The sequence below is a fragment of the Shewanella olleyana genome, assembly GCF_023283825.1.
In the GTDB taxonomy this organism is placed as follows: domain Bacteria; phylum Pseudomonadota; class Gammaproteobacteria; order Enterobacterales; family Shewanellaceae; genus Shewanella; species Shewanella olleyana.
Genome location: NZ_JAKILD010000014.1, coordinates 1 through 57,671, shown reverse-complemented (window position 1 = coordinate 57,671; position 57,671 = coordinate 1). Strand labels below are relative to the sequence as shown.

Here is a 57,671-nt window from a genome sequence, read left to right as displayed (position 1 = left end):
ACTGAAAATAGTCGCTTGTTTACCAATGTCAGCTTCTTCAATGAGTTGTTGATAGCTGTGCTGCATTGATTGAGGCGCTTTTTCTGAATGAAGCAATGTACGATTTTGGGCTAAAGTTGCCTCATCTAAGAACACAAAATTTGCCGACAGGGCTGAGCTACTCACTAAAGCACTTAAACATGCAACTGCAAAAGCGGATTTTGAACCTTTCATTTACTTCCCCTTACTTATTAAGTAATACAAATATAGCATGAATTGGTCAATACACAGTGAGTTAGATCATGAAATGCAATTAAAAACAATGAATCCCAAATCACCAAAAACATTTAATATCAACAACTTGAATTTAAAACCAATATTCACAGATAAATACTGCAACGAAATTTGATACGTATCTCACAATTGATATTGTATTATGTTAATATCATTTTTAGATAATTAATCGAAAGATATCGAGCAACCTTTGTTAAGTGCATGGGGACATGATGTGTTTACTCTAATAGACAGCGATTACTATTATTTGAGTTCACAACAAAACAAGTTTGCTGAGTCTTTTTGAAAAACAGTATGCGCCCTCACCATTTATACGAGGCCACAGTCGCTACCAACCTAGCCTCTGATATGCGCATAACAGTAAATTATCAATGATTTACATAAGCACTTTATAAAAATCAGCCTTAATACGTTGGTTGTTAAAGTTTTTTTCAGCATTACGCTGAAGTTGGTTCCCATAGATTTACTCTTAGAAAAGGTTATAAAAATGGAGCTAAATACAATCATAGTAGGAATCTATTTTCTATTCTTAATTGCAATAGGATGGATGTTCCGCACATTTACAAGCAATACCAGTGACTATTTCCGTGGGGGCGGAAGTATGTTGTGGTGGATGGTCGGTGCTACCGCCTTCATGACTCAATTCAGCGCTTGGACGTTTACAGGCGCAGCTGGTAAAGCCTACACCGATGGCTTTAGTGTCGCGATTCTCTTTTTAGCCAATGCTTTTGGTTACTTAATGAATTACGTCTACTTCGCACCTAAATTCCGTCAACTCCGTGTAGTAACCGTAATTGAAGCTATTCGTATGCGATTTGGTAATGCCAACGAACAAGTTTTCACTTGGACGGGCATGCCAAACAGTGTCATCACTGCCGGTATTTGGTTAAACGGTCTTGCTATTATTGCCTCAGGTATCTTCGGCTTTGATATGACCACTACCATTGTACTAACAGGCTTGGTTGTATTAGTGATGTCAGTAACAGGTGGTTCATGGGCGGTTATTGCATCTGACTTCATGCAAATGGTCATCATCATGGCTGTGACAATTACCTGTGCGGTAATGGCTTATGTTCATGGCGGTGGTATCACCAATATTATCGATAACTTCCCGACCGATTCATTTGTGTCTGGTGGCGATCTTAACTACCTGAGTATCTTTGGTGTTTGGGCAGTATTTATCTTCTTAAAGCAGTTCAGTATTACCAACAACATGTTGAACTCTTACCGTTACTTAGCGGCTAAAGATTCTAAAAATGCACGTAAAGCGGCATTACTTGCCTGTATTCTAATGAGTATTGGTCCAGTTATTTGGTTCCTACCAAGCTGGTACTTAGCAGGTTCGGGCGTTGATTTAACGGCGATATACCCTGAAGCGGGCAGCAAAGCAGCTGACTTTGCATACCTATACTTCGTACAAGAATACATGCCAGTAGGTATGGTCGGATTATTGATTGCAGCAATGTTTGCAGCAACCATGTCATCTATGGACTCAGGTCTTAACCGTAATTCTGGTATTTTTGTTAAAAACTTCTACGAGCCAGTTGTACGTCCGCATGCAAGTGAAAAAGAGTTGATGTTAGTGTCTAAATTGACTTCAACCTTCTTCGGTATTGCGATTATCTTAGTATCGTTATTTATCAACTCGCTTAAAGGGTTAAGTCTATTTGATACTATGATGTATGTGGGTGCCTTGATTGGTTTCCCAATGACAATTCCAGCATTCTGTGGTTTCTTCATCAAGAAAACACCTGACTGGGCAGCTTGGGGAACACTGGTTGTCGGTGGCTTTGTTTCTTACATAGTCGGTTTCGTTATTACCGCTGAAATGGTAGAAAATGCACTGGGTCTTGAACAAGCTTTAACTGGACGTGAATGGTCTGACTTAACGGTTGCGATTGGTCTTATGGCACACGTTGTGTTTACAGCAGGCTTCTTCGTAGCTTCAACATTGTTCTACAAGCCTTTAACTGAAGAACGTCAGAAGAATGTTGATAAGTTCTTTGAGAATTTAGCGACGCCACTTGTTTCTGAAGGCAATGCGCAAAAGCAGCTTGATAATAAACAACGTCGTATGTTGGGTACACTTATCGCAGTAGCTGGTATCTTTGTCATGGCAATGTTCATGCTACCGAATCCGTTCTGGTCACGTATGATATTTGTGTTATGTGGCGTGATTGTACTCTCAGTGGGTCTATTACTGGTTAATGCGGTTGATAGCAAAGTTGAAGATGAGGCTGCTGCAGAAGCTGCAAAAGCTGAGGTAGAAGCCAAATAAAACCAAATAGAGATTAGGCAAAGGTCGCAAACCTTTGCCAAATCATTAAGGTTTACCTCACTTGCTAAATTCGGACAATAAAAAACGACAGCTTAGGCTGTCGTTTTTTTATTCATTGTTCAATTAAACTAATGCTTAGCCAATCTATAACTTCTATCCGTAACTTAGGCTTCTATTTATAACTTAGGCTTCTATACGGTGATTTATTGACTGTAAATGATCTTGTGACATTTCACGTGCCTTGGCCGAATCACCAATCATAATCGCTTCATAAATCAATTTATGCTCATTGAAGCAAGTACCACCTTCTTCAGACGAGTGGGCAATAAAATGCTCAAACATGGTGGTAAGAATATTGCCAAATGGCAGGTAAAAATCATTACCTGTCGAGAAGAAAATAATCCGATGGAATTGAATATCTATCTTGATCCACTCTTCATTATCCAGCACAGGAGCAGAGTTTAGCTCACTCATTTTCTGAAACACTGAAGATAACTCTTTGCGTTGCTCAACTGTGGCATTTTGCGCTGCTAAAGCACATGCCTCAGGTTCAATCGCTCGACGAAATCCTAAAAACTGATTACAAAAATCATTGATATCAGTCAGACCATCCATCCACTCTATAAGTTGTGGGTCTAAGAAGTTCCAATTACTTTTATCAACAACACGAGTACCAATTTTAGGGCGAGATTGCAGTAATCCTTTAGATGTCAGCAATTTTACCGCTTCTCTCAATGCCGTTCTGCTAATACCAAATTGCTCACATAACACCATTTCACTAGGAATAATGCTGCCTTGAGGAAGTTCACCAGAAAGGATGGCACGGGCGATTTCGCGGGCAACGTGTAAATGAAGACTACGCTTAGCCCCTGATATTGAGTTGAAGCCATTGGTCATTGTGTTTACGCAACGCTGTTTTAGGGATTATATGCGTAATATAGCATGATAAATTTAAGACTAAAACGCTATAGATTTACACTTCACCACTGATTTATAACAAGTTTAGGGACTTGCTGTCATCTTAAATCATACAAATAAGAGTCAGTTAATTAAGCGATAAAATAATAGATGACAAAATAAAATATGAAACAAGTAGCTTGCAGTAAGCAGAGTTTGTTTCTTTTTCATAACTATCATTACGTTACAATTTTTTATCAATTGGGCATTGGTGAATATTTCGCGACATAAGACTAACAAACTTGTTATAACTGAATCACTTAGCAAAAAATCAACCTTTATACTGATAGCTTACACCTATTTGTACGACAATAAAAAGCTATTTATTGCAGTTTTTTTAACGGTGAAAATAATTAAAAAATAATAATAAAAATACAAAATTTATTAATATATGTGAGTTACAACAACTTTTAGCCACCCTTAACAACATAAACAGGTTTTATAAGATCTTTACATATTGTAGTATAATACAACAGGAAATGATGAGTATAGTAAGTCCAGGTATTAGGTCTATTCTTAACCTATAGGGCGTAAAGTTTTTGCCAACATCTGCATTACTGGCGTTTTATGCTCTTTCAATTGTTAAGGTATGCAACAGGGTTTGATGTATCAAACTCATACAATACCCCGCTCTATAACAGCCTTTAAAACAATAAACTCAATGAGGGTTATTGTTACCAGCAAGCAACATCACTTTTATAACTATCTATGACGAACACTGTATTGGACCAAATGCGCCACCTATATTTTTTTAAGCCAATGTTCTGACCTCATCGATATTTTTGAGTTAATTTTCATATTTAAAAGGATCGTAAGATCATGTTCATAAAAGTAGAAGATTCAAGCAGACGAGTCCACGTGCAAGTTGCTAGACAAATTGCCCGTAAAATATTGTCGGGTGAAATCGAGCCATTGCAGCGACTTCCTTGTGAAATGGAATTATGTGAAATGTTCGGTGTGAGTCGTACAGCACTGCGTGAATCAACTAAATTATTGTCTGCAAAAGGCTTAATTGAATCGCGACCTAAAGTGGGTACCACTGTAAGAGCTAGAGCGAACTGGCACTTTCTCGACCCTCAGTTATTAGATTGGATCCAAGGCCTTGAAAACACCGAAGTCTTTTTAAGCAAATTCTTAGGCTTACGTAAGGCCATTGAACCCGAGGCCTGTGCCTTAGCGGCAAGTTACGCCACCATTGAGCAGCGCAAGCAATTGTCGGTTTATATACAAAATATGATTAAAGCTGCCGAAGAATTTGACTATGAGCAATGGACAATTAACGATCACTTGTTCCACCAAACCATTTATTTATCGACTGAGAACCAATTTTATATCCCATTCGGTAATATCTTAGCCACCATATTTAAGCTGTTTATTGATCATTCCGCTGAAGGTGGTCGTTTTTGTATTAATGAACATAAGGGCATTTATGATGCCATTATGTCTGGCGATGCCGACCAAGCTCGCAGTTACTGCCAGCAATTATTAAAAGACGATAACCAACGTTTCTCTGAAGTTCCTGCAGTTTAAGGTTTGCAATAATACATAGAACCATCTCAAGGAAGATTTGATGACGACAGCACAAATAATGGTAGGTGAGCATGCAACTCATTAATCACTATATTCGCAACCCATACGTACGCAGTAATATTGCATTAGCCTGGCCTTTAGCGTTAAACGCCCTGCTGATGCAATCCATGTTAATGATCGACACCCTGTTAGTGTCGCCACTGGGAGAAATCCCATTGGCTGCAATGGGGATCGCAACTACCATTGTTGCTTTTATCATGGGCATTCAAATGGCGCTGGCTAATGGTTCCCAATTGGTGATGAGCCGAGCTGTTGGTTCTAAAAATGCCCTCGCGCTCACCAAATCATGCTGGTCTGGCATGAGTATCAATTTTTCTGTGGCACTGCTTTTCTGGTCAATTCTGCTGTTGTTCGAACAATCCATTGTTCAACTCATTACTAGTGACACAGCCTTACAAGCAGAGGTTCTTCGCTACTTAACTGTGGCTAAATATGTGGTGTTATTTAACGCCATAACTCAAGTATCTATCGCTTTATTTAATAGCTTAGGTAAAACCAAAATTGCCTTTAAGGGCTACTTAATTGAACTGCCAATCAATGCTGCGCTGTCTTATGCCTTTATCTATGGCACAACGATAAATGGCGTCACTATCACTCCAGAACTCGGGGTTGTTGGCGCCGCAGTGGGTAGTTTAGTGGCTATTTTCGTGCGCTTTATTTACCTTGCACTTTGCGTATCCACCCTAGATAACCTCAACCTAAAACTGGCAGTCAATATCGAAGAAGGTTTCGCTAATATGCGCAAGCATTTTATTGAAATATTCCCTGTGGCAGCCAATGTCACCATGCTGTCTATTGGTGTTAGCGTTTATCAACTGCTGTACTCACAATTATCGATTAATGCGTATGTTGCTATTACCCTTGTTTTACCTTGGATGCGAGCTGGCGGACAGTTTATAACGGCTTGGGCACATTCTTCTGCCATATCGATAAGCCAAGCTATTGGCTCTAAGCAGCTCAACGATTTAGAAGAAAACGTTAATATCAGCATAAGACTGGCGGTTGCCATATCTCTGGTTACCATGGGGTTCTTTTTTGTATTAAGTTTTTGGATTGCTGATATTTACCCTGATATGGCCGATGAAACTTACCAAGCGTTAGCCATTATTGCGCCGATTTATATCATCTTGCCACTCGTGCGAGGCTACAACACTGTGCATGGTCATATACTCAGAGCCATGGGACATACAACTGCAGTATTTAAAATCAACTTTACAGGCCAGTGGCTGATATCAATTCCGCTATGTGCCCTACTGATTTTGTATTTTGATGCGTCGATATTCTGGGCATTTGCGATTCAGCCCTTTGAAGAAATTATTAAAGCATTCCCATTTAGATTTTTAGCCCGTAAAGCGGTAAAAGAATTTAGCCATCATGATGCAGAAAAGCTAAGTTATTAGGGCCTGTTGCTCTTTCAAGGTTGTTTTTGCAGCGAATTGTTGACCATTTATACAAGGCAGAGACTTTGTAGTGTAGTTATTCTACATAAAACGTCGATAACGCAGTAAAAATGGTCAACAAACGTTGCCCGAAGGGTTCGGCTAAAAACGTTTTACTCTTTGTTAGATGAATTTTGCTTAGATGACTAGGCATCAATCCATCGTCTCAATTAAAACGCTTTTATTTCGAACAAAACTTAACCAGCAAAGATCAACAGGCCCTAATCTAGCCTTATTAATAATATTGAGCAGTTGTCTTGCATTTAACAGTACAATTGAAGCTCAGATAAATAATTATTATTGATAAAAAGTTGAAGTATCAAAGGAGTGATTAATATGAATAAAAATATCATTTGTTCAGCTGTAGCCTTATTAATTATCACAGGTTGCAGTTCTTCATATCAGCAAAATGAACTGCAAACGCCTGAAGTAAAATTAGATCGTAACCTTGGGGTGCTCATTTCAACACCTGAGGATGGCTGGTATGAACAAATAGATTACCCGAACTCGGGCCGTATGACGGCAAATGCCGTAAGAAATGCATTTGCAAAAAATGCTCGGAAAGTCACAGTGACTTCAGACTGCAAACAGCAGCAATGCCTAGAAGACATCGATACGGAAATGTTTGGTTATTATGTTCAACCGATAATTCTGCACTGGGAGGATCGATCGACTGAATGGTCAGGCAAATCCGATAAGGTAGAAATTCAAATCATTACCTATGATGCCAAAACCAAACAAGAAATCGGTAACTCTACCTATTCAGGTAAAAGCCAATGGGCAACTTTCGGTGGCGATCACCCACAAGATCTTTTAGCTGAACCAACAAATCAATATGTTGAGAGTCTCTATAAGTAACAGTAATAAAACTAACGCAAAAGACCGACATTTCTGTCGGCCTTTGCTTATCTAAAGATACAATTACTCGTATTCTGCAGAGTATGTTTCTTCATAGGTGTGCGAGTATAGCTCGAATAAGTTTCCAAATGGATCTTCCAAATAGACCATTTGTGAGGTGTTGTTATCACTTTCAGGATGGTAACGCATGATATCCATACGGACTTTGCCACCAAGCTCTTGAGTGCGTTCGATGACACCGTGAAAGTCATCGGTTTGTAAACAGAAGTGGAAGATGCCGATACGAGAGAAATCAACTTCGTGACGTTGTTGGCGATCTTTCATCTCAAAAAGCTCAAAGCCGATACCGTCTGATGTGAGCAAATGAGCAATATTAAAGCCTTTAAAGCCTTCACCGAATACCGCAATACACATTCTACCGATAGCTGTTTCGCGCTCTTCTTGTACTTTAGTGTTGCCCATGACAACTTTCATACCTAAAGCTTTAGTGTAAAACTCAACTGCTGTGTTCATGTCGCCAACCATGATACCGACGTGATTCATTTTCATAATTTACCTCAAATTTTATTAGTGAAACTGTGTTCTGTTTCGATGAGGTAATATTAAGTCTAAATATAAATAAATAAAAATTATTAAAAATTATTAAATTAATAATTTAAAGTTATGGCTAGGTTGGTATGAGTTGGCATGAGTTGGTATGAGTTGGTATGATAAGTTTATTAGGTGAATTTACTTTGTGAGTTATGCGTTCATATTAAAGTTTGATCATTATTGTATTTTTTGCAGGCAGAAACGGGTTAGGAGTAACGCATTTCTGCGCCAAACTTTGGTTACTATTTTAAAAAGTCAAAGTCGTTGCGCTTCGCCCATACCAGACGAAAGGGAAACAACAGCATTTCCCTTCTCGACATCCCTTGCCGTTCCGACGAAATGTTGTTCTTCATGCTACAGAGCGAATTGACTACCGCCTCAGGTTCGCCATCCATGGCCAACTAAAGCTACCCTGACATCCTGTCAGGCTTACGGTATTTTCTTCAACGCATTTCAGCAATTTCAATGGGGATTTATTGCACTTACAGGTTCGTTTATATCCACAATTATTTTCTGAAATTATTCTTAGGCTTGAATGCTCAATTCAAATTGAGTCTTTTAGCTGATTAGATTCTTGGTCTTTGTAGTTTTTAATTACCAAGAATATAGCCAAATCGAAGAGAAAATAATTCCAGTGTAGGTGCGTTCAAGACCTTCGAAAACATGGATGTTTTCGCAGAGCCCACATGGATGTGTTTACGGCGAGTCTTGGATGCATCTGCACATAAGCCTGCGGCAGGCAATAGATTAGCTTGAGGTGTTGGCCTTCAGTATATAAGTCAATTAAAATGAAGTATAAAGTTAGTGTTCGTAACTCGTTTTTGCCCCATTCCAATTTAGAGCGTCTTTTAAATCACACTCTATAACAACAAAGTGACTTACTTTTCTTTATCAATGCCATGTCACAACGCCCAGCACCTTATTCTCAAAGAAGCAAAAAAGTTTAAGTGAAAACTATTCGCTATAGTGCGTATTACTGATGAGTGGCGGGTTTATGGATATGAAAGCTGTTAGCGTTGTATCGTAAGTTTATGTAATGATAAGGTTCTCATCTATGCCAGATGATTTGCACGGTATTACTATATAAGTATTTCAAGGGGCGGTGTATGGAGCAACTAAGTATGTTAGTGCAAGTTGTAACAGCCACTGTAGCAGGCGTTTTAGTTTCGTTTATTGTTTGGGGTTTTAATTCAATCAGGGCAAAACGTTCAAGACTCGTAAAGTCAAAAGTGTTGTTTGTAGAAGACCACATGGGTATCGTGATTAATGGTGGAGCGGTTCATGTAAGTACATTAGCTTGCGAATGTATGAATAGATCGAAAAAACCAGTAAAAAAGATCAATATAAAGGCATTTTGTGAGCAAACAAGTGAAGAATTACCAGTTTATTACAGCGCAATAAACGAGACGCCTGTATTAGCAAGTGAACTACTTATTATCCCACCTAAAACTGAATTTAGCTTGGTTATCCCTTATCACCCTTATGATCCACAACGTCAGACTCTAGTTGATGAGGATGGTAAATGTATGAGGTATGGAATACTGAAATTAGAATGGATCAAAAACGTTAAAGGCATTCATCTAGAAGTAGAATTTGATGGTAAGAAAAAGAACAAACACTGGACTGTAAAGCAGCAGTTAGAACTGCTATCAAAGGTTGAAATGACCACATATCAAACCACAAATAAGCGAGCGAGCTAACATGAAATACAGTGACTTTATTAGTGGATGTTCAAATTTGCTCACGAGGTTATAAGTGTTTGCAATACTTTAAATTAAATAATCCATTAAATACTAATTTAATAAAGTTTCTAACACGGAATTGTCCAAAAGAGTGTTTGAAGATGCTCAAACTTTGATTACGGTCGTATATGAGTATGGTGATTATTGATTCGGATAAATTACCGCCATGATTTTTATTGAGATAATAATCACGATACAAAATAATCACGACACAAAAATGGGAAGCGATTGCTTCCCATTTTAGTATCAAGTTTAAACTTGCTTATGCAGGCTTTACTTATTTAGGTTCTACGTCGGTAGGCTCAACTTGAGCAAATGCGCCTGTCCAGGTGTAGTAGTGAGAGTCAAACTTCACGGTACGAGTTTGTGCATGTTTAGCTTCTTGTTCGTTTGAAATAGCAAAGTAATAGTCGTTACCTTTAACTGTTTCAATACGGATAACCGTACCAATGTCGTCATGGCCCATTACGTTCACTGACTTCACTTCACCGCGAGCATTAAGTGATGCTTCAGTAGACTCGTTAAAGTAACCGTGGGTTTCAAGTACCGAGGCAAACACATGGTTTTTGCCCGATTGACGCATAATTAACGCAGGCTCGCTACGCATATTAAAATCTGGGTCATTAGCACCCGTGCGCGCAAAAATCACTTTACTGTGCTCAACTGCGCTAGTGACTAGGCTGTAATAACTGCTGTCATGCAGCCAAGTGACTAGGGCGCTCGCTTCAACATCGCCACTACCCACATTCCATAAATGCTCATAGCCATTGTCTTCGCCTAATGGCTTTAGCTTGCTTTCAACTTTGTAGTCAAAGTCAGTGCGAATGATTTGGCCAGAGTAATGTACAGGCAAGTCATATTGATGTTCGGCATCTGCTTCAATTAAATAAACATCAACCACTAATGGTTTTTCAAACTCTTCAAGCTCAGCCAATATCACGCTGCGCTGCATAGTAATGCCATCATAGTAATCACTAATGACACCACTCATGCCTTGCAATGCAGGGTTATCAGCAACAAAGAAGTGCTTTTGACCAAACTTAGATTCAGCCGTTGCTGTGTCGAAGTTGTTTTGCGTTTTCTGATCAACGGTGACCGTATTATGGGCAACCGTTTGCTTACAGTATGATTTATTTTCTGGGATATAACGGCCGCCAAATTTTGGCTCAACGTTCACCCAACGGCCAAAGCCATAATCATTTAACACTTCATGGCCGCGGTTAAACACGCTTAAATGCAAACCATCATAATGACCATGGTCTAACGCAGAATGGTACTGGTGATCACTACCATGCTGACCAAACCAAATCAGCGCCATAGTGTCATCATCTTGGGCGTCACGATGACGTAAAATACCCACGCCGCCCTTCTCGCCTTCTGGACCGTCGGTGACAAACAAACTGCCCCAGTTAAACGGTTTTATATTGTCTGCATTGGCTACCGCTGTTGATAACGTTTGACCTGAAATATGCACCCAAACATCTTGCTGATGGTTTGCCATACCTAGCAAGGTTTCAGTTTGCTCGTAACGATGGAAACATACAGATGTTGCCATGATCACGCCTTCATCGTTAATCGAAATCGTTTTCGATGAATCGTTTAATGCTGGTAAAGAACCGTCTGGGAATGCGGTTTTAAATACTGCATAAGACGTGGTTTTAATCACTGAATCATTGAACTGGTAAATACCAATATCAGGTTGGCGACGCTCAATGGCTTCTGCGAACAAGTAAATTGGACGTAGTGAGAAACGGTGATAGTAAGGACCTTCCATGTAATAGCCATCTGGCGAGAACAATTGGTCTAACTGAGCTAAGAAACCACCGCTCACTTTATCAAGTTTTAAACCATATAGTGCTTTATCTACTGATTCTTGGTCATTAATGGCGTAACCACAAATACCCACAGCAGCTACAGCCCATAAACCATGGTTGTGCACAATGTCGAAATCGTGGGCATAAGTCACCACAAACATTTCGATCATTTGCTTTAATAAATCATCTTCGATCAAACGTTTTTGATCGTCACTTAAGGTGTGGTAAATACAGCTATATGCGCAAGAGGCGTAAAGCATCCACATGTTTTCATTCAACGTTTGGTGGAACAACTTACCCGGTGGGTTAGAGTCCTTACTGACGTTGCTTTCAAGTGTTGGATACACAGTCGCGTATGCCGTAAGCATATCGACAATGTAATCACGGTACTTAGTCTCTTCAGTGATTAAGAACAAACGGCCAGCAAGATCCATATGGATATAGTTTTGCTTATGGCGGTTATGCTCATAACCACCGCCTTCGCCATGGCCTGGCACTTCAATGCCCACTTCAGCCATGTAGCTATCAGTTTGTTTAATGTCACGGCTTAATGCATTACCTAATAACGTATCTTTGCCTAATTCTTTACGCAGCTCGATGGCTTCATCAAAGCTAATTAATAATGGTTGATAGCTCATCTTACTTCTCCTGCGTTGAGGCTGAGATTGCATGACTTGAAACAGCATAGAAGCCTGTCCAAGCATAAGTTTGACCGTTGAAGTCAATATGATGTTCAGTGCTGTTCGTCGCGTCCGCTTGGTTGCTTATCATCACTGTCACCACAGTGTTAGCGGTTTCAATTTCGACAACTGAACCCACTTCGTTGTGACCAATCACCTTGATGTTGTTAACTTGGCCACGGGCACTCACTGACTGCTCAAATTCTTCATTGAAATAGCCATGCGTTTCTAATACTGAGGCAAATAACGTATTACCGCCTTTACTGCGAAGCGTGAATGCTGGCTCGCTACGTAAATTAAAGCTTGGGTCGTTAGCACCTGTACGGGTAAAGATAACTTCATCATTATCGTTAGAACTTGTGCCTAACCAAGTGTAGTAATTGTTGTTTTGCAGCCAGCTCACTAATGCTGTGTCATTCACTTTGCCGTCTGCCACATGCCATAAATGTTGGTAACCGTCTTTATCACCTAAGGTGTCTAACTCTTTGTATGTGGTGTAATCAAAGTTAGTACGGATAATTTGACCATCGTATTGATGTGAGTAATCGTACTGATGCTCACCTTCACCATTTAAACGATAAAGGTCTAACAATAATGGCGCTTCTAACTCATCAATGTTAAGCATGAACACACTACGCTGCATGGTAAAACCATCATAATGGTCATTGGCAAATGCACTCATACCTTTAATGTCATCACTGTCGACAGTAAAGAAGTGAGGAATACCATGAACGCCATCAGCTCGGCTCACATCAAAGTAGTTTTGGCAGGTTTCATCAATCGTCACTAAGTTATGTGCAATCGTTTGACGAGCATATGATTTGTTTTCATCTAGGTAACGGCCACCAAATTTAGGCTCTACGTTGACCCAGCGACCAAAGCCATATTCACGTAACACTTCTTGGCCACGGTTAAAGTAAGTGATACCTAAAGTATCGAAGTTACCATGACCCATGCCGTGTTGGCCGTAGTTCATCACTAGTTGGAATACGTCTTGTTTTTTATCCTGCATGCGGATAAAGCCTTGTGCGCCACTTTGGCCTTCTGGGCCTTCGTTAAGCTCAACACTTGGCCAGAATGGCATGCCGATTTCACGTTCTTGGCTCGCTTGCTCAAATGCTTGCGATAAGGCTAAACCACATGGATGCATCCATACGGCATCTTGAATTTTTGCCATGCCTAATAAGTTGTCATCTAAACCATAGTGCTTGCTATAAACACTCACAGCCACTTGAACGCCCATATCGGTAATGCCCATTGTGCGAGAAGCATCGTTTAATGCAGGGAATTCACCATTAGGATAAGCGGTAGATAATAGCGCTTGAACTGTGTTGCCAATCACACCGTCTTTGTATTGGTAAATATCAACTTCTGGCATGTGACGGTGTAAGACTTCTGCAAACACACAGGTAGGACGAATAGCGTAGCGGTGGTAATACGGGCCTTCCATGTAATAACCCGATGGCGCAAACAACTGTGATATTTGCGCTAAGAATCCGCCGGTATCATCACGGTCTAAACCGTAAACAGCATGCTCTAAGTATTCACGCTTACCAATGGCTAAGCCACATATCCCCACTGCGGCTACCGCCCATATGCCATGATTATGAATGCGGTCAAAATCATGGGCATATTTAACAGTGAACATATCTAGCATAGGTTCAAAAATACGTTCTTTAATGCGTTGTTGCTGCGCTTCGCTCATTTCTGAAACAACACATGAATAAGCAATACTGGTGTAGAACAACCAGCAATGCTCATTTAAAATTTGGTGAAATAAACGACCCGTTGGGTTGGTATTCTTCTGTACATGAAAATCAAAGGTCAGATACTTATCTGCGTACTGCTCTAACACCTCAATGACAAAGTCAGCATATTTTTGTTGCTTAGTGATCAGAAATAAACGACCCGCTAAGTTCATATACGTGTAGTTTTGCTTATGACGGTTGTGCTCATACCCGCCCGCTTCACCGTGCCCAGGTATATCGATAGGCAGTTGCATAAATGCATCGACGTCTTTTTGATTAGCTGCGATGGTTTTTCCCATCAAGCTTGAACGACCGACTTCTTTACTTAACAGTGAAATCTCGGCTTCAGTTAGCAATATTGGTTGCGTTGCCATAAGTTTAGTCACCTTTTTACAGTCATGAAATTTGAGAGCTGGACATAAAGTAATACAATACGCGTTATAGTTATATCTAATCCTATCAGAAAAATGAACTTGATCACATTCGTGACCACCAGCCCAACATCCAAGGTATACAACGTTTTACAGATAATTAGCTGACTTATCTGTCGATAAATAATACTTGATTTAGCTCACACAAATAAAAACATATTGTATTACAAATCAAAAGTAAGCATTATGATAAACAAATATTGATGATTAGCAATGTTTTTAAAACCCTTTGGAGTGACAAGATGAACGTATTTTTTAAAGCTGATGAACATCCATGGGAAGTAATTGAAGAAGGGATTAAACGAAAAATTGTTGGTTTTACTGACGATTTAATGGTTGTTCATGTGTGTTTTGACAAGGGTGCAGTTGGCACTCCGCACACTCATGAGATACATGATCAAATTGGCTATGTGGTTCAAGGTAAATTTGAAGCACAAATAAACGGCGAAAAACAAATTTTGAATCCTGGCGATGCATTTATTGCCCGTAAGCATTTTGAACATGGCGCCGTGGCATTAGAACAAGACAGTGTACTGGTCGATGTATTCTCGCCTTCAAGAGAAGACTTCCTTAAGTAACAGATAACCCTAAATAGGCACTTGTATATGAAAAATCAAAAAATTGCGATAATTGGCGAATGCATGGTTGAGCTAAGGCCATCAGGCGAAATGCTAGCGCAAAACTTTGGTGGAGACACATTAAATACCGCATTGTATTTAGCTCGCCTTACCCAAGATGCCAATTTAGCGACCTATTATGTTACCGCATTAGGCCATGATCCTTTCAGTACAGCGATGAAATCAACTTGGCAAGCCGAAGGCATAAATACAGACCATGTATTACATGTCGAAGGTAAGCAGCCAGGTTTGTATTACATTGAAACTGACGATAGCGGTGAGCGCTCGTTCTTTTACTGGCGCAACGATGCTGCAGCCAAGTATTTATTTGAGCAAGCCGGCAGTCATCAACTCGCGGAATCGTTACTCGAATTTGATGCCATATATTTAAGCGGCATCTCGCTAGCGATTCTTACCGCTGAAAGCCGCGGCGTATTATTCAATGTATTGAAACAGTTCAAACAAAAAGGTGGCCAAGTTATTTTTGACAATAACTATCGACCACAATTATGGCAAGACAACTCTGAGGCGATTGCGAGCTATAAAACCATGCTGGCATTAACCGACATTGCCTGTTTAACCTTTGAAGATGAACAGGCGCTATACGGTGATACCGATGTTGAGCAATGTATTTCGCGCACGCTTGAACTTGGCGTAAGTGAAATAGTTGTCAAATTAGGCAGTGAACCTTGTTTGGTTATCACACCAGATGATCGCACCAGCGTAGCCGCCACCTTAGTAGACAAAGTGGTTGATACCACTGCAGCAGGTGATTCTTTCAGTGCTGGTTATCTTGCTACAAGACTCACTGGCGGAACAACAGAAGATGCTGCCAAAGCTGGCCACAAGCTAGCAGGAACGGTGATTCAATATGCTGGCGCCATCATTAGCCCGCAAGTCATGCCTAATTTAAGCCTTTTGAATTCTAGTAATAAGTGAGAAGTATTGTGCCAACATTAAATGAAAAGTTATCTCAATTAAAAGTTATCCCAGTTATCGCGATTGAAAACGCTGATGATGCAATCCCGCTAGGAAAAGCATTAGTTGAAAATGGTATGAATTGCGCTGAAGTCACCTACAGAACAGCATGTGCATCTCAAGCGATTCGTAATATGCGTGAAGCCTTTCCTGATATGTTAATTGGCGCTGGTACAATCTTAACCCCTGAACAAGTTGATGATGCTATCGACTCCGGTGTTGATTTTATCGTTAGCCCAGGCTTTAACCCAAAAGTTGTCCAGTACTGCTTAGACAAAAACATTCCGATTATTCCTGGTGTAAACAGCCCAAGTTTAGTTGAACAAGCCATGGAAATGGGCCTAAAAACCGTTAAATTTTTCCCAGCAGAGCCATCTGGTGGTATCCCAATGCTTAAGGCATTGACTGCAGTTTACCCTGTATCATTTATGCCTACTGGCGGCGTGAGTTTAGCCAATGTTGATAAGTACTTAGCGATTCCTGCTGTACTGGCTTGTGGCGGCACGTGGATGTTACCACCAAAAATGATTGCAGATGGTCAATGGGAAGAAATTGGTCGCTTAGTTAAAGAAGCTGTCGCTCACGTAGCATAAGCTTCACTTAACATACGGCTTGGCTATATAGGCCGGCTTAAGCATTAACAACAAAAATAAAGCTGTTTATTCAGCATTTGCCTAAATCATCAGTAGGCAACTCGACACTGACGGCGCTAGTTGCATGCTAGCGCGTTGGTGTTTTTTTATGGGTTACACAAAAAAACCACATCAAAAACCTTTCCCTCTAATTTGACTCTTGAACATAATCAATTTAACCGCAGCCAAGTCTAACGATTTATTTTTTACTGGAAGTAAATCTCCATTCTGACTATTCTTTCGAATAGTGAATCAATCATAAACAACAATAAAATCACTGAATTAATTCAGTAAACAAGCTGATTTTATTACACCATAAGGCTGAAAACCCATTGATTACCATAGAGCAAATATCTGAAACCCTCAGCCATAAGCTATTTACCATTGCTGAGCAGCCCGTCACTTTAGGGGGAATATTACTCATTCCGTTGCTGGTTTTAGTAGGTTTCTGGATAACGAAATTATTGGTTAAAGTGCTCACCACTAGGTTAACCACCCGTAATACCGACCCCAATATAATTCACCTCATTCAGCGTTTACTGTATGTCATTGCCATCAGTATTATCGTTATCACCATATTAGATGTCATCAACATCCCTATTACTGCATTTGCGTTCTTATCAGGAGCTGTTGCCATCGGATTTGGTTTTGGCGCGCAAAATATCATTAATAACTTCATAAGTGGTTGGATTTTAATGTGGGAAAAACCCATTCGAATTGGTGATTTTCTTGAAGTCGAAAATGCAAAAGGGGTAGTTCAAGAAATCAATACTCGCTCTACCAAATTCAGACGGGTTGATGGTGTCCATATGCTGATACCTAATAGCATATTACTTGAAAATACCGTTGTTAACTGGACACTTGTCGATAAGTTGATGCGAACATCAGTAAAAATTGGAGTTGCCTATGGCTCTCCTGCTAAAAAAGTTGCTGAGTTAATACTGCAAGCCACCGAAGAGCAAGAATCAATTTTGGATGATCCGAAGCCACAAGTTATTTTTGACGATTTTGGTGATAACTCGCTAGTTTTTGAAGTTAATTTTTGGATAAAATCCAATGTTGAAGGTGGATTAAGAGTCGCTAGAAGTAACGTTCGCTTTAGAATAGACGAATTATTTAGTGAGCATAATGTCGTTATTGCATTTCCTCAAAGGGATGTTCATCTTGACGGAAGCCTCACCATTTCTCACAGCCCAAAAAGCTCTTCAGAAAAATAATAAACTTAATTAACTATAGGGGCCATAGCGCCCCAAAAAACCTATATCAATACACACCCTTATTAGGAAATAAGGACCTTAAAAAAGGGACTTATAAGTTAATTTAAAAACTCATATAGCCACTCTTCATCACTCCAGTTAAGTCTACATATATATTCAATTCCCCATTTATATAGCTCAACACAGTTCACAAATTAGCGTTTTATTAGGCGGCTTAAAACACCAAAAAAACCAACAAAAAAACCAACAAAAAATTCACAACGCTCTATAATAAATTACAACAAGGGGAATGTTTGCACTATTAAATCAAGGAAATTTTATATGAAAACAATGTCAGCCATCTTATCCATAACTGCCATTTCTATACTTAGCCAAAGCGTATCCGCAACCGAGACTTCTGAGTCTATTTTATTTGAAAATGTACGTATTTTTGATGGGGTCAGTAATGAGTTAACAGAAAAAAGAGATGTTTTAGTTACTAATAACAAAATCGTAAAAATAGCTGAAGATTTACCGCCTAATGATGCCCAAATAATAAATGGTACCGGCTTGACTATGATGCCAGGCTTGATAGATACACACATCCATATGAGTTTTGCCTCTATATCTCAAATGGCACTCGTTGGCGGTGACGCAGGATTCGCGCAAATTTATTCAACTCGAGATGCCAAGGACGTGTTACTTAGAGGTTTTACATCGGTTCGTGATATGGGGGGTAATACATTTGGTCTTAAACAAGCTATTGACCAAGGTGTTGTTCCAGGACCTCGTATCTATCTTTCTGGGCCAGTACTCAGCCAAACTGGTGGGCATGGTGATTTTAGGTTTGCGAATCAAAACAGCACATTAGTTGGCGGTGACGTACCGGTCTTCGTTCAAAATGGTTACGCAATACTGGCTGATGGAGTACCTGAAGTATTAAAGGGTGCTCGTGAAAATTTAAGAAGAGGCGCCTCCCACATTAAAATGGCTGTTGGAGGTGGCTATGCCTCACCTACTGACCCTTTATTAGGTGTTCAATATACCTATGATGAAATAGCGGCTGCAGTGAGTGCGGCATCCAACTGGGGAACTTATGTCACCATTCATGCCTACCATAAAGAAGCGATTAATATGGCGATTGATGCAGGGGTGAAAGATATTGGCCATGGGCAATTACTCGACAAAGCAACATTGAAAAAAATGGCTAAAAAAGGGGTATTTTTGAGTACCCAGCCCTTTACTGAATGTCATGAGCCTCAATTAGATAGTTTCTCCAATCAGAAGCTTGCGCAAGTTTGTAAAGGAACGGAGTTTGTTTATAAAGCCGCTAAAGATATCAAAGGGCTTAAGATTACTTTCGGCACGGATATATTTTTTGTTGATCAAGATACCTTTAAGCTTCAAGCAAAGATGATGGAGCGTTTACTACCTTGGTATCAGCCTGCTGAAATACTGCATATGGCGACAGGTACCGCCGGGGAATTGTTAAAAATGAGTGGCTTACGTGATCCATATCCTGAAGCTGCTTTAGGTGTGATTAAAGAGGGAGCTTATGCTGACATCTTATTGGTAAAAGGCGATCCAACTGTAGATCTAAAAACAGTTACAAACGAAGAGAGCCTGCTAATGATCATGAAAGATGGCAAAATATATAAAAACACCATGTAATAATATGAAATAGATTGGCTTATTAATTAAGCCAATCTTTTCAATTGATTATTGTTCTTACCTCTACAACAATCAATTTAATCTTTCATCAGCAGTCTTTAACATCCCACCTTTAAGCATATAGCCTTGTTTAAAGGTGATGATCACATCATACACTGCCGAGTTTGCCCGCTAGCACTTTCACCATATGATTTACCCCATAGGCAAAGCATATAAGCGTTTCAACAAATTAACACTCTACTATCTAGGTAATAATATGACTGACTACAAAAAACTTGACCAAGAAGTCACTGAGCTATCCGATGTAATTTGGGATATGGCATCTAATGTATGGGACTTTGCAGAGCTAAGTTATGAAGAATTTAAAAGTTCTGCTTTAGAAAGTGCAGTACTAGCCAAGCATGGCTTTAGCATAACTCATAGAGGTTTATCAGGCTTAGAAACGTCTTGGGTTGCTGAGTGGGGAACGGGAAAACCCGTTGTAGGTTATTTAGTAGAGTTCGACGCATTACCTGGATTAGGCAATGATACCGTTCCAACGCAAACACCCGCCAAAAATGGCAACACAAATGGCCATGGTTGCGGTCACAATTTAATTGGATCTTCATCTATTGGCGCTGCAATTGCGTTAAAACGCCACATGGAAAAAGAAGGTATCAATGGTACTATCCGAGTGATTGGTTGCCCAGCAGAAGAAGCACTAAATGGTAAGAACTATATGGTCTCTTCGGGTATTTTTGATGACTTAGATGTTTGTTTGCATAATCACCCTGCTATGGTCAATTCAGCGTTAAATTTTCATTCCACAGCGTCAGTAGATTTATTAATTGAATGGAAAGGCATTTCTTCCCATGCAGGTACATCTCCTTGGGAGGGCCGAAGCGCATTACATGCTGCTGAAATCTTCCTCATGTCTGCCAATATGATGCGTGAACAAATGGAACCGACTGGTCGTTTACATTACCAAATATTAAACGGTGGCGCTGCCGTCAACGTTATTCCTGACTACGCAAAAGTACTCGTTAGATACCGCGGGAAAAGTGCTGAAAATGTGCGTAAGTACAAGTTATGGCTTGAAGATATGGCTAAAGGCGCCTCACTATCAACACAAACGACTGAAACGGTCACAAACTTAGGCGGTATTTATGATTTACTTCCTAATGATGCACTCGCTGAAGGTATTACAGAGCATATGCGTCGTTACCTACCTATTGATTGGACAGAGGAAGAGCAAGAATTTGCTAAATCTATCCAACGTGAAATGAATAAACCTGAAGATGGTTTATCAACAACGGTGATGAATGTACCTTATGGTGTAGAAGTAGGCGGCTCATCTGATGTAGGTGATGTGAGCTGGAAAGTACCGACTATGGGCGTCATGTTTGCATCGTGGCCTCAACATATTCCACCACATCAGTGGGGTTGTACTGCATGTAATGGGATGAGTATTGGTAGAAAGGCAGGCCTTCAAGCGGCACATGTTATGGCTGCTCAAGGACTTGAAATTATGACCAATCCTGACTTACTTAAAAAAGCGACCGCTGAATTTATAAGCAACAAAAATAATCAAGAATATGTGTCATTAAACGATAGCAATGAAAACCCACGCGGTATTCTTAATGATGAGCAATTAACGAATTACGATTGTTGCCTGCATTCAGCTTTGGAACATTTTGGTCTTGATGAAAATTACCATCGTCATGCCCATTGCAAACATGATTAGTATCTAACCCATCAATCAATAGAATATATTTAAACGCCTAGCATATTAAGCTAGGCGTTTTTTTATATCTGAGAATATTATACCAATCAGCATAAGAATGTGATCATTCTTACTGGTTAAAATCGTTAATAACTTCGTTAGAAATTTTGTAGGTAGAGCAACTAGCTAGCGGCAATTTCAGCCTTGTTCTAAGCGATTTTTCCTACGTAATATCTGATCACTTATTTATCCCGATTGGTATTAAAAGGCTCTGGTTATACGTCAGTATCTATCTCACATAATGTAAAATCGTAGGCTTAAACTAATACACTTAAACAAATACACTTAAACAAATACACTTAAACAAAACCATTAATATTATTGATTAACTAGGTTATCAATTGCATTTGCTAGTTTGTCAAAATCAACTTTACCACTCGGTGCAATGAACACTAATTGCGACTTTTTATCACTATCCATAAGCCACTCATCACCCACTGTCACAGTAGCCCGCTGACCGGTGCATTGAAATATGCATTGCCTATCGGGACGCTCTATCAAATTCAATATCCCTTTCATTCTGTAGATATCGATTGAAATTCGTTCAAGTAATGGGTAAATGCGCTCTAATGAAATCGGCATTTGCGTTTCATAACTAAAGGTTTCAAATTGATGCTTTAGGTTTTTCGAACTACTTTTTTCAGAGTCGGGTTTTGCTGCGTCATGTAAATGGCTTCTTTTTCCAATCTCCTCCACATCAAATAGGATTGGGAGTTCAACGGCGCCATATTGCACATTAATTAGCTTAGAAAGTGGAGAGTGTTCTCTACACCAATGAAGCACTTGATCTAATTTAGTTTTAGTCACTAAATCAACTTTATTGACTAACACAATATCACCGCATTCAACTTGATGCACGGCTAAATCAGCCATAGCCCCGTCAAGTTTCATCACATTTTCAGCATCGATTGTTGTCACTATCGCATTTAAAGGGGCGGAATCTTTAAAGTCTTCTTCACTAAATTTTTTGGCAATATCGTATGGTTCAGAAACACCTGACGTTTCAATAACAATATGATCGGGTCTATCTTCTCCTTTGATTGCAAGGATCCTCATCACTGCGACGACGAGCCCTTCAGCTAAACTACAACAGATGCACCCATTCTCGAGTGTCATTACAGAACTTTCTTCAGACTTAATAAGCCCTGCATCAATATTTATAGAGCCAAAATCATTAACAATTACCGCAATTTTCAAGTTGTGTGTTTCGGTTAATATATGATTCAGCAAGGTGGTTTTCCCTGCACCGAGAAACCCCGTTAAAATCGTTACTGGTATCGCGTTCAATTTTACCTGCCTTATAAACGAATAACAGGCACAGTCCCAAACAGAACTGTGCCAGTTGAATCCAATTAGCTACCACGCTTTATGGCTTTGCCAGGTAAAGGAATGTCCACTCGCTGACCATCACTAATAATGGTTTTACCATTGACCAAGACGTATTTATGGCCACTTGATGTTTGATTAGGTTTAGTAAAGGTCGCCTGATCTTTGATTGTGTCATAATCAAAGCAAGTAATATCAGCATCGCAGCCAACCTGAATTCGCCCTTTCTTTTTCATTGATGGCACAGATTTTTCAATAATAGTTGTGGGTATTAAAGACGTTTTAGCTAAGCCATCAATCAATGAAATAGCCTCTCGTTCTACGACCCACTTATTGATAAATCTGGAAAAACAGCCTGCGCTTCTTGGGTGAGCAAAAGCATCATCAGGTAACGGCCAGACATCACCTTCAATAATGCCTTTGTCATTGAGCCATGGCATCCCATCCGAGGCGATTGCCCCATTAGGATAAAGCACAGCCAAGTCGAGTAATGCTTGATCGGCCTCTGAGGTATCTTCTCTTAGAAAGTGAAAGTTTATGGGTGTACCAGGTGCAGATTGTTGAATATCAATAATACTTTGTTTCGTCATAGGTTTTCCCTCTAACTCAACAGCACCGTAATCTGTTGCACCAAAGCGTTCTAGCCAATCTTTGCCACGCATGAACTCGGCGCCAATCGCTGTAGAGAATGCACCATAAGAATAGGATTCTACCGTTACAGGTAAACCTTTCGCTTGCGCTTCTTTAAGTAAATCAGTACCGGCTTGTAAATCACGGTTTGAGACACTATTTATATGACACACATGCATATGCGCCCCTGTAATAGCAGCTAAACCAATTTGCTCACCTAAAGCCTCAAATGAACTTTGCGGTTCGAGGGTACTCATATAGCGATCATGAGTAAAAGTCGGAATGTCATAGGATTTAGCGAGTTGAGCTAATTTATAGTACTCTTTGCGCCCCATTCCAGGTGCATAACCTGCATTAATTGATATACCTATTCCGCCTTGCTTCACCCCCTCATCAACGAGGGAGATGATTTCTGCTAATTGTTCATCATTAGGTAAGGTGTTTTGCCAACCTGAGTAATTAAACGCATTTTGAAACCAAGACATTTTCCCGTTTGCTGGAGGTAAATCTTTTTCTAATACCATTGCTCTGGCAAACGCCCATGATGAACCAAAACCAAAGTTAATTGGTCTTCCTTCCAACTCTGTATCCTTGTATGCCATATCAATAGGCAGGACACCAGACTCAAGCTCAAGTGCCGTAGTGACCCCATCAAATGCTTGCATCCATGATGCAGGCAACTGCTGACCATGGGCGTGAAGATCAATAAATCCAGGAGCAACGATTAAACCCGTAGCATCGATTTCTATAGAGCCTGACAAAGCATCTTTCGATATAGCAGCAATCCGATTGCCAACAATACCAACATGGCGCAGTGCATCTAATCCTGTTTCAGGATCTATCACCCGGCCATTGAGTATCACTACATCAAATGGACCTTTTTCATTAGGCTTTAACTTAATTGATTGAGTTGTTTCTGCAGATGCTGGCGTTGCTACCGACGATAAAGGAATCGCTGCTGCGCCAAGCGCCATAGACGTTATCAATTTCCTTCTTTGAGTATTTACATCTTCAACATTACTGACTTCTTCAACTTCGCTAACTTTTTTCATACACACCTCAGCTATATCACTTGAATAGACTAACTATAAAATATTGATAAATTGATGTAGATGAGAAAAAGTTACCAAAACAATCACTAACACTAGAAACCTTTCCTCTTGTGCGGGTAAAGACTTAAATATCAGGCTTTATTCTTAACAGCCTATAAAGTGCATCACTCATTGTATTGATAATTGAGTAATTAGGGTTGTTATAAGAGACTTCTCCATTGGAGCTCCATATCAACTTTCCTTCATCATCAAAACTGACATTCCAAAAAATATCGTCCTTATCCTGTAGAATATAATCCACCATTTCTGATGCAAATTCCTCACTCTCAATCATCAAGCCAAACTCAATGTTCAGGAAGTCTGATCTAGGGTCAAAATTAGATGAGCCTATATAAGTCAGTTTCCTATCCATTATAAACGTCTTATTATGGTAGTGAGTTGTTGAGTGATAAAAGCTACCTGCATGAACGGCGTTATCTTTATACTCATAAATATTTACATTAAGATTAAGTAAATCTTCTCGATACATTGAATAGTAAGCAGGAACAAATGAGGAATCATTAGATGATGAAGAGTTAGTGACCAAGGTAACATCAGCACCATTGTTATAAAATGCAGTGATAACCTCAAAATTATCTCCCGCAGGTAAAGCATAAGGAGTAGATATAATAATTTCTTTTTTTGCAGAGCCCTCATAGTCCAACAAGAATCTTTCAATCCGTTTTCTAAAGTAAGGCAATGAATCCATATTTTTATCTAAAGAATCAAAAATGGGGAAAACGGTTGCTGGAATATATTTTATTGAAGGTAAACGAACCACTCTCCATTCAATATTGTTTATAATGGCAGGTCTTGAAAGGTGAATATCATCAACGAGTTTGTTAAAAAGTGTAAACTTGCCTTTAGGCTCATAATCAATAATATTGGACACAAGGCTAACAAATTCACTTAACCAAAGCGCTTCGAAATGCTTGTCAAAGATACTGACACTCTCACCATTAACAATAATATCTAAATCAAAAAAGTTAGCGTTAGCATTATAACTAAAATAATCATCGCCAATATTTCGTCCACCAAGAAACATGACCTTACCATCCACACTAAGAAACTTTTCATGTAAACGATGATTTAATTTATCTTTATTTGACTGAAACTCTACAGCTCGCCCCAGCCAGCCAAGCTTCCGATACGTAAAAGGATTAAAAAGCTTTATATCTATATTTTGATGACTATTTAGCTCAACGAGCCACCCTTCGTCAAAAAATAAGGAGTCATCGATAACAACTCTAACGTTAACTCCTTTATTCGCTGCAGCTAGTAATTCATTGAATAAAAAAACGCCTGAAACATCTTTATTCCACGAAAAATAAGTAATATTCACCGATGTGTTGGCCTTTCGAATTTTATCGATTCGAAAGGCTAAAGCGTCTGGTGCATTAGCAATGAGGTATACGCCAGCAGGACTATTAGAGGATTTCCATTCACTTTCAAAACTACGATCAACAACTAAAGATGAACTTGAACATCCAGATTGCATAGCAATCACATAGAGCAGAACCAGCCTAATGACAATATGCATATCTCAGGGCCTTAAGCATTGATTAAAAAGTGCTATCATTTACATAATCAGATATCCACAAGTCACCATGTTTGGCTTTTTGATAACCGTAGTCATACAGAGCCTTCATGAAGTCCTTATCAAACATGTCTTTAGATTGCTTCTTAGTGGTAAAATCTTCTTGAATGTAGGTATAGTGAATATCAATGTTTTGTGATTTCGAAATATACATGATGCGATATAAATCCCCCCTACTTTGTTGAATAATTAAATTTTCAAGACTTCTAGACAGCAAGGCTGTGCCTTTATCTGCAAGCTGCTTGTATTCAGTGTCAAAAGTACCATTTCTGATAATGTAAACATTCGGGCTCGTTTCCAAACCAAGTGCAAGCCCAACCGCCTCATAGTTAAAATTAGAGGGGTCAAAAAACATTTGAAACCCTAAGCCACCATCCACATGGAGCTCTTCATATTCATTTCCCTCATGATAAACATTAAAAAACTGCGGGGGAAAGACACCAGGGATCGATGCACTGGCAGTTAGAATCTGATGGATCAGTTTATGCTTATTAGGCAGGTCACTGGAAGCTATCTCTCCAATATTCCAAATGATTGCTTTTCCTGAATCAAAATGAGTTGTTCCGATAAATAATCGCTTACCGTTTTTATGAGCAACGGCCATTTCTGCAATCATGTCGTCAGTGTAAGTCGCTTCAACAAGATTAAAAATATTATCGCCCGATGAAAACGCATCTTTTAGAAGTGCATTTAAATAGTTTTTTTTACCTAACACGGACTTATCAGTTAGGTTTAAAATCACTTCTTTCACTTTCTCAATGCCATCAGCTTGCTGAGTATAAATGAAAGGAGCAATTAACGAGCCTGCGCTAATGCCAGTTATGATAGTAAATTCAGGCAACGAATTTGAATCAGCTAAACCATTCAACACTCCGACGCCATACGCACCATTAGCCCCTCCTCCAGAAAGGGCTAAAATATTTAATGAGTCTCCATCTACTTTTAAAGGTGTCGTTTTTGTTTGACTGTCATATAAAAAATTTGGATGGGAAGATGCCCAAAAGCGATAGGGTTCATTGCCAATTTGGTCGCTATCAGGGCTTAATGAGACTTGCTGATAAATGGATGTCGGAACGCGCTCATCTAAAGGATGATGAGTCGCACATGATGTCAATAAAACCAACATGAACCCGAACCTTAAGGAAGCTAATATGGCACTAAAATTCATTCTATTATCTCTTCAGTTTAATGTTAACCACAAATACTAATAAAGCCTTTCAAGTCTATTAAAAGCGATAACCGAAGCTAACAGTGAATGCATCTCTGGTTTCACCAAAATTATATAATGCCGAGATAGTATAATGACGACCTATTTGTTTATTAAAACCCACTAAATAAGCCCACTGATTAATATCGATACCGACATCATAATCAAAGTCACCTTGTAAACTATCAACATAACCTAAGCTTCCTGACATTGTCGCATCGAGCCCTTGGTACTCAGCACCAAAAAGTAGCTGCGCTCGATAATCAACAAGCTGGTAACCCAGCATAGGTTGAACTACGACTAAACCATCGCTCCAACTATCATTCCCCTCTAACTTAGTTTGGGTAAAAGTCGCATTAATGGTAGCAAAGAACTCTTTATAACCCACCGCTAAAGTGGTGCCGACCCCAACCATGTCATAGTTTAAAGAGAGTGGAACTCTGAGTTTGCCTGAACTACAAAAAGGAAGGTTATTATCTGATAACGTCTTACATAAACTATTCCCTAAGCCTGGAACCCGATTATTTAAAGAATTCTTAATCTCGTTCATTGTTTCTGCTGTGTATTGTGCATCAACATCAGCTCTAACTTTAATCTTGCCTAATAAACCATATACGTTCCAGAAGGGTAAAATAAACACATCACCACGAAGTGAAAAACTTTCAGCCTGGACGGAAGCGACACTTTGGCTCGGGTCAAAATCCTTATCTAGGTTTACAAATCCCAAAGCTCCTAAACCTAGATTAAAATCGGTAAAATCGACATCCATATTCTGATTTCGGTACGCAACCGAAATACCATATGGCATTGGGATATCTATACCTTGCCTTCTTACCAAATCGCCCATTAAAGGAAAAACACTATCAACTTCAACCCGCTCTTCTCGAATACGGGGATCAGACACTTTTGCGAGTAAGTCAGGATTTCGCACTATTGTGCCTAACTCATTATCATAGAATGCCACAGGCTCAATCTCTACAAGTAAAGAACTGGGTTCACCTTTTGCAGTCCCTTCCCCCAAAATTGTTTTCTTCTTTATGACTAACTGACCATTATCTAGCCGTTCAAATTTCATTTTCTGAGTGTAACGCTCAATTTTATGCTCGCCATAGTCAAAAGGGGCTGAGTTGGTGATTTTCATTGAAATAGGGTTTCGATCAATCACAACAATTTCAACCTGCATAAATCGAAAGTATGCAATATCTTGAGGTAATGCATATTTAGAGTAGTTAAAACGTACGATGACTTTTCCGCCACCCAACTCTTCTGCTGTCACTGAAGATTTGTCATAACTTTCTGCATATTGTCGTAGTTTGTATTCTGTTTTAGTTAAATACTCAATTGAATCTACCGTGCCACCATCTTCGGCCAAGGAGGGTTGCCCGTCTACCGCTTTGATATCAGATGGAAAATACTTAATCCGAATATCAACATTGCCTTTGGTATCTGTTGTTTGAACCAAATAAAAACTAGAAGTTGTTTCTTCACCTGCTATGGTATTTGTTTTCTTAACATGCTCAACAATATGATCACCTTGAGTGAGCGAGCTTAGACCAAACTTGGGAAGCTCCTTAGGGATGCCATACTTTTCAAAAATATCTTCATCTTCAATGCCTTGCTGACTTTCAGAGTCCGCATAAGAAAAATCAACAACCCCCATTGTCAGGATTAAAAGACATAATGTATTAGCCAAAAATTTATAACGCGTAAAAGTTTCACAATTAATATTTAACAAAGCCATACCGTTCCCTCTCTCTAGCTCTTAATTGTTGAGCCAATGAAGTAATCCACTTTTTAATAAATGAATTACTCAAAAATCATTTCATCATTGCTTTAGTAAATGGTTTTAGTAAATTGCTTCGCAAATACCGTTCATGGTATTTTCATCAATACCTGCATTCATGACCAAATCCCAACCATCAAGCCTTTCTACAACCCCAACATCTGAGTCATTACGCTTTATCATTAGAACGTTATCTATATCATTATTATAAGTATTGTCTTCAAATAACTTGTCAGTGAACCACAGTCTCGAAATTGTCGCCATTAATTGGGTATCTGTGGCTGTGGGCGCGATTTCGTTACCGTTACTGTTATATTTTCGATTAAACACAAACGGTAATTCTGCTTCATTACAAGGCACACCAGAAAAACAACTTAAATTTCCTATAGTGCCAAAAATCGAATCATCCACAACGTTAGTATTAAATCCTGCTTTATAATCAAAATGATATAACGAGGCTAAACTTTCAGATGAGTTTTGTTTGGCAATATCCCTAGCGGCGCACTTATAAATAAGTTGGTTATTTAAATCGTTAAATTTACCCATATTTTCAGTAATACCAGATAAATTGGTATCATCTAAAGCGGGAGAAAAATCAGCATAATTTAGCGGAGAATCCGACAAGTAATCCGCATACATAATGCTCGATAACAACATGTAAGCTGGAATGTCTGGAATTTGAGGTAAATCTCGAATGTCGTCACTGTCACCTAAAAGCTGCAACACCACATCGATTAACTTGATCCCATCCAAGAGTTCAATATTAATAATAAACACTAACTTTAGGGCTGCGGTGAAAGAGTTTGAGTCTTCACTATTAAAACCTACCACTGAAGGCACTTTTAATTGCGTATCTACGGCCTGTTCAACAACATGATAACCTTTGTAATTCGCTTCCTCTTTACAACCAAAGAAGCCTTGATCAATACATTCTGTATGAGACTCAAGGTAGGGCTGAAATGCGGTAAGTTTACTGCGCGGCTCAATAGCCAATAGCGTTGAAGCATATTTTAGTGATAATTTTGCGATCAAAGCAGTGGTGCTATCACCATTTTCTAAGCTTTCAATAATATCAGCAATAATATCTTCGATGACGCCATCAGGTAAGCCAAATAAGCGCCCTGAAATTTGATTTTTAACTTTTTGTTGAATATCTAAAAGTTCATCAATACTAAGAGATTGAATGTCTTTATCTGGATAGGATTCCTGGGCATAATCATAAATCGTTGCATAGGTATCTTCAGCTAATTCATATGAACGAGAACCCACGCCATATGGCGTACTTTGCATGATTGATTTAGAAAAATACTTACCCGCAATATCATCTTCTCCTTCGAGATCAACCAAAATATCAGGGGTTTGCTGTAAATAGTGAATAGATGTCGCGCCAGCTCCTTGACCAAACACAGTCACATTGTCCGGATTGCCACCAAATAATGAAATGTATTGATTGACCCATTCAAGCGCTCTTTTTTGATCTCCGACGCCAAAATTCCCCCCCTTTGTATCACCATTATCCTCTTGCCATAGACTGCCTAATAAGCCTAATCGATAATTAAAGGTTATGGCTATAAAGGGTTCCGTGCGGATATTTAACCCAGCGTCTGAAATACTTTGTGCAACGACAACATCAGGAATGATATTCGCTTCTTGCCCTGAACCAGATTCAAATGCACCGCCGTGAATGTATACATAAACAGGTAAGTCAGCATCATCAGTGGTACCAGCTGGTCGCCAAATATTTAAATTTAGGCAATTTTCAGACATATTATCGGTTAAATTAGGTTGAACGCATTTATCCGCGAACTCTGTTGCATCAAAATTAGTTTCATTAGCCAATAACTCGAAGGGCAATACTGCGCTGTGCTTAAACCGAGCAGGCTCGCCGTAATATTCGGAGGAATCAATAAACTCTTCACCAGCATAGGCATAGGGAACCCCCTTAATAACTTCAACATAATGAGTTGCAGTCGTTACGTCGCTTCCGTCGTCTAAATTATTTAACAGTTCCACAGTAACCGGTTCAGATTTTACCAGTAATGTGACATCTCCAGCTTGGACAACCACTTCTTCTTCGTTTGGTGTTTCTGGATTGGGATCGGGAGTAAAAGCTAATTCAGAGTCAGATTTGGAACACCCTATCAATAAAGCAAATGGCACTATCAAAATGTAGAACCGCAGTAATTTTATCTTCATATAGAGCTCCATTCAAAAGATATGACTAATATAAAACTAATGATTTCACACACTAATAGTGAAATTAATTACTTTATATTCTAGTATCAAAGGCAGGCCCACTCAACCAATAACACTAAGTATTAACAAAAAAATCATATTTTAATTGTATACTTATTCTAAGGCGAGTTAGGAGTGACTACCGAATAAGCTACAAGCGCCTGATTTTAAAAACAAAAAAACATTAAGTTAATTTTTACGGATTTTCATCAATAAAACAATTTAACAAAATACTAAAATGGAGACACGGAATGTTAAAAAAATGCATCGCGATTTCTACGTTGTTATACGTAAGTAGCTTTTGCTCCTCGGTATTAGCCCAAGACACACCCTCGGAAAACACCATTTTATTTACCAATGTTGATGTTTTTGATGGGGTAAATGATGAACTCATTAGAAAGACAAATGTGTTAGTTACAGGTAATAAAATCACATCGATTTCTACAGAAAACCTTTCTAATAATATGACTCGAGTTATCGACGGTTCAGGACATACATTAATGCCTGGGATCATTGAAGGTCATTCTCACTTAGCATTATCAGGAGTCACTTTTTCTGATGTACTAATGGGCTTACCTGGCTATCAATCAATTCAATCTGCAGTTATGGCTGAGGATATGTTGATGAACGGTGTTACCTCGACAAGAGATATGTCAGGGGAGGTATTTAGCCTTAAACGTGCCATTGATGAAGGTTCTGTAATGGGGCCCCGTATATATGCTTCTGGTGCAATGATATCTCAAACAAGTGGTCATGCAGATTTTCGAGCATTTAACCAAAAGAACCCAATGCTTGGAGGAGCGGTACCAGTCACTGACATGACAGGCAATAGCCTTTTAGTAGATGGGGTTCCTAAAATGTTAGCCGCTGTTCGAGAGCAACTTCGCCTTGGGGCATCGCAAATAAAATTAGCTGTTGGTGGTTCAGTCAGTGGGCCTGTAGATCCTCTGGACACCACACAGTTTACTCTTGAGGAAATCCAAGCAGCTACAACAGCGGCAAAGAACTGGGGTACCTACGTAACGGTTCATGGTTATACTTCCGATGCTGTCAATCAAGCTATAGACGGTGGAATAAAAGTGGTGGAACACGGGCAACTTCTTGACAGAAAAACATTAAGACGTATGGAAAAAGAAGGTATCTGGCTAAGTATTCAGCCATTTACCGAATGTAGTTCGCCAAACTTAACACCCGCTCAAAATGAAAAAGAGGCCATGGTGTGTAAAGGAACTGGCGGGGTGTATGAAGAGATAAAGAAACTGTCAAAACTCAAAGTAGTTCATGGTACTGATATATTCATCAGCCCAGGCAAAGGCATTGGTGTAAGCAAACAAGTAGAGCAAATGGAGCGCCTATTAAACTGGTTTACTCCCTACGAAATTCTTAAAATGTCTACCGGTAATGGCGGAGAGTTATTAAAACTATCGGGCCCTCGTAATCCATATCCTGGAGATTTAGGCGTGGTAAAAAATGGCGCTTTAGCGGACTTGTTACTCGTAAAAGGAAATCCATTACAGGACTTATCAGCCATCACTAAACGTGAAAACTTGAAAATAATCATGAAAGATGGCGTCATTTATAAAGACACTATTGAACAATAACTATCTAATCAATTAAAGGATTCTAATGATGATTAAGAAGGGATTTATATTATTGGCAAGCTCAGTCTTGCTCAGCAGCGTTCCACATGCAGCAATGGCTGAAACAGAAAATAATACAGGTCAAGATGCGACTCAGCCACTCACAAGATTTGATCTTCGTGCTGAATACAATAGTGGTGGTAATAACAGCAGCAATAATATTACTACATTGAGAGCAGATGCTCCGATATCATTAGATGATAATGGTATTGCCTATTTTCGTATTGATGTTCCCTTTGTCAACGTACCTGATGAAAACTCGTTCAGCCAAGCAGGGGTGTATACTCAAGCGATTTGGATTGCCCCAAAAGAGCTCTCGTTTGCAAAAAAGTATGATTGGGGGGCCGGGATCAGCGCGAATATTGGTGGAGGGACTTTAGGCAGAGAAAAAACTACCTGGATACCTACATTTGGTACTTCGATACCAATAAGTCCTTTTGGCGCAGAGCATAAAGGGTCCGCTTTTATTCCGCTGTTTCGATATTGGAGAGGTGAAGAAGAATTTGATAGCGCTGGACAGTTAACCTTCGATTCTGTCAATGAGTTAAGACTGTTACCAACAGTTAACTTCAATTTACCTTGGAAATACTTTGAGGTACTCACACTTTGGGGAAATGCTGATTGGAAAGTAAATTTTGATGATGGCGTTAAAAACCCAAATAAGCAATCCGGCGATTACTACATACCCTACGATATCACAATTGGCAAAATGATTGCCAATAGAAAAGTCATTGTTTCTATGACCTTTACAGGCCCTCTAATAAGCTCTGGGGAATATAAGCAAGAACAATATGATCATACTGCATTATTTAGAATCGGCTTTTTCTTCGGCTAGCCTGAGTTCTCATTTAATAAACATATAAAACCTATGCAGTGATCAATACAAATTGGTCACTGCATATTTTTAATATGCTATTTAAAATATCAAAATGAAAAAATAACAATCAATAAAGCAAGAATTTAATATCATCGTCAAATCGCGCTAGCTTAGTTTAAATAACATCATAAACAATGACAAAGTATCAAGAGGTCAACATAAAATGGCAGATAAAGGAGAATCTTATTCCCCTTCACTGTTTGGATATTTAGTTCGCCTAAACTAGTTTGTAATTACAAAGTCTTATCAATAAATTGCAACTACGTGATTCATGTAAAATATAAATAATGCCATAATTCAGATAATTACGGCTAAAAGTAGCATTAAGTTTTAAACACAACACGCCATTAATTTAGATTCGAGCTCAAGTAATTCAACAGAACCTTTAGGTGCAATAAAAACAATATTGGATTCAGCGTCATCATTAATCCACGCTCCCATATCTGAATAACTCCATCTTCCACCCACGCGTTGATAAGCGACTCGATTGTTAACATTATCAGACAAAAGTAACACTCCTTTTGCACGGATAATTTTGGGCGGGAGAGCATCAAATAACAAATTGAGCTTATTTCTGTCCAGAGGCTGTTTAACATTAAAGCTTACACTTTCAAATTTATCAGCATGATGACTACCTTCAATAGGAAAGTATTTAACCTTGGGACTTTTTGACTGCCCCAAAAGTGCAGATATAGGTACTTCACCAAATAAACTTTCTATTATCACTTTTTGTGCAAAGTGCTGTTCAAGGTATTCAAGTATTTGAGTGCGAACCTGGCTGTTAACGATATCAAGCTTATTAAGCAAAAGAATATCAGCAGCCTGTATCTGACGGATAACCGTTCCTGAAGTGTGATCAGATGAAGTCTGTGACACCAGATTTTCAGCATCCAGCACAGTAATAATACCGTCCAAATATATTGCTGGATTAGAAAGGGCAACCTGTGCAATCCCGTTAGGATCTGCAATACCACTGGCTTCTATGATAATCGCCTCAGGAACTTCTTTGCGTTCAGTGAGTTCAATGAGTGTTTTTGTTAAGTCACCAGAAACCGCGCAGCATGCACAACCATTAGTCAAACTTATCATGTCATCGGTTTTAGACTCAATCAACGCCGAGTCGATATTAATACGCCCGAAATCATTAACTAACACAGCAAGCTTAATACCATGATCAGTGGTGAGTAAATTATTTAGCGTCGTTGTTTTACCTGAGCCTAGAAAACCACTTAAAATTGTTAAAGGAAGTGATTTATCAGCGACGGTCGTTTGCCGCCCTCGCATAGCGAGGGTGGCAAACAACATACCAGATAAAGCACGACGACTTTCTTCTGTTTTTGTTTGAATATCATTGTCCAAATGATTCAAAGCAGAAGGCTTGTCATTCGATTGCTTCATATTTACTCTTGGGCCTCAAATTTTTCCCCGCCTTTAACGGTTCCCCAGATTGGAATATCTTTAATACTCTTAGGATCAACTTCTAATGGGTTTTGTTCTAGCACAGTAAAGTCTGCAAATTTGCCCTGCTCTAAACTACCTAATTTAGTCTCTAAGCCTAGGATGTATGCGGCATCAATTGTGATAGCACGAAGTGCTCTAGCGACGCCAATACACTCATCTGGTGCGACGACGGTTTTTCCATCTTCAGCGACTCGATTTACTGCTGCGTATACAGCTGTAAGCGGTAGCATTGGCACTACGACTTGAGGGTAGTCAGAGTGAAGCGCAAAAATAACCCCTTCTTTTTCTAATGTTCCTAAGCGCCCAACGGTTTCAGAGCGATCTGGACCGTAAGCATGATCTCGATGAAGTAAACTACGGAAGTGTGAAAAATAGTTATTAACACTGGCTATACCGCCAAGGCTTTTTAATTTACGCGCCTGCATTTGATTGCTCATTGCATAATGCTCGACAGTAAAGCGATGATCAAATCGTGGATGTTGTTTTTGTAACGTTTCTAAGGCACCTAATGTCAGGTCTATAGCTAAATCGCCATTGGCGTGACAATGTAATTGTAAGCCTGCCTCCCAAAATGGTTTCATCAACTCGGCTAGGTTACTGTCTCCAGGCTGACCATTCGTTCCATCTAAGTACCCTGGAAAACCGACCAACGACCCCATCAATGGATATGAACCATCGCTCATAAACTTAATTCCGCCAAAGAATAATTCATTGGTTTCTTTTGCTTTGAGGGTATCCATAAATTTCGGCGCGTCATCACCAAACTTAGCATTTAAAGCCGCGGCATAGGGTGTTAACCTCATCCGAACGGGAAAACTAGGATCTTCAGTTGCCGCTGAATGGTCAGCGAGTTCAGTATCAAAATCAAGTACGCCAAACATCAAATCTGCAATCGTTGTAACACCGGCGCGATTTGCAATACTCGCCATAAATTTAAGGCCTGTGACTCCACTGGCATCCGAAATTTCTTGCATTACAGGCGCTATTGCAAAACTAACCGCTTCAGGTTCAGTGACGATGCCTTTTAATCGTCCATCTTCATAAAACTTAATATGTGGGTCTTGCGTTTTCTCTGGGACTTTAGACAGTGAGAGAGCCGCTGAATTCATATACAGCAGATGTGGTGCCCAAGAAATAATATAAATTGGCCTCGTAGGGTTAATGAGATCAAGTGCATCACGATCTATGTTTCCACCCTGTTTTGCTTCATCATAGCCCCAAGCGACTAAAGGTTTTAATGGATCTTTTTCTCTTTTATCGGCCTCACGCAAATACTCAAAAATGGCATCACAATCTTCAACGGGTTTATTTATACCGTTTCTTCCAGGCCAAGGGAGTGGTCCAATAAAGTCTAATGCCATAAAGCCGGCCGACATCCAGCAATGGGAATGGGGCTCAATAAAACCTGGTAAAATCACTTTATCTGCAAATGTTTCGTCAAGTTCCCAGTCATATTGGGATAACCAAGGTGACATAGACTCAACACTACCTGTAGAAAGCACTTTTCCATCAAGCACTGCTACAGCACCCACCTCCGGGCGTCCTGGATCCATAGTAAGAATATTCTTGGCTGTAAATACAGTCACTTTACTTTTGCTCATAATATAATTCCCTTAATTTAAGCGTATTTAAACTGAAACGTAATGTTTGCTATCAAGCAATATGTTTCTGAACTCTAATACCGGCGCATATTCAGCGAGGTCTTGTTCCTGCTTTTCTCTCACAGGGCTACTTAACCACTCTTCATATGACGACTTATTAGTCCAACAGCAGTGCACAATAGTTTGTAATGGCTCACTTGGGTCTTCCAGTATCTCTCCATATTTAAAGCCAGGAATAGTCTCTGCAGCCTCTTCAATACAGCGTCTTTCTGTCCAGGTTTTAGCGACATCACAATCTTTTTGGTGCTTAACGGTGATAACCATGTAAGAGTGAAAATCCATCATTACTGTCTCCTCCATATTCGATTTGTATTTAAACTTAGTATTTAAACTTAGCACTTAAACTTAGCACTTAAACTTAGTACTTAAATTTAGTATTTAAAACATGAAGCTAAGATCTGTTCATCAAAACCATAAGCAGATGATGCTTCGATTAATTGTCCAAACTGATTAACTGTATTATGTCCATAATGTGTCTTAAATTAAGGCACACGAACATTACCTAAACATTACTGTAATAAGTACACTAGCACAAAAAACAATCAAAAAAATCCCCCATATAAATGAGAGATTCCGATTCAGTTTATTTCTTCAAGTTGAGCAATGCCCAATTGGGGACAACTAGATTTTTTTGTATTGAAAGGTGGCGTAAATAGATAATAACAAAGGCCGCAGCCAATGCACTTATCTCTGAATAATCAGGCAGATAAGCAAGTGTAACTGCATGTATTATCGCTCCTAAACAGACTGGAATTGCATAGAGTTCTTTTGACAAGATAAGTGAAGGTCGTTGCAGTATAATGTCACGGACAATTCCACCGCCCACGGCTGTCATCGTTCCTAGAATCACCGGCGCTACTGGTAGACCAAAACCAAGCGCCCAGGCTTTTTCAGTGCCTTGAATACAAAACATGGCTATCGCTATCGCATCTATATAGAGATATATCTCACTTATCCACTTTTTCTTCAAAAATGAAATGGTATAAAAGCAGACAATAGCGGAGGCGCTTGCGATATAAATGTAGGACATATCTTCTGCCCAAAACACTGGAGTATCCAGTAAACAATCACGGATTGTTCCTCCGCCAACTGCCGCTATAATTCCGAGAACGATTATAGAAAATAAATCAATTTCTCTATCATTTGCAGCAAGTACTGCTGATGCAGAAAAAGCTGCCGTACCTAATATGGTAATAACCTCTATAAAAGTGGTCGAAATAAACATAGCTATTCCTTTAAGCTTATATGTAAAGTGGATAATACCCTTATTAGGGCGTATTGATCTTTGTTGGTTAAATTTTGTTCGAGATAAAAGTTTTTTAATTGAGGCGGATGAATTGATGCCTAGTCATCTAAGCACTTCTTTATTTAAAAAGATTCATCCAACAAAGAGTATAACGCTTTTAGTCGAACCCTTTGGGCAGCGTTTGTTGGCGATTTTTACTGCGTTATCGACTTTTTATGTAGAATAACTACACCACAAAGTCTCTGCCTTGTATAAATGGCCAACAATTCGCTGCAAAAACAACCTTGAAAGATCAACACGCCCTAATATCATCTACTTTATTGCGGAAAAATACAGCATTAACGAGTAAAGTCTTTAAAAATTAATGTACTCTCATATTAGCCGCATTAATCAATACTAGTAGATTTATCAGATCATGTTTAGCAGGTTTTTTTCACAAAAAATACCTATTAAAAAGATGAAAGCATCTTTAAAAATCGGAGCTGACTTGGCCTCTTCAATTAAACACTGTTTAGATAAAAACAACTCACCCCGCCACAAATTTAACTGTATCAACTTGATTTTATTTAACATTTAATAAATTATAAAAGTTAATCTCGTTACCAGTAGCACTATCATTTTTAAACGATAATGCTACTGATAAGATAACCGCTAAAGTTAGTACGGTTACAAATGCTCTTCTGCAAACTCAGCTAAACGAGAGCGCACTACACCATTAAGGTAAATATTGGCGCTACCTTCAAAGTCCTTAAATCGCTCCACAATATAGGTTAACCCCGAAGTCACCGCAGTAAGATAAGTCGAGTCTATTTGAGACAAATTGCCGCAACACACTAACTTAGTCCCCTCACCCATACGAGTAATCATGGTTTTTATTTGTGACGCCGTTAAGTTCTGACATTCATCCAAAATTACCACTGAATTTTGAATTGAACGGCCGCGCATAAAGTTTATCGACTTAAACTGCACATTGGCCTTTTCCATGATGTAATTCATGCTGCCAGTAGGGTTAACATCATTTTTATGCAACACCTCTAGGGTATCGGTAATCGCAGCTAGCCAAGGCGCCATTTTCTCTTCTTCTGTCCCGGGTAAAAAGCCAATAGACTCTGCAATTTCAGGAGTGTTACGAGTCACGATGACTTTCTCATACTGCTTTTGCTCAACCACTAGCTCAAGTGCTGCAGCCATGGCGATTAAGGTTTTACCGCAACCAGCGGGGCCTGTCAGGATCACTAAATCAATGTCAGGGTCTAACAAAGCATTTAGCGCCATGCCTTGATAAATATTTTTTGGTTTAATCCCCCAAGCTTGCAAGTGCTCAAGTCTATCGCGGCCGTAATCAATAATATTTAAATGTGAATCGGTTCGACTGGCCACTTTGCCGCAAAACTCAGTTGCTTCATCAATAAGATATTGGTTTTTATAAAATGGCTCGTTACCCACTTCTTCAATATTCACTTGATGGACTGTTTTGCCGCCCACTCTGTCGGTTGACACTTTATCGACGTTACCCCAAAAGTCCCCTTCAAATTGATAAAACCCTTTCGCTAAAAAGCGAATATCATCAATTAATTGATCGGTTCGATAATCTTCAACTCGCTCAATACCTGCACCTTTTGCTTTAAGGCGCATATTGATGTCTTTAGTCACCAATACGACTTGTCTTGGATCATGTAACTTTTGTAGATGAAGTGCAGTATTAATGATGCGGTTATCGTTGTTATCACCGGGCAGATCGCCTGCAGTAAAATCGATTTGATGGTCAGGAAAAATGGATAAGCGGCCTGAAGCGTCTAAATGGCCTTCGCGAGTTGGGAGTGATACACCGTTAAGGATTTGTTCTGGTGAGGTTTTACCTCCAAGGATATCTTCTAATGCTCTAATGGCGACTCTTGCATCACGACTAATGTCGTGCTTTCTGTCCTTAATATTATCTAACTCTTCTAACACTGTCATTGGGATGATTACGTCATGTTCTTTAAACGAATATATCGCTAAAGGTTCATGCAGTAACACATTGGTATCCAGTACAAACAACTTTCTGTCGTTATGTTCCATGGCGCCTCCAGAGTGCTCAATGCAAATGGGTAACTAAGGGATTAATCTAATTTAAACTCCTGATATTAAAAATATAATAAATTTACTATGGCAGATACTTTCTATAAACGCACAATCAAACTATGCCAGTAAACTTACTCGTTCTCAATAGTTAATCGGATGTTTACTGAGTCAGTTTAGAGGAATAAAGGTGTCATTGAGATGACAGAACTGTGTCAAATTCAGGTACTGTTATATAAAATTGACCATCATGAATATTTAAATCGCTGCTAGAATTTAAATCTAGTAGCGTTTGTTATAACATACGCGCCCTTTGTTTTAATCAGTCCCCAATGAGAGTAAAAAATGCCGTTTGCTTTAGGTCAACGCTGGATTAGTGATACCGAGTCAGAACTAGGTTTAGGTACTGTTGTCGCCGTCGAAGGACGCATGGTAACTGTACTGTTTGCTGCCGCCGATGAAAACCGTCTGTTTTCTCGCGACGAAGCCCCATTAACTCGTGTTATTTTTAATCCAGGTGACTCGATTGAAAGCCATGAAGGCTGGAAACTTACCGTCAATGAAGTCGAAGAAAAAGATGGTTTAGTGACCTATATCGGCACTCACAGTGAAACGAATGAAGGCGTTCGTTTACGTGAAACCTTATTGAACCACAATATTCGTTTTAATAAGCCTCAAGATCGCTTATTCGCAGGTCAAATTGACCGTTTAGAGCGTTTTGGTATTCGTTACCAAAGCCAGCTATTACGCCACAAATTAGCCACCTCTGATTTACTGGGTCAGCAAGGTCCTCGTGTTGGATTAATTCCACATCAACAGTGGATCGCCCATGAAGTGGGTCGCCGTTACGCGCCACGCGTTTTACTGGCAGATGAAGTAGGTTTGGGTAAAACCATTGAAGCCGGTTTGATTATTCATCAACAACTACTGACTGGCCGTGCTGAGCGTATTTTAGTGATTGTGCCTGACACCTTACGCCATCAATGGTTGGTCGAAATGCTACGCCGCTTTAACTTAAAGTTTTCAATCTTTGATGAAGACCGCTGTGTTGAAGCCTACGCCGATAACGACAACCCGTTTTACACTGAACAATTAGTCATTTGTTCGCTTGAGCTATTACGTAAAAAACGTCGTTTAGAACAAGCTATCGATGCTGATTGGGACTTAATGGTGGTCGATGAAGCCCATCATTTAGAGTGGAGCGAAACAGCCCCAAGTCGCGCTTACCAAATTGTTGAAGCGTTAAGTGAAGAAGTGCCGGGCGTATTGCTGTTAACCGCAACCCCAGATCAACTTGGTCACCAAAGTCACTTTGCGCGCCTTCGTCTGCTTGACCCTGATCGTTTCTATGATTACGAAGCATTTCTTGAAGAAGAAAAAAGCTACCAAAGTGTGGCTGAAGCCGCTGAAGCACTGACTGCTAACACTCAGCTAGCTGATAGCGCCATTAACAGCTTAACCGAGCTGCTTAGCGAAAAAGACATTATGCCTAGCATTAATGTCATTCAAGCTGAAGATGTTGCTGATGACGTAAAACAAGTCGCTCGTGAAGAGCTATTACAAGAATTACTCGACCGTCACGGTACTGGCCGTATTTTGTACCGCAACAGCCGCGCATCTGTTAGTGGTTTCCCACAAAGATTCTTTAATCCACACCCATTAGCGATGCCGCAGGAGTACATTACTGCTGAGCGCGTTAATGCCATGATGGGGTCTAAAAAATCGCCGCAAGATCAAGCTAAGCAGTCGCTGAGCCCCGAGAAGCTCTATCAAGCGTTTGAAACCGACAGTGCCAGTTGGTGGAAGTTTGATCCTCGCGTAGATTGGTTAATTGATTTCTTAAAAGAACATCGCAGTAAGAAAGTACTGATTATTGCCAGCCAAGCAGAAACTGCATTGAGCCTTGAAGAAGCTTTGCGCACTCGTGAAGGCATTCAAGCCACAGTATTCCACGAAGGCATGTCGATTATAGAACGTGATAAAGCTGGTGCTTACTTCGCTCAAGAAGAAGGCGGTGCACAAGCACTGATTTGTTCTGAAATCGGTTCGGAAGGTCGTAACTTCCAATTCGCCAGTCACTTGGTATTGTTCGATTTGCCGTTAAACCCAGACTTACTTGAGCAACGTATCGGTCGCTTAGATCGTATCGGTCAGCAAAATGATATCCAAATTCACTTGCCGTACCTTCAAGATACCGCGCAAGAGCGCTTAATGAATTGGTACCATCAAGGCCTTAATTCATTCGAGCTAACTTGCCCAAGTGGTCATGTGCTTTATTCTGAGTTTGCTGATGAATTAACAGCTGTTCTCAATGATGCCGACCCAGAGTTAATGACACAATTACTTAATCACACCCAAAGCCGTTACCAAGAGCTTAAACAAGCGATGGAACAAGGCCGTGATAAGTTATTAGAAATCAACTCTCATGGCGGCGAGCAGTCTAAGAAACTGGTAGAACGTTTAGCTGAGCGAGATTCTGATACCCATTTAATCGGTTCAGTGATCCGTCTATGGGACATCATAGGTGTCGATCAAGAAGATCGCGGTGAGAACTCAATCGTATTGCGTCCAAGCGAACATATGTTGTTCCCATCTTATCCAGGTTTGCCTGAAGATGGCGTATCAGTGACATTCGATCGTGAGACTGCACTTTCACGTGATGATATTGCGTTCATTTCACAAGAACACCCACTGGTACAAACCGCATTAGATTTAATTACAGACTCTGAAACAGGTACTACTAGTGTTGCTGTGCTTAAAAACAAAGCCCTGCCAGCAGGTACCTTGTTCTTAGAGTTAATTTATATGGCAGATGTCACTGCGCCTAAGTCATCACAGCTATACCGTTACATGCCGCCAACACCGATTCGTGTGTTGTTAGACAAAAACGGCTTAAACTTAGCCGACAAAGTTGACTATGCAAGCTTTGATAAACAACTCAGTGCAGTAAACCGTCACATTGCCAGTAAACTTGTTAATGCATCGCAACCAATCTTGCATCCGTTACTCGCTAAAGGTGAAGAGCAAGCAGAAATCGCGTTAGCCGGATTAGTCGAGCAAGCACGTGAGAAAATGACGCAGCAACTGAACAGCGAGTTAACCCGTTTAGAAGCACTTAAAGCAGTTAATCCTAACATTCGTGATTCAGAGTTAGACTACATTCGCAATCAAATGGCTGAGCTCAACGGCTATATTGATGACAGTCAATATCAGTTAGATGCTATTAGAATGGTATTAGTTAGCCACGTATAATACACTGCTAACACGAAGTAAAAGCCCTGAACTTCTATATGCAGTACAGGGCTTTTTTGTATTGGAACTACAGGTTTAACCATAAGCTATCACGATGAAAATAACCCAATTGCCTCAACTCTGCTCCAGCTATTTAAAAGGCTTAACGGTGCTAATGAGCCTAGTGTTTTCATTAAGCTTATTCTCATTCAATGCATACAGCGCAAACTATTTATACGCCAACCTATTCAGTGCCAGCTTACTATCTGAAAGCGTATTTACCCCTGTTAGTGATAATGAAAAACAACAAATCATAGTTCAGGATAAACCTGTCGAAGTATTGGTTAAACCTTGGGAAGGTAAAAAGCAGCGAGGCGCAGTGGTGTTGATTGGTCCTACTGATACCCATGCCAGTGGCCGAGGCTTTATTCGTTATTTACGCCAAGAAGTGCCATCAAAAGGCTGGGCAACAATCAGTTTAAAACCTACCGAAGGTTTATATCGCCCTAACTTTTCCACCTCTGCGGATCAAGTTGCCAAAGCCGGTGAAAAACAAATTGAATTAGATCCCCATCAAGTAACGCCTAAATACAGCTCTAGTCAATTATTAGAGCTCAGGAATTTTCAGCAAAATGTCATGAATGAATGCTTAGCGCAACTTGATGGCATCGGAGCTCAATATCCTGGGAAACGAATTATTATCGCTGCAGATGACAGTGTAGGAATGGTGGTTAACTTGCTGCACCAAGACAAATTAGCCAAACCAGATTTGTTAGTTGTGATAAATCCATACCGTGAATTTGAGCAGTTAGTCGATGAGCAAAATCGTGACTTGTCTATTGCGATGCAGTTAAAAGAGCTTGATATTCCCATTTTAGATTTACAGTCAGCCAATGCTAACCGAGTGTCCGTCTCAGAAGCTGAAATGCGCAAACAACAAAACCGAATTAAGTCGAGCCATCACTATCGTCAATACGTATTGCAATTAGATCTTAATCATCAAGGTGGTTGGGAGGAAGCCTTAAAACATATTGAAGGCTTTGCCCGTAAAATCGTTGGCCGCTAGTACGGCCAACTTTCACTATTCTCAAAAGCTATCGAATCAAAACCTATCAAATCAAAATATTACCAACCAGATTGACGGTCTTGATAAGGCTTTTCAGACTTTTTGATTTCTCTATGCCCCGCAATACTTCGATTCTTACCGACCAATAAACGGATTTGACTTAAAGATTCACGGCGCAATAAACTACGAAGAGTGCCAGACCAATTGTTATTAATACTTAGTTTTACTGCTGCATTGGTATCAGGCGAGCGTAGCATGAGTTTTTCGGCAAATAACTGCGCTTGTTGATGCGGATCGTCATACACTTCAGTCACTAAACCAAATTCTAAGGCTTTTTCTGCAGTGATAATATCTGCAGTATACGTTAGCTGCAGCGCTTTATCTTTTGGCATAATTTGTCTTAAACCAGCCAGCCCTGCCATATCAGGTAGTAGTCCCCATTTAGACTCCATTATAGATAGCTGTGCATTCTGGCTAGCAAATCTAAAATCTGCCCCGAGAGCAATTTGCACCCCGCCGCCATAACAAAAACCTTCGATAACCGCGATAACGGGAATAGGTAAACGCTGCCACCCTAGCGATACTCTTTGAGCAAGGTTTGCATTACCCGGCAGCCATTTAAATAATAACTTCAAAGCAGGCATGATTGATTTAGAGACACTTTTAACATCCAGACCAGAACTAAAATTACCTTCAGCACCCGATAAAATAACCACCCGAACAGATTTGTTTTTATGTAGTTTGTTGATGGTTTTATCAATCGCCTGAAATAGTTCGATATTTAATGCATTGTATTTATCAGGTCTATTGAGCATGACATGAGCAATGCCATTTTCTATCGTTAACTCAATAAGCTTGTTATCCATGATTCATCCTTTACTGGTCAGTCCAGATTGCAAGTTAACATAAATCTACAATTTGGCGAATAGTTAACCAAAGCAACAGCGCAAAACAATTAACTAAATAAACCCATAAAAAACACCAGCAGTAAACACCTGTATCCACAAGAGCATGATAAACCGTCATAAAAGATACAGCATGGCGATAAACGCCAATTTTTTGTCGATTTTCACTGCTAATTATCAGTAATAAGTTGTAAAATATTGTGTATTAAATGTAGGATATACGAAAGTTGTCATTCCAACAGCTAACTCACTGTTGCTTAATGAAATATGCTTTATTAACAATTTTTTCGACTACACTAAATAATAATAATAACCCTTTAAAAGGATCATTTGTTTCTATGACTATTCCTATATTGATATGCGATGACTCAGGATTAGCCAGAAAGCAAATGGCGCGAACCTTACCCAAGGAATGGGATGTTGACATCAGTTATGCCACTAATGGCGCTGAGGGGCTTGAGGTTATTCGTGCAGGTAAAGGCGAGATAGTATTTCTCGACTTAAATATGCCCGTTATGGATGGTTATGAAGTATTAGAAGCGATTCAAAAAGAAGATTTACCTGCTTTGGTTATCGTCGTGTCTGGCGATATTCAAATCAAGGCTCATGAAAGAGTTAAAGCGTTAGGGGCTTTAGATTTTATTCAAAAACCCGTTAGCGCAGAATCCATCAGTAATATCCTCGAAGAATACGGCATCCTCACCTTAGCTCTTAAAGACGCTGGCGATGACACGCCGATGTTTGAAGTAGACTTACGTGATGCTTGCCAAGAAATCGCTAACGTTGCCATGGGGCGCGCAGCTGATCTTCTAGCGACACTACTCGATGTGTTTGTCATGCTACCTATCCCAAATGTAAACGTCCTCGAAGTGAGTGAGCTCACTATGGCGTTAAAAGCCACTGAAGAAAGCTCTAAAGTTTCAGCGTTATGCCAAGGGTTCATTGGCGCTGGGGTGGCAGGCGAAGCATTACTGTTATTCCATGATTCAAGCTTTGAAGATATGGCAAAACTAATGGGCCATAAAAACCCCAAAGATGCTAACAATGAAATTGAAGTGTTAATCGACACCGGTAATGTACTTATCGGCGCGTTTCTTAATGGTATTTCTGAGCAGCTAGACATGAAGTTTAGCCAAGGACACCCTGTGGTTTTAGGGCGACACTGCACAGTTAATGAACTCATTCATGATAACTCTGAGAAATGGCAGCGTACTTTAGCAATGGAAATCAATTACCAAATTGAGAACCACAATGTCCAGTGTGATTTATTGCTGCTGTTTACTGAAGATTCAATACCAACGCTTAACTTTAAGCTGGGTTACTTACTCGATTAATCAACCGAATTAGCGAAAATTCGCAATAATTAAAATAATAAAAAAGTTGGATGTTACTCATGTCTACTGATCAAAATGCAATGAACGAACTTCACTGGCTGATTGATATGGTGCAAACCATAGAAGTTGGGCTGGTCGTATTAGATCGTAATTACAACATCCAACTATGGAACGGATTCATGGAAAACCACAGTGGTGTGTCGCCTAACGCCATTAAGGGTAAAAACCTGTTTGAAACCTTTCCAGATCTACCCAATGAGTGGCTCACCCAAAAAATGGAGTCGGTTTTCTTACTCAAAAACCGATCTTTTATTAGCTGGGAACAACGCCCCAATGTGTTCGAGTTTAAAAACTATCGCCCAATCACTGGCCGAGCAGATCACATGTACCAAAACATTACTTTGCTGCCACTTGCTTCGCTCACTGGTAATATTACACATATCAGCATTATTGTTTATGACGTCACAGATGTTGCGATCAACAAACTTCAACTTAAAGCCGCGAATGAGCAATTAGAAAAGCTTAGCCAAACCGATAGCCTGACTCAGCTCTATAACCGTCGCCACTGGCAAGAGTGCTTCGAGAAAGAGTATGAGCGCTTTGCGCGTTACGGTGAAAACGGCAGCATGATCATGATTGATATCGATAACTTTAAACAAGTTAACGATAAATATGGTCATCCAGCAGGTGATAAAGTGATTCAAAGTATCGCCCACATCTTAAAGCAATCATTACGTGAAACTGACTTTGCCGGACGCTACGGTGGTGAAGAGTTTGCGGTTGTCTTGACCAATACCAATGCAGACGAATCAAAATACTTTACTGAACGCTTACGTAAGAAAATCGAAGCTTCTCAAGTGGTTTATAAGAATCAAATAATTAAGGTGACGATTAGTATAGGGGTCAATGCCTTATCTAAAGAGACTAAAAACAGCGCTAGTTGGTTAGCTGGTGCTGATAAAGCCTTATACCTTTCAAAGGAAAATGGTCGTAATCAAACTTCGGTTTACTCAGAAGAATAGTGAAATACATTTCAGGACAAGACAAATCAAAATAAAAAAACCACTCATTTGAGTGGGCTTTTTAATCGGAATTCAATAATGAATATGCAGTTAATTAAAACTCATCTTCATCTTGTTCTTCATCAAGGTCTTCTTCGTCACCGACAAAGAAAGTCCCCCAACCGTCATAATCCACTTTTTGCTTTTGGGCTAGAATCATTAATTGCTCACAAGCTTTATCAAGCAAGTCAGCTTCAAGTGCATGATTGGCAATGGCATCAAAACAGAAAATGGTTGAGCCATCTTCCAGCTCCATTTCTTCAGCATCATTCACTTCAAAACCAAGTTTAAATGCATCAACAGCCGCTTTTTCTAAACGATCAAAATTAGTCGAAGAAAAGTGATGCTCGATTGTATATTCAGCATCGGCTTGCGAACCATCATCTAATAATGCTTGGATAATTTCACGGTTTTCAGCAAACTGCTCTTTTAGTAGACCTTCAATAGACATGGAGTAACTCCGTTAACAAAATTATGCGGCTAATCGCTAGGGCCTGTTGATCTTTCAAGGTTGTTTTTGCAGCGAGTTGTTGGCCATTTATACAAGGCAGAGACTTTGTGGTGTAGTTATTCTACATAAAAAGTCGATAACGCAGTAAAAATCGCCAACAGACGCTGCCCAAAGGGTTCGACTAAAAGCGTTTTATTCTTTGTTGGATGCATCTTTTTAAATAAGAAGTGCTTAGATGACTAGGCATCAATCCATCCGCCTCAATTAAAACGTTTTTACTTCGAACAAAACTTAACCAGCAAAGATTAACAGGCCCTAATTATACGTGATAAATCTACTGAGGTTTAGCCATTAATGCCGATGCTTCTTGATTTAGTTCAGCTAAACGCGCTGACATCGCATCATGCACCTTAGCGCAAAGCTTTTTGACATCTGCTTTATCAACATTAGCTGTCGACATCGGCGCCATCATCTCCACAATCACCACACCATTATTCCAGCGGTTTAATTTAATATGATTTTGACAAGAAGCCAGTACAGGCACAATCGACGCTTTTGCTGCTACAGCAGTATGAAAAGCGCCAACCTTAAAAGGTAATAAACCACGGCCACGAGAGCGAGTACCTTCTGGGAAAATCCACACTGAAAGTAACTTGTTTTTCATCTTCTCAACGGTTTTTGCCATGGTATCAAAAGCACTATGGCGGTTTTTACGGTCAATCAGAATATTGCCTGATAACCAATAAATTTGTCCAAATAACGGCATCCACGCCAAGCTTTTCTTACCAAGGCTCACTGTAGCCTTAGGCACAGCGGAAGTATGGGTAAACAAATCAAAGTTATTTTGATGATTTGCTAAATAAATTTTTGGTTCTTTTGGGTTTTCTTCAGTGGCATGACGGGTGATCACTTTAATACCAAGAATTGGCGCAACTGATGAAAAAATACGTGCGATAACATGGACATTGTCGCGATGCATTGGTCTAACAAGACAAAGAATTATTGCGAAAAAAAACGCCAGTGTTAATAACACTGCAAGAATAATTGAACGAGCAATTAACAGCACAAGCAGACTCCTGCGAAGAAAGTGGCGACAGTATAGCCAGCACTGATGCTGGACTCAATGGTTTGTTTAGTTTCAGTTTACAATTGTAAGCTTAAATGATTATACACTAGCTAAAATGAATTAATGATGCGTTAAACATTAACGCATCATTAATTCTGCAGTATCACTGGAGAGTTGACGTAACACTTAAAAGTGAGGTTAGCTCATCTGCTGCGTTGCTTTCATTGACAACATGACTCGCATCGCAATCGCACTGACTGCAAGGGCCGCAACAATCGCAGCGCCACTAGGTAAATCGTAACTGGCTGAGAGTATAAGCCCTGCTAGGTAACCAACAAATCCAACCACATAAGCAAGTGGGAGTAAGCCCTTACCTTGATACTTGTTTAGCGCCAGTGCAGGTAATATCAAGGTGCTAAACACCAAGTAAACCCCGACTAGCTCAACAGATAAAGTAATCACAATAGCAAACAAGAAGTAGAAACTTGCCCCTTCTAGCACTTGCGGCTTCAACGCTACAAGCACCAAGATTGCCACTGACACAACAGCAGGAAGTATAAGTTGCGACCAATTAACCCAAAGGATCTGTCCTGACATTAATTGCTTTAATAACTCAGCGCCATGTGGATCGTTAGACAATAACAGCATAGCCGTCACTGCACTGAGTACGTAAAAACAACCAATGATAGCCTCAAGTTCGTCGGCAAAATGTTTCGATAACCAAGCGATCAATCCTGCTCCTGCCAGTGCAAAAATCGCAGGCATCCACACATGTGAAAAAGGTAATTCCTCAATGTGATGATCCATGTGTGCGACAATTGCACCAAGCGCAGCAACCTGCGCAATGGCTAAATCGATAAAGATAATCCCACGTTTCAGAACTTGACGCCCCAGCAGCACATGCGTTGATAGTACGAGTAAACCGGCCACAAAAGCAGGTAACAAGATGGGTAACAGATCAAGATCTAGCATAGGCTATTCCACATTGGTTAATAACGTCAGTACGCTATCATAAAGGCTGAATAAATCTTTACTATCACTATTACCACCAACAGACATTGGCAAAACTAATACTGGTAACTCTGTGCGTTCACCAAGCCAGTTAGCACCGCGTTCATCTTGGTAAGACGTGACTAAGATCGCCATCACGTCACCTTCTTGGCTGCGACTTACAAGCTTGGCTAAATGGCTACTGCTTGGCGGGATACCAGGCTTAGGCTCTAAGTCGGCAACTTGCTCTATACTTAACCAGTTAAACAAGTAACGAAAGCTTGAATGGTAAGCAATGACCTTTTTACCTTTCAAACCCGCCGCTTGCTCTTCCCACTTAGGAATAGCTTGCTGCCATCGCTCACTAAAATCAGCGAGTTGTGCCTGATAACCTGCAGCACCTTCTGGGTCTAATGCCGTCATTTTTTCTGACAATGCACTGGCCACCTTTAGCAATTTGCGAGGGTCAAAGTGCAGATGCGGGTTACCCTTTGCGTGAACATCCCCCATAGAACGATCAACCTGTTCAAGTTGGTCTAAGGTCTCGATATGTTCAGCCGCATAGAATAGGCCTTTATCGGTAGAACGCACTTTATTGTTAGATGCCTTCATTTGTAGCATTGGCAGCCAGCCGATTTCTAAATCAGCACCAGCACAGACAACAAGGTCTGCTTGGCGCATTTTAGCGATCAAACTTGGTCTTGCTTGCACTAAATGCGGATCTTGCAATGCACTTGTCGCCGAGTAAATTTTAGCTTCTGGCGCAATCTCTTGCGCTAATGCTGCGTATTCAGGCTCGCAAGCAAATACATTTAACTGGGCATTCGCCGCGCTAGTGATAAAGGCACTACACAGTGCCCCCATCATAATGAGTTTTTTAGAATTGATGCGCACCGTGAGCTCCTAATGTCATAACATACTGAAGTGAGACGATGTTATCGTCTTCAAAACCATCAAAGTTGGTGCCTTTCTGGTTTGTATATTGTAGACGTACAGTAGAGAAGTGACTGCTATGCCAAGCTAGGCTAAGCTCAGTTTCTTTTAATTTCTGCGCATCTAGATGATCACCATGAAGTTCAAAAGTATCAACTTCACCATATCGAACACCTGCAGACCAATGCGGAGAGAACTGATAAACACCACTTAAGTACCAACCTTCAAAGAAATCATCGCCGTGAGACTCTTCATGTTCATGCTCTTCTTCATGATCATGATCGCCTTCTTCAAATGCGAAAGTATCAGTCACTCTAAAGTATTCGCCACTGATAGTGAGATGCTGGTACTTATAATTACCGTCTGGCGCCCATTTATATACAAAATCAGCGATATAAGTATTTTCACCGGTATAAGATGCGCTATGAGTGTGGCCTTCATGATCATGTTCTTCATCAACATGAACTTCATCTTCATGCTCTCCCTCTTCGACCATTACCTTACCGTTGGCATTGTGTAAGTAGCTTAAGCCAACCTGCCAAGAGCTTGAGATACCAATATCACCACCAAATTTAGTAAAAGCTGAATACACACCTACAGTGTCGTAATCGCGAGGTCCATGTTCTTCATGCTCTTCTTCATGTTCATGGTCTTCATGTTCTTCATGCTCTTCGTACATATCTGCCGCGCGCATTTTGTCGCCTTTAAAGACTTCAACACCCATAGTCCAGTAAAGGTCAGTCGGAGCGACATAAGTTAGACGCACACCATCATCGAAATAATGGTTCCCCATGAATGCGCGGTATGCGCCAGGACGGTCAATAAACGAGTCCGTGTGTAAATGCTGATTATTCAAGTAACCAACGTCAGACAGAAAGCGACCGGCACGAATACCTAAACCCGCTGGTAAGTCCATTGTTTGAATGAACGCTTCTTCTAATCCAATTTCTGTTTCACCGTCGTGCACCTCTAAAATAGCGGTCACTTTACCGTAGAACATGTCATCAATATTGGCACTGATAGCAAGTTCTGTTTCGCCTAAACCAAAGCCTTCACTACGGCCGCCTAATCCACGGTCGCCGGTTTGGTAAAAACCATCAAGCACTGCACTGATGTTAGGGTTAGTTAGACTAGAGTCTTCAGCTGAAACGTGAGTAGAAGCGAGGGCGCAAGCAGCTGCAACCAATGAAAGGCGTTTGTTTGAATAAGACATTTTTTCTCCAAAATACAACAAGTAATCGGCCACTATCTATGTGGTCGATCAATAAATTTATCCATAAAAAATTGTTGGTTTATTTATTAATAATAAATATTGAACTAGGAGAAAAACGGAGGAGCGCGGCTATGATAAACAACTTGATGGGTAATATATGAATGAAAAATCGGCTCACAGCTAGATTCAAATGTTTGACGAATGACCGTCAACTTAACATCAGTGCTAGTTATCGTTTTTTGTAATTGGTGCTGATGAAAGCACAGGGTACATTCAGTATTAACACCTTCATGCTGGTGCACTGATTCATGGGCGGCAGACGCAAACGACAATAGCACGAGCATGGCTGAAAGCCAGATCGCTATTGTTTGTGTTGTTCGCGTTGAATTTGGCAAAATTTTCCCTTTCTACAAAAATCGAGACTATCTTAAAAAAAATTCAAAAAAAAGCAACCCAAAGAATGTTACAAATCACTTTTCAACAAATTCTGTGACTTACCGAACTAAAATATGGCATTGGACAAGTGGTTGTTTTAAGATTAGCTTAAGCTGAAAAAGCTAAAATATTAACCATATTATAGCAACGTAGACAGCCTAAATAGAGGATATAACTATGATGAATTTAATCAAGGATAACATCGGTATCATTTTAACGATGGTGATCATTGGTGTTTTTGTACTTGGCGGTATTTATTACGTTGAAACTGCATTAGAAAACCAAGTACAAGTTGTTGACTAATTTTTATGACTCTTCATCTACAGGTAATTCCATAACCAAGAGATGATCCATCATATGCGAAACCCCCATGAGTATTAGTGATAATAAAATCGTGGGGGTAACGATATTTGAAGTGCCTTCTATAAAGTACCCCACCACAGCTGCAATGACCGCCGTATAAAACCCTATTACTTTCAGCATTGTCAGCTTGGCATGTCGTCCTAGCCACGCTTTACAGTGGTAACATTGAATTTGCGATGAGAAACCTTTTCCTCGACTACCAGTGACTTTACTCAGTGATAAAGGCTTGTGGCAGTGGGCGCAAGATATGGCCATGTCTGTGTACCTAAAAATAAAAAGTGCGTAAGTCTAGCAAATTATCGTCAAACTTCCCGCAATAACTTATTATTAGATTTCTACTATGTTGACAGGAAGTTTTACCATGCCAAGAGTTCTGTTTATTATTTGCTGTTTAATCAGTGTCATTAGCTTTACTGGTGATAGTTATGCTGCTGAAGTTCCCGCAGAAACAATCAATAAAATTCAACAATTACAAAGTACCATTGGCACTGATGTTGGCCTTTTAACAACAGCAAAAGGTGAATTAAAAAGTATTACTGAATACCGGGTGCGCAATAAAACGGACGTACTAAGAGAGCAATTGGACTTACTCATTAACCAGCCCGAACCTGATGTCGCTTATTTAGTGCCTCAAGTGAATAAGCAGTTAGTGTTTCTAGATAAAGTCGGGCAATACTTAGATAAAGATATTAAAGCGATCAAACAGACTCTTGGCAGTCAAGATGATAGTCAGAGCATGCAAGATATCATCAAAAGAGAAGAGGAAAGAGATCACTACCTTCAGGCAGAATTAGAAACCATTAATTGGGGAAGAACACTCAATATTAATGTCGACAATGCTGAAACCGCGTTAACGGCAAAGTTAACAAAGAGAGCTGATTACCTCGAAAGTCTAGTAGTATACACTCAAATACAGTTAAAAGAGGCCGTTAATGAAGCGTCAAGTGCTGGTGCTGATATAACAAGTGAGCAAAAAAGCCATGTTTCAGGACTTAAAGAGCGTTTGTCTCAACATAGTAGTAGCTTAGCCATAACTGCAGAATTATTAGAATCACTCGGGCAAGATACCGCGCAAATTAAACAGACCTTATTCAGTGTTTCAGGTGACATCACTCAGGATGTATTGAACTTTGATGTTGCTTCTAGCTTAATCGAAGAATGGATGAATATTGCCAAAAATCAAGCACTAGAAAATGGTGCAGGCATTACGTTTAAAATCATCATCTTTTTAATTATTTTATTTTTAGCAAGCATCGTCGCTAAACTCGTTCGTAAAATCGTTCGCAAGGCGGTTAACTCATCAAAGTTAAATTTCAGCATGCTATTGCAGGACTTCTTTACCTCAATTTCTGGTAACGTCATTTATGCACTCGGTTTACTGATTGCGTTGTCACAACTTGGTTTTGAGCTTGCCCCTTTACTGGCAGGTTTTGGTATCGCGGGTGTAATTATTGGTTTTGCATTACAAGACACCTTATCTAACTTTGCGTCTGGCATGATGATCTTAGTCTACCGTCCGTATGATGTCGGTGATTTGATTAATGCTGCAGGTGTAACTGGTCGTGTAAGCCATATGAGCTTAGTGTCAACCACAGTAAAAACCCTAGATAACCAACGTTTAATTGTTCCAAATAACAAAATTTGGGGTGACACCATTAACAATATTACCGTAGAGCAAGAGCGCCGCGTTGATATGACATTTGGTATTGGGTATGGCGACGATATTCCTAAAGCAGAAAAGATTCTCACGGATATCGTAATGGCACATCCAAAAGTAAAACAGTTCCCCGAGCCTATGATCAAATTACACACCTTAGGTGAATCATCAGTTGATTTTATTGTTCGCCCTTGGGCAGCCCCTCTCGACTATTGGGATGTATACTGGGATATTACTCGCGAAGTGAAAATGCAGTTTGACGCCCAAGGCGTCAGCATTCCATTCCCGCAGCGCGATGTGCATATTTACCATGAGAAAGCAGCGGACTAGTTCAGTATTCTAGTATTGAACTTATAGATTGTTCCAACAAAAAGCCCGAGTGAATTCACTCGGGCTTTTCTATATTTAATAAACAGTTAAGCATTACTGCAAAACTCTAAGAGTTAATCTAGGTAAGTCATATTACCTAATAAGTGTGGACGGCGACCTTTAATGTCACGCATTTCAAAGCGTTTACCATTTTCCAAACTTTCAAAAGCAAACGTCACTTCTGATGGCATAAACACTGGCAGCTTAAACTCGACATCAACTTTAAAAGGACGATCGCCAATAAACTGCATTAATGCTGCTAACGAGCGCGCTTTCGACCACATACCATGGGCTAATACACGTTCAAAACCAAAACGTTTTGATACGATAGGATGTAAATGGATCAAGTTATAATCACCCGATGCTCTAGCGTATTTTCGACCTAAGTCTTCAGGTAATGCCCATGTTTGTACATCTTCCCACGTCATATCTGAAGCCCGTGGTGGTCTGGCACGACGTCCTTTAGATTCAATGCGATAAAGGTAAGTAGATAATGCTTCCCAAACTAACTCTTCACCAACATAAATTTTTGATACCAATTCAAACTCAAGGCCTGCATCTGTGGTTTGGCTTGATGTTAGTTCGCACTGTACATCAAACACTTCATCAGCAAAAATAGGTCGGTGTAAACTAATACTGTTCTTTAAGTGGATCATCCCCAGCAATGGGAAAGTAATTGCTTTATCGGTAAATATTGTCGCGTGTAGTCTAAACGCTAATACGTACAGAAAGGTCGGCGGTACTACTTTGCCGTCATATTCAAACTCGCATACTTCAGCATACTGATTGATTTTTTTGTCTGAAACTTTAATCCCTTTTGCTTGCACTTTTACGTGTGGCAATGGTTGTTGATCCCAACCGGGCTTACGAGACAATAATATCTTACGATATAAAGACAACAACGATGGCATCGAAGCTAATTCTATAGAGTAGTCGTTACTCAAATGAGTTACCTTTTCTTGATTAACTGAAAAACGCAGTATTTAGCCAAGCTAAACACTGCGTCATAAAATCTTATAATGGCGCTATTATACATCGAGATTGAGTACATCAGTCAAAAAATGCCTATAATTGCTCATCAATCAGGAAATAAATTCCAAGTTTAATAAGCGCTACATCCTGTTTGCCAACAATCGACCACACTCAAACCAGCGTTCTGTAACAACTCAGGTAATGCTTGTTGGCCTACCACATGCCCTGCTCCGACGATGACAAATAGTTGTTGATAATCTGATTGCTGCAAAATTTCAACGATACGCTTTGTCATCATATGATTTCGCTGCCAAAGTAATTTATCTAACAATTCATCAGAATCTTCCGCTTGATGCTCCATAATATCGGTTATTCCCTGATGATCCCCCGTTCTCCAGGCAGATACTAACTTAAGCATGTCGTCATCAGTGGCATTAATGGCTTCATCAAGTAATTGTTGCTGCGTCTTATCTGAAAACGAGGAAATGAGATCAAACTGAAATTGTACGCTCTCAAGCTCTAGCAAGGGTTTAGCAGGATCGCGGGCGATAAAAGTGACATCGACACCAGCTTCAGGAGTAAAACCTAAACTGGCAAATCGGGCGACACCGATTTGATTAGCTTGAAGCCATGTCGCCAAAGGTTTTAAACCATCACACATGGTTTGATTCTGGCCACAATACTTTGGGTATTGGCTATTAATATCCAGCTGTCCCCCTTTAGCAAAACCATATTGTTGCAGCAGTTGTTGCACATTGGCTTTTGTCACATCAGCTTCTATCACTAGCGCATCGGAAGCAACATACGCTTGTTCAATTTGCAGTGGCAGTGGATAAAAGTCGGCTTTACCGATATGAATTGAACCTAATAAATAGACTTCTTTACCTTGGTAGCTGGCTTTAAAGAATGGCGGTTTATCAGACTCTGCTGCAAAAGCGGTGCAGCTTAGCAGTAATGATAAAATCCCTATAGTGGTGAATTTTCTTAAGCAAAACTGTAGCATCATTGCGATTTTTAACGGTATTTGACTTGTTAGTCCCATGCCAGCCCCTTATAATTTAACTTAATTTTATGATGTAAATGAGGCTATCATGCCGTATACCCAAGTTATCAAGCAATTAAAAGAAAGTTTGCAAACAGGATACCGTCAAGCCATTGATGCCGATAAAAGACTCGACGAATTACGTCAAGCAGGCCATGGTAAGTTTGTTGCAATCTTCACTGAAGAACAAGGATTTACCCAAAAAAGTAACCGTTTTCTGCCTTATGTTCAGGAACTTGCAAATGAGTTAGAGGAATTACAAAGCCATACTCATATTCCACCAGAAGCGCTTGAAGCCCATGTTCAAAAAATTGCAGCCTTGCTAAAAACACTGCATTTATTCAAACAGAATACTAAGTAATTCTTGTCGAATACCTAATAAAAAAGCAGCCAATGGCTGCTCAGATTAATGACAAACCCCCACTTTTTTTAAAGTGGGGGTTTTATTTTATTGGTTTATACGCATTTCACGACGTTTATTTAAAAACACATCTTGAGCAATATTGTTGGT

The 57,671-nt window shown here is 39.8% G+C and carries 46 protein-coding genes and 2 pseudogenes (1 of these 48 running past the window's edge); 21 read left to right on the top strand and 27 right to left on the bottom strand.

The features are described from left to right. Positions 1–213: the beginning of an alginate lyase family protein gene (locus tag L2735_RS11515; protein ID WP_248984850.1), read on the bottom strand. It extends 1,041 nt beyond the left edge of the window; the window shows 213 of its 1,254 coding nt (coding positions 1–213); the start codon lies at positions 211–213; its stop codon lies off the left edge, out of view. A 547-nt stretch (positions 214–760) separates the two neighbouring features. Here L2735_RS11515 and L2735_RS11510 point away from each other — a divergent pair. After that, the gene (locus L2735_RS11510; RefSeq protein ID WP_428848309.1) at positions 761–2,551 is read left to right on the top strand and encodes a sodium:solute symporter family protein; all 1,791 of its coding nucleotides are present in this window, start codon (positions 761–763) and stop codon (positions 2,549–2,551) included. Between the two features lie 183 nt (positions 2,552–2,734). Here the strand turns inward: L2735_RS11510 and L2735_RS11505 are convergent, their stop codons facing one another. After that, complete coding sequence (locus L2735_RS11505) at positions 2,735–3,448, bottom strand: FadR/GntR family transcriptional regulator (protein WP_248984848.1); 714 nt, start codon at positions 3,446–3,448, stop codon at positions 2,735–2,737. 879 nt (positions 3,449–4,327) lie between these two features. Between L2735_RS11505 and L2735_RS11500 the strand changes: the two genes are divergently transcribed. The 3 genes from L2735_RS11500 (at position 4,328) to L2735_RS11485 (ending at position 7,395) form a co-directional block, all read left to right on the top strand. Further along, positions 4,328–5,038, top strand: coding sequence for a FadR/GntR family transcriptional regulator (locus L2735_RS11500; protein WP_248984847.1), 711 nt, complete (start codon positions 4,328–4,330; stop codon positions 5,036–5,038). 71 nt (positions 5,039–5,109) lie between these two features. After that, entirely contained in the window at positions 5,110–6,498 is a 1,389-nt protein-coding gene (locus L2735_RS11495) for an MATE family efflux transporter (protein WP_248984846.1), read from the top strand. A gap of 375 nt (positions 6,499–6,873) precedes the next feature. Further along, on the top strand, positions 6,874–7,395 hold the full coding sequence (locus tag L2735_RS11485; RefSeq protein ID WP_248984845.1) for a DUF4823 domain-containing protein: 522 nt from the start codon (positions 6,874–6,876) through the stop codon (positions 7,393–7,395). 63 nt (positions 7,396–7,458) lie between these two features. Here L2735_RS11485 and L2735_RS11480 read toward each other — a convergent pair whose 3' ends face one another. Next, positions 7,459–7,944: a VOC family protein gene (locus tag L2735_RS11480; protein ID WP_248984844.1), complete on the bottom strand. Its 486-nt coding sequence runs from the start codon at positions 7,942–7,944 to the stop codon at positions 7,459–7,461. 1,148 nt (positions 7,945–9,092) lie between these two features. Here L2735_RS11480 and L2735_RS11475 point away from each other — a divergent pair. Next, a complete protein-coding gene (locus L2735_RS11475; protein WP_248984843.1) occupies positions 9,093–9,686 on the top strand; it encodes a hypothetical protein in 594 nt (197 codons plus the stop codon). Between the two features lie 319 nt (positions 9,687–10,005). Here the strand turns inward: L2735_RS11475 and L2735_RS11470 are convergent, their stop codons facing one another. Beyond that, entirely contained in the window at positions 10,006–12,180 is a 2,175-nt protein-coding gene (locus L2735_RS11470) for a heparinase II/III domain-containing protein (RefSeq protein ID WP_248984842.1), read from the bottom strand. Between the two features lies 1 nt (position 12,181). After that, positions 12,182–14,344 carry a heparinase II/III domain-containing protein gene (locus L2735_RS11465; protein ID WP_248984841.1) on the bottom strand — a complete coding sequence of 721 codons (2,163 nt, stop codon included), beginning with the start codon at positions 14,342–14,344 and terminating at the stop codon, positions 12,182–12,184. Between the two features lie 299 nt (positions 14,345–14,643). On the opposite strand from L2735_RS11465, the gene L2735_RS11460 reads away from it, so the two are divergent. From L2735_RS11460 to L2735_RS11435, 6 genes are all read left to right on the top strand, one after another. After that, positions 14,644–14,979 carry a cupin domain-containing protein gene (locus L2735_RS11460; RefSeq protein WP_153914153.1) on the top strand — a complete coding sequence of 112 codons (336 nt, stop codon included), beginning with the start codon at positions 14,644–14,646 and terminating at the stop codon, positions 14,977–14,979. Between the two features lie 27 nt (positions 14,980–15,006). Further along, positions 15,007–15,957, top strand: coding sequence for a 2-dehydro-3-deoxygluconokinase (kdgK, locus tag L2735_RS11455; protein ID WP_248984840.1), 951 nt, complete (start codon positions 15,007–15,009; stop codon positions 15,955–15,957). An 8-nt stretch (positions 15,958–15,965) separates the two neighbouring features. After that, complete coding sequence (locus tag L2735_RS11450) at positions 15,966–16,589, top strand: bifunctional 4-hydroxy-2-oxoglutarate aldolase/2-dehydro-3-deoxy-phosphogluconate aldolase (RefSeq protein ID WP_248984839.1); 624 nt, start codon at positions 15,966–15,968, stop codon at positions 16,587–16,589. A 374-nt stretch (positions 16,590–16,963) separates the two neighbouring features. Next, a complete protein-coding gene (locus tag L2735_RS11445; protein ID WP_248984902.1) occupies positions 16,964–17,845 on the top strand; it encodes a mechanosensitive ion channel family protein in 882 nt (293 codons plus the stop codon). Between the two features lie 321 nt (positions 17,846–18,166). After that, positions 18,167–19,495 carry a metal-dependent hydrolase family protein gene (locus tag L2735_RS11440; RefSeq protein ID WP_248984838.1) on the top strand — a complete coding sequence of 443 codons (1,329 nt, stop codon included), beginning with the start codon at positions 18,167–18,169 and terminating at the stop codon, positions 19,493–19,495. Positions 19,496–19,751: 256 nt separating this feature from the next. Beyond that, a complete protein-coding gene (locus L2735_RS11435) occupies positions 19,752–21,218 on the top strand; it encodes an amidohydrolase (RefSeq protein ID WP_248984837.1) in 1,467 nt (488 codons plus the stop codon). 357 nt (positions 21,219–21,575) lie between these two features. Here the strand turns inward: L2735_RS11435 and L2735_RS11430 are convergent, their stop codons facing one another. The 6 genes from L2735_RS11430 to L2735_RS11405 form a co-directional block, all read right to left on the bottom strand. Further along, complete coding sequence (locus L2735_RS11430; protein WP_248984836.1) at positions 21,576–22,544, bottom strand: CobW family GTP-binding protein; 969 nt, start codon at positions 22,542–22,544, stop codon at positions 21,576–21,578. A gap of 65 nt (positions 22,545–22,609) precedes the next feature. Further along, positions 22,610–24,265: an amidohydrolase family protein gene (locus tag L2735_RS11425; protein WP_248984835.1), complete on the bottom strand. Its 1,656-nt coding sequence runs from the start codon at positions 24,263–24,265 to the stop codon at positions 22,610–22,612. 124 nt (positions 24,266–24,389) lie between these two features. Next, a complete protein-coding gene (locus L2735_RS11420) occupies positions 24,390–25,844 on the bottom strand; it encodes a phospholipase D-like domain-containing protein (RefSeq protein WP_248984834.1) in 1,455 nt (484 codons plus the stop codon). Positions 25,845–25,866: 22 nt separating this feature from the next. Next, on the bottom strand, positions 25,867–27,027 hold the full coding sequence (locus L2735_RS11415) for a patatin-like phospholipase family protein (RefSeq protein WP_248984833.1): 1,161 nt from the start codon (positions 27,025–27,027) through the stop codon (positions 25,867–25,869). Positions 27,028–27,127: 100 nt separating this feature from the next. Beyond that, positions 27,128–28,849 (bottom strand): hypothetical protein, encoded by a 1,722-nt coding sequence (locus L2735_RS11410; RefSeq protein WP_248984832.1) that lies wholly within the window; start codon positions 28,847–28,849, stop codon positions 27,128–27,130. 105 nt (positions 28,850–28,954) lie between these two features. Continuing rightward, on the bottom strand, positions 28,955–31,087 hold the full coding sequence (locus tag L2735_RS11405) for a carboxylesterase family protein (protein WP_248984831.1): 2,133 nt from the start codon (positions 31,085–31,087) through the stop codon (positions 28,955–28,957). A gap of 290 nt (positions 31,088–31,377) precedes the next feature. On the opposite strand from L2735_RS11405, the gene L2735_RS11400 reads away from it, so the two are divergent. Next, positions 31,378–32,727, top strand: coding sequence for a metal-dependent hydrolase family protein (locus L2735_RS11400; RefSeq protein WP_248984830.1), 1,350 nt, complete (start codon positions 31,378–31,380; stop codon positions 32,725–32,727). Positions 32,728–32,752: 25 nt separating this feature from the next. After that, positions 32,753–33,601 (top strand): hypothetical protein, encoded by an 849-nt coding sequence (locus tag L2735_RS11395; protein ID WP_248984829.1) that lies wholly within the window; start codon positions 32,753–32,755, stop codon positions 33,599–33,601. Positions 33,602–33,973: 372 nt separating this feature from the next. Here L2735_RS11395 and L2735_RS11390 read toward each other — a convergent pair whose 3' ends face one another. The 4 genes from L2735_RS11390 to L2735_RS11375 form a co-directional block, all read right to left on the bottom strand. Beyond that, positions 33,974–35,041: a CobW family GTP-binding protein gene (locus tag L2735_RS11390; RefSeq protein ID WP_248984828.1), complete on the bottom strand. Its 1,068-nt coding sequence runs from the start codon at positions 35,039–35,041 to the stop codon at positions 33,974–33,976. A gap of 2 nt (positions 35,042–35,043) precedes the next feature. After that, on the bottom strand, positions 35,044–36,705 hold the full coding sequence (locus L2735_RS11385) for an amidohydrolase (protein ID WP_248984827.1): 1,662 nt from the start codon (positions 36,703–36,705) through the stop codon (positions 35,044–35,046). A gap of 27 nt (positions 36,706–36,732) precedes the next feature. Next, positions 36,733–37,050 carry an antibiotic biosynthesis monooxygenase family protein gene (locus tag L2735_RS11380; protein ID WP_248984826.1) on the bottom strand — a complete coding sequence of 106 codons (318 nt, stop codon included), beginning with the start codon at positions 37,048–37,050 and terminating at the stop codon, positions 36,733–36,735. Between the two features lie 298 nt (positions 37,051–37,348). Continuing rightward, complete coding sequence (locus L2735_RS11375) at positions 37,349–37,990, bottom strand: trimeric intracellular cation channel family protein (protein WP_248984825.1); 642 nt, start codon at positions 37,988–37,990, stop codon at positions 37,349–37,351. A gap of 115 nt (positions 37,991–38,105) precedes the next feature. On the opposite strand from L2735_RS11375, the pseudogene L2735_RS20190 reads away from it, so the two are divergent. Next, positions 38,106–38,360 (top strand): annotated as a pseudogene (locus tag L2735_RS20190) (hypothetical protein). 317 nt (positions 38,361–38,677) lie between these two features. Here L2735_RS20190 and L2735_RS11365 read toward each other — a convergent pair. Then, positions 38,678–40,072, bottom strand: coding sequence for a PhoH family protein (locus L2735_RS11365; RefSeq protein WP_248984824.1), 1,395 nt, complete (start codon positions 40,070–40,072; stop codon positions 38,678–38,680). Between the two features lie 345 nt (positions 40,073–40,417). On the opposite strand from L2735_RS11365, the gene rapA reads away from it, so the two are divergent. Both rapA and L2735_RS11355 read left to right on the top strand, forming a co-directional pair. After that, the gene (gene rapA / locus L2735_RS11360) at positions 40,418–43,324 is read left to right on the top strand and encodes an RNA polymerase-associated protein RapA (RefSeq protein WP_248984823.1); all 2,907 of its coding nucleotides are present in this window, start codon (positions 40,418–40,420) and stop codon (positions 43,322–43,324) included. Between the two features lie 154 nt (positions 43,325–43,478). Next, positions 43,479–44,369 (top strand): DUF3530 family protein, encoded by an 891-nt coding sequence (locus tag L2735_RS11355; RefSeq protein WP_248984822.1) that lies wholly within the window; start codon positions 43,479–43,481, stop codon positions 44,367–44,369. 59 nt (positions 44,370–44,428) lie between these two features. On the opposite strand, the gene L2735_RS11350 is transcribed toward L2735_RS11355, so the two are convergent. Next, positions 44,429–45,235: a crotonase/enoyl-CoA hydratase family protein gene (locus L2735_RS11350; RefSeq protein ID WP_248984821.1), complete on the bottom strand. Its 807-nt coding sequence runs from the start codon at positions 45,233–45,235 to the stop codon at positions 44,429–44,431. A gap of 377 nt (positions 45,236–45,612) precedes the next feature. Between L2735_RS11350 and L2735_RS11345 the strand changes: the two genes are divergently transcribed. Together L2735_RS11345 and L2735_RS11340 are read left to right on the top strand one after the other, a co-directional pair. Further along, on the top strand, positions 45,613–46,608 hold the full coding sequence (locus L2735_RS11345) for a response regulator (RefSeq protein ID WP_248984820.1): 996 nt from the start codon (positions 45,613–45,615) through the stop codon (positions 46,606–46,608). Positions 46,609–46,667: 59 nt separating this feature from the next. Beyond that, complete coding sequence (locus L2735_RS11340) at positions 46,668–47,630, top strand: GGDEF domain-containing protein (protein ID WP_248984819.1); 963 nt, start codon at positions 46,668–46,670, stop codon at positions 47,628–47,630. 94 nt (positions 47,631–47,724) lie between these two features. On the opposite strand, the gene rraB is transcribed toward L2735_RS11340, so the two are convergent. From rraB to L2735_RS11305, 7 genes and pseudogenes are all read right to left on the bottom strand, one after another. Beyond that, positions 47,725–48,120, bottom strand: a complete 396-nt coding sequence (gene rraB, locus L2735_RS11335) for a ribonuclease E inhibitor RraB (protein ID WP_248984818.1) — start codon at positions 48,118–48,120, stop codon at positions 47,725–47,727. Between the two features lie 29 nt (positions 48,121–48,149). Then, a pseudogene (locus L2735_RS20185) lies at positions 48,150–48,332 on the bottom strand (hypothetical protein). 122 nt (positions 48,333–48,454) lie between these two features. After that, on the bottom strand, positions 48,455–49,186 hold the full coding sequence (locus L2735_RS11325; protein ID WP_248984817.1) for a 1-acylglycerol-3-phosphate O-acyltransferase: 732 nt from the start codon (positions 49,184–49,186) through the stop codon (positions 48,455–48,457). A 198-nt stretch (positions 49,187–49,384) separates the two neighbouring features. Next, positions 49,385–50,158 carry a metal ABC transporter permease gene (locus L2735_RS11320; protein WP_248984816.1) on the bottom strand — a complete coding sequence of 258 codons (774 nt, stop codon included), beginning with the start codon at positions 50,156–50,158 and terminating at the stop codon, positions 49,385–49,387. 3 nt (positions 50,159–50,161) lie between these two features. Further along, positions 50,162–51,070, bottom strand: coding sequence for a metal ABC transporter solute-binding protein, Zn/Mn family (locus L2735_RS11315; RefSeq protein WP_428848308.1), 909 nt, complete (start codon positions 51,068–51,070; stop codon positions 50,162–50,164). Then, on the bottom strand, positions 51,054–52,322 hold the full coding sequence (locus tag L2735_RS11310; protein ID WP_248984815.1) for a hypothetical protein: 1,269 nt from the start codon (positions 52,320–52,322) through the stop codon (positions 51,054–51,056). Before L2735_RS11310 ends, L2735_RS11315 begins: the two co-directional genes overlap by 17 nt. Positions 52,323–52,426: 104 nt before the next feature. Then, positions 52,427–52,717 carry an ABC-type zinc uptake system zinc chaperone gene (locus tag L2735_RS11305; RefSeq protein ID WP_248984814.1) on the bottom strand — a complete coding sequence of 97 codons (291 nt, stop codon included), beginning with the start codon at positions 52,715–52,717 and terminating at the stop codon, positions 52,427–52,429. Positions 52,718–52,934: 217 nt separating this feature from the next. On the opposite strand from L2735_RS11305, the gene L2735_RS20005 reads away from it, so the two are divergent. Beyond that, positions 52,935–53,060 carry a hypothetical protein gene (locus L2735_RS20005; RefSeq protein WP_283104616.1) on the top strand — a complete coding sequence of 42 codons (126 nt, stop codon included), beginning with the start codon at positions 52,935–52,937 and terminating at the stop codon, positions 53,058–53,060. 3 nt (positions 53,061–53,063) lie between these two features. Here the strand turns inward: L2735_RS20005 and L2735_RS11300 are convergent, their stop codons facing one another. Further along, positions 53,064–53,375, bottom strand: a complete 312-nt coding sequence (locus tag L2735_RS11300) for a hypothetical protein (protein WP_248984813.1) — start codon at positions 53,373–53,375, stop codon at positions 53,064–53,066. 106 nt (positions 53,376–53,481) lie between these two features. Between L2735_RS11300 and L2735_RS11295 the strand changes: the two genes are divergently transcribed. Continuing rightward, a complete protein-coding gene (locus tag L2735_RS11295) occupies positions 53,482–55,107 on the top strand; it encodes a mechanosensitive ion channel family protein (protein ID WP_248984812.1) in 1,626 nt (541 codons plus the stop codon). A gap of 113 nt (positions 55,108–55,220) precedes the next feature. Here the strand turns inward: L2735_RS11295 and L2735_RS11290 are convergent, their stop codons facing one another. Next, a complete protein-coding gene (locus tag L2735_RS11290) occupies positions 55,221–56,057 on the bottom strand; it encodes a MaoC family dehydratase (protein WP_248984900.1) in 837 nt (278 codons plus the stop codon). Between the two features lie 191 nt (positions 56,058–56,248). Then, a complete protein-coding gene (locus L2735_RS11285; protein ID WP_248984811.1) occupies positions 56,249–57,160 on the bottom strand; it encodes a TraB/GumN family protein in 912 nt (303 codons plus the stop codon). Positions 57,161–57,209: 49 nt separating this feature from the next. On the opposite strand from L2735_RS11285, the gene L2735_RS11280 reads away from it, so the two are divergent. Beyond that, positions 57,210–57,521, top strand: a complete 312-nt coding sequence (locus tag L2735_RS11280) for a prephenate dehydrogenase (RefSeq protein WP_248984810.1) — start codon at positions 57,210–57,212, stop codon at positions 57,519–57,521. The last annotated feature ends 150 nt before the right edge of the window (positions 57,522–57,671 follow it).

What these genes read in the sequence shown, in the direction of transcription:
- L2735_RS11510 (WP_428848309.1), top strand. Translation starts at nt 761, where the DNA reads ATGGAGCTAAATACAATCATAGTAGGAATCTATTTTCTATTCTTAATT.
- L2735_RS11505 (WP_248984848.1), bottom strand. Translation starts at nt 3,448, where the DNA reads ATGACCAATGGCTTCAACTCAATATCAGGGGCTAAGCGTAGTCTTCAT.
- L2735_RS11500 (WP_248984847.1), top strand. Translation starts at nt 4,328, where the DNA reads ATGTTCATAAAAGTAGAAGATTCAAGCAGACGAGTCCACGTGCAAGTT.
- L2735_RS11495 (WP_248984846.1), top strand. Translation starts at nt 5,110, where the DNA reads ATGCAACTCATTAATCACTATATTCGCAACCCATACGTACGCAGTAAT.
- L2735_RS11485 (WP_248984845.1), top strand. Translation starts at nt 6,874, where the DNA reads ATGAATAAAAATATCATTTGTTCAGCTGTAGCCTTATTAATTATCACA.
- L2735_RS11480 (WP_248984844.1), bottom strand. Translation starts at nt 7,944, where the DNA reads ATGAAAATGAATCACGTCGGTATCATGGTTGGCGACATGAACACAGCA.
- L2735_RS11475 (WP_248984843.1), top strand. Translation starts at nt 9,093, where the DNA reads ATGGAGCAACTAAGTATGTTAGTGCAAGTTGTAACAGCCACTGTAGCA.
- L2735_RS11470 (WP_248984842.1), bottom strand. Translation starts at nt 12,180, where the DNA reads ATGAGCTATCAACCATTATTAATTAGCTTTGATGAAGCCATCGAGCTG.
- L2735_RS11465 (WP_248984841.1), bottom strand. Translation starts at nt 14,344, where the DNA reads ATGGCAACGCAACCAATATTGCTAACTGAAGCCGAGATTTCACTGTTA.
- L2735_RS11460 (WP_153914153.1), top strand. Translation starts at nt 14,644, where the DNA reads ATGAACGTATTTTTTAAAGCTGATGAACATCCATGGGAAGTAATTGAA.
- kdgK (WP_248984840.1), top strand. Translation starts at nt 15,007, where the DNA reads ATGAAAAATCAAAAAATTGCGATAATTGGCGAATGCATGGTTGAGCTA.
- L2735_RS11440 (WP_248984838.1), top strand. Translation starts at nt 18,167, where the DNA reads ATGAAAACAATGTCAGCCATCTTATCCATAACTGCCATTTCTATACTT.
- L2735_RS11435 (WP_248984837.1), top strand. Translation starts at nt 19,752, where the DNA reads ATGACTGACTACAAAAAACTTGACCAAGAAGTCACTGAGCTATCCGAT.
- L2735_RS11425 (WP_248984835.1), bottom strand. Translation starts at nt 24,265, where the DNA reads ATGAAAAAAGTTAGCGAAGTTGAAGAAGTCAGTAATGTTGAAGATGTA.
- L2735_RS11420 (WP_248984834.1), bottom strand. Translation starts at nt 25,844, where the DNA reads ATGCATATTGTCATTAGGCTGGTTCTGCTCTATGTGATTGCTATGCAA.
- L2735_RS11415 (WP_248984833.1), bottom strand. Translation starts at nt 27,027, where the DNA reads ATGTTGGTTTTATTGACATCATGTGCGACTCATCATCCTTTAGATGAG.
- L2735_RS11410 (WP_248984832.1), bottom strand. Translation starts at nt 28,849, where the DNA reads ATGGCTTTGTTAAATATTAATTGTGAAACTTTTACGCGTTATAAATTT.
- L2735_RS11405 (WP_248984831.1), bottom strand. Translation starts at nt 31,087, where the DNA reads ATGAAGATAAAATTACTGCGGTTCTACATTTTGATAGTGCCATTTGCT.
- L2735_RS11400 (WP_248984830.1), top strand. Translation starts at nt 31,378, where the DNA reads ATGTTAAAAAAATGCATCGCGATTTCTACGTTGTTATACGTAAGTAGC.
- L2735_RS11395 (WP_248984829.1), top strand. Translation starts at nt 32,753, where the DNA reads ATGATGATTAAGAAGGGATTTATATTATTGGCAAGCTCAGTCTTGCTC.
- L2735_RS11390 (WP_248984828.1), bottom strand. Translation starts at nt 35,041, where the DNA reads ATGAAGCAATCGAATGACAAGCCTTCTGCTTTGAATCATTTGGACAAT.
- L2735_RS11385 (WP_248984827.1), bottom strand. Translation starts at nt 36,705, where the DNA reads ATGAGCAAAAGTAAAGTGACTGTATTTACAGCCAAGAATATTCTTACT.
- L2735_RS11380 (WP_248984826.1), bottom strand. Translation starts at nt 37,050, where the DNA reads ATGATGGATTTTCACTCTTACATGGTTATCACCGTTAAGCACCAAAAA.
- L2735_RS11375 (WP_248984825.1), bottom strand. Translation starts at nt 37,990, where the DNA reads ATGTTTATTTCGACCACTTTTATAGAGGTTATTACCATATTAGGTACG.
- L2735_RS11365 (WP_248984824.1), bottom strand. Translation starts at nt 40,072, where the DNA reads ATGGAACATAACGACAGAAAGTTGTTTGTACTGGATACCAATGTGTTA.
- rapA (WP_248984823.1), top strand. Translation starts at nt 40,418, where the DNA reads ATGCCGTTTGCTTTAGGTCAACGCTGGATTAGTGATACCGAGTCAGAA.
- L2735_RS11355 (WP_248984822.1), top strand. Translation starts at nt 43,479, where the DNA reads ATGAGCCTAGTGTTTTCATTAAGCTTATTCTCATTCAATGCATACAGC.
- L2735_RS11350 (WP_248984821.1), bottom strand. Translation starts at nt 45,235, where the DNA reads ATGGATAACAAGCTTATTGAGTTAACGATAGAAAATGGCATTGCTCAT.
- L2735_RS11345 (WP_248984820.1), top strand. Translation starts at nt 45,613, where the DNA reads ATGACTATTCCTATATTGATATGCGATGACTCAGGATTAGCCAGAAAG.
- L2735_RS11340 (WP_248984819.1), top strand. Translation starts at nt 46,668, where the DNA reads ATGTCTACTGATCAAAATGCAATGAACGAACTTCACTGGCTGATTGAT.
- rraB (WP_248984818.1), bottom strand. Translation starts at nt 48,120, where the DNA reads ATGTCTATTGAAGGTCTACTAAAAGAGCAGTTTGCTGAAAACCGTGAA.
- L2735_RS11320 (WP_248984816.1), bottom strand. Translation starts at nt 50,158, where the DNA reads ATGCTAGATCTTGATCTGTTACCCATCTTGTTACCTGCTTTTGTGGCC.
- L2735_RS11310 (WP_248984815.1), bottom strand. Translation starts at nt 52,322, where the DNA reads ATGTCTTATTCAAACAAACGCCTTTCATTGGTTGCAGCTGCTTGCGCC.
- L2735_RS20005 (WP_283104616.1), top strand. Translation starts at nt 52,935, where the DNA reads ATGATGAATTTAATCAAGGATAACATCGGTATCATTTTAACGATGGTG.
- L2735_RS11300 (WP_248984813.1), bottom strand. Translation starts at nt 53,375, where the DNA reads ATGGCCATATCTTGCGCCCACTGCCACAAGCCTTTATCACTGAGTAAA.
- L2735_RS11295 (WP_248984812.1), top strand. Translation starts at nt 53,482, where the DNA reads ATGCCAAGAGTTCTGTTTATTATTTGCTGTTTAATCAGTGTCATTAGC.
- L2735_RS11290 (WP_248984900.1), bottom strand. Translation starts at nt 56,057, where the DNA reads ATGCCATCGTTGTTGTCTTTATATCGTAAGATATTATTGTCTCGTAAG.
- L2735_RS11285 (WP_248984811.1), bottom strand. Translation starts at nt 57,160, where the DNA reads ATGGGACTAACAAGTCAAATACCGTTAAAAATCGCAATGATGCTACAG.
- L2735_RS11280 (WP_248984810.1), top strand. Translation starts at nt 57,210, where the DNA reads ATGCCGTATACCCAAGTTATCAAGCAATTAAAAGAAAGTTTGCAAACA.